This window comes from Blastochloris sulfoviridis, assembly GCF_008630065.1.
Lineage (GTDB): Bacteria > Pseudomonadota > Alphaproteobacteria > Rhizobiales > Xanthobacteraceae > Blastochloris > Blastochloris sulfoviridis.
Genome location: NZ_VWPL01000025.1, coordinates 1 through 47,793 on the forward strand (window position 1 = coordinate 1; position 47,793 = coordinate 47,793).

Sequence of the window (47,793 nt, forward strand, 5' to 3'; positions counted from 1 at the left end):
AAGCGAAAAGTCGCCGCCTGGGACGACGACTTCCTCGCAAGCCTCCTGGCAGCGTGATTTTTCACCCGATTGCCCTGGTGGCGCGGTCAATGACGCGATCGAGACTGCGTCCTGCCCGAACCTGTTTCCCGCCGGCCACCTGTGCGCTATGCGAAGGCATGCTGAGCCCGCTCGATCCGCTTCTCCGCCCTGCGCCCCGCGCCGACATCGCCCCCTTTATCGTCATGGACATCATGGCGGAGGCTGCCCGCATCGAGGCGGCCGGCGGCCGCGTGGTGCATCTGGAGGTCGGCCAGCCGGCCGCACCGGCGCCGGCCACGGCACGGGCTGCGGCGGCGCGCTGCCTGGAGGAGGGACGCATCGGCTACACCACGGCGCTCGGCATCCCGTCGCTCCGGGGCCGGATTGCCCGGTACTACGCCGAGACTTTCGGGCTCGACGTGTCGCCGGAGCGCATCGTCGTCACCACCGGCTCCTCGGGGGCGTTCGTGCTGGCGTTCCTGGCGCTGTTCCAGCCGGGCGACCGCGTCGCCATCGCCAATCCGGGCTATCCGCCCTACCGCCAGATCCTCAAGGCGCTGGGCTGCGAGCCGGTGCTGATCGAGACCGGGCCGGAGACGCGCTGGGCGATCACCCCCGAGACGCTGCTCGCCGAGCATCGCAAGGCGCCGCTGGCCGGCGTCCTGGTGGCGAGCCCCGCCAACCCCACCGGCACCATGATGACCGGTGCGGCGCTGGCCGCGCTGATCGCGGCGGCAGAGGATGCCGGCATCCGCTTCGTCTCCGACGAAATCTATCACGGCCTCGACTATGCCTTCCCGGCGGCGGCGGCGACGGCGGCGGCGGTGTCGGAGCGCGCCACCGTGATCAACTCGTTCTCGAAATACTTCTGCATGACCGGCTGGCGGGTCGGCTGGATGGTGGTGCCGGAGCCGCTGGTTCGCCCGATCGAGCGCCTGCAGCAGAACCTCGCCATCTCGGTGCCGACCTTGAGCCAGGTTGCGGCGGAGGCCGCATTCGACGGCCGCGCGGAGATGGAGGCGGTGAAGCGCGGCTATATCGAGAACCGCCGCATCCTGACCGGCAGCCTGCCGAAGATCGGCTTCGACCGCATCCTGCCGGTCGACGGCGCCTTCTACCTCTATGCCGACGTCTCCCGCTTCACCAATGACAGTCTCGCCTTCGCCCGCCGCATGCTGGCCGAGGCCGGGGTGGCGGCGACGCCGGGGGTGGATTTCGACCCCCACGACGGCCGCCACTTCATCCGCTTCTCCTATGCCGGTTCGGCCGCCGACATGGCCGAGGCGGTGGAGCGCATCGGCGGCTGGCTGAAGACGGGCTGACCGCCGCGTCTGTCCAGCGGCCATAAGCAGCCCTCGCCACAAGGGCTGCGGAGAGAGGAAGCCGCCGCCGGTTTGAGCCGGACGATGAGGCGCCGTGATCAGCGCAGCGGCGGGGCGTAGAGAATTCCGCCCATCGACCAGAGCTGGTTCAGCCCACGCGGAATGCCGAGGCGCGACTTGGTGCCGACGTTGCGCTCGTAGACCTCCGCATAATTGCCGACCGACTTCACCGCGCGCAGCGCCCACGCATCGTCGAGGCCGAGCTTCTTGCCGAGGCCGCCTTCGACGCCCACCAGCCGGCGCACGTCCGGCTTGGTGGAGCCGGACGCCTCGGTGGCGTTCTGCGAGGTGACGCCAACCTCCTCGGCATTGACCAAGGCGAAATTGACCCACTTCACGACATTGAACCATGCCGGGTCGTCCGCCCGCGTCACCGGACCGAGCGGCTCCTTGGAGATGACGTCGGGCAGGATCACCGCCTCGGACGGCTTCTTCAGTTCGAGCCGCATGGCGTAGAGCGCCGACTGGTCGGCGGTCAGAACGTCGCATTGCCCGTCGGCGAGGCCCTTGAGCGCATCGGCCGGGGTGGGGAAGGGGCGTTCCTCGTACTTCATCGAGTTGGCGCGGAAGAAGTCGGCCAGATTGGCCTGGCTGGTGGTGCCGGTCTGAACGCAGACCTTGCTGCCGTCCAGTTCGAGCGCGGAGGTCACGTCGGGCTTGCGCATCACCATGAAGCTCTGGCCGTCATGATAGGTGATGCCGGCGAACAGCACGCTGAGGTCGGCCTCGCGCTCCAGCGTCCAGGTCGAGTTGCGCGACAGCAGGTCGATCTTGCCCTCGCGCAGCGCGTCGAACCGCTCGGCCGCCGACAGCGGCACGAAGCTCACCTTGTCGGGATCGCCGAGCGATGCGGCCGCGACCGCGCGGCAGAAATCGACGTCGAAGCCCGACCAGACGCCCTTGTCGTTGCGCTCGGCGAAGCCGAAGAGCCCCTGATTGACGCCGCAGGCGAGAGTGCCGCGCTGGCGCACGGTATCGAGCGTTCCGGCTGAGACGGCAGACGCGAAGGAGATCGTCAGCGCGAATAGAACTCCGGCAAATGCGCGGGCTTCGGTCGACATCGTATCAGCTCCGTGGCGATGGATTTGGTGCCGTCAATTCGGTGAGCGGACGTTCGCAGTCGGATCGCGCGCAAATTAAGGCCGCGAGACCGATCTCGCCGGAAATCCTCGTCCGGGCGGGACTTCCGGCGAACGCAAGGGAAACGCCGGCATGGGCGGCCGGCGGTGCGCATCAGATGCTGGCGCCGTGGCGGACGACGACCTTGGTCCCCAGCGGAATGCGGGCATAGAGATCGATGACGTCGCCATTGGCGAGGCGGAAGCAGCCCGACGACACGGCGCTGCCGATGGTCTCCGGCTGGTTGGTGCCGTGAATCCGATAGACCGTCTCGCCGAGATAGAGGGCGCGCGCGCCCATCGGATTGCCCGGCCCGCCGGCCATGAAGCGCGGCAGATAGGGCTGGCGCTGGATCATCTCCGCCGGCGGCGTCCAATCCGGCCATTCCGCCTTGCGCGAGATGCGCACCAGGCCCGACCACTGGAAGCCGTCGCGGCCGACCCCGATGCCGTAGCGCAAGGCGCGATTTTTGGGCTGGACGATGTAGAGAAAGCGCTCCGACGTGTGGATGATGACGGTGCCCGGCGCTTCAGTTGTGCGGAAGAACACCATTTGACGCGCGAACGGCCCGTCGGAGATCACCGTCTCCTCGGTCGAGATGCGGCCCGGCTCGTCGCCAATATCGAGCACCGAGCCCATGCCGCCGATCGGCATTGGCTGGGCAATTGCGGGCCGGGCGACGAACACGCCGGCCAGAAACACGCTCGTCAGGACCGCTGCGCCGATCGCACAAAAACTGAGGTTCCGACCACTGAACATAGGGTGCTCCTTTCAGGCGCTGTGGGGGTGTATCGGCCTGGATCAGGCCGGGCAGCGCACATAGACAAAGGTTCCGTAGCGTGAATTTGCGTCGGGATCGACGAAACGCATGACGATGACGTTCTCGGTGAACGAAATGACTTCGCGATCCTGAGGATCGCCGGGCGGGCCCTCGAAGCCGATATAGGCCTTGCCGCCGGGCGCACCCTTCAGCTTCAGCTCGTGGATCTGCGGATCGTCGGCGACGTGCATCATGATCCCGTCGGTTGGCCCCCGGCTGATCGTGTAGGGCAGCTTGCACTGGCTGCGCGCCTGCGCCTCGGTGCGCTTGCGGTCCTTCTCGTCGCGATAGGAGGCGATGCCCCAGTTGCCGAGCAGCTTATCCTGCGGGAAGGGCGGTGGCGCGGAGGCCATGGTGCCCGGCATCAGCGTGCCGCCCTCCTGGCGCGTGTCGGCGCAGCCGGCGAGGGTGGCGGCAAGCACCACCGCTGCGGCCGCGCCCGGCCACACGATCTTGCTGCTTAAGGTCATGTTCGACGCCCCCGCTACCCTGCTTCGACTTCGACACCTTCGGAACCGCACAGATCTTCACGGTCCCAACGTCAAGTTCACCATTCTTTTCAACAACGCTACGCCAGCCGTCGAGCGGCGGAAAGGGGAGGATGTGCAAAAATCGACGAGGCGCAGACAATACTTCTGGCGGATGTTGTCGCGCGCCAGAACCCTCCCGCCAAGCGCGACGACAATTCGAGCCGGGCCGTTCATCGTCGGCGTAGCGGCCCGCCGGTCGACACGGACGACGTTCAATGTCCCGGTCCGCCCGGCACCCGGTTCCAAGTGTCGGGGGGCGCCAAGTATCGGGGGCGCCAAGTATCGGGGTTCCAAGTATCGGGGTTCCACGTGTCGGGGTGCCACGTGTCGCGACAGGCAAGTATTGAAAACGCCTCATCCGCGACGCGATCCGGCGCGATCCGATCAAAGTCTTCCCGGCAGAGCTGAGAAGTTGTCCGGCAAAGGAGAATGCCTCAATTCGATCGCGAGAAGCACCAGATCGGTGCCTTCGAACCTGCGCACGCCCGAATCCCAAAGGTTGCAATATGTGGGCTCTGCACGTGACGCCAAGACTGGCCGGCATGACCGGACCGCGCTGTCACCGATATGTCTTTCACCTATCACACGTGCGTTACGGTGGGTCCGCTAATGAGGGCGGGGATCGAGAGACAGGCAGTGCGAATAACGACCGGCGAGGGCCTGCGCCGATGTTTTGCGCCGAACTTCTGCGCTACGTCGGTCGTCCTTGTCATTATCCGCGGCACGATCCGGCCTGACGAAGCTGCCTGATGCTCTTGACCATTACGCGCTCGTCAAGGAATTCAAGATGATCTTCCAGTCAGATTTCCAGACATCCGCATCACCTGCCAAATCACCTTCCAAGTCTGGCCGTTCCAGCCGGGGACTTGTGATGTGCTGTGCCGCGGCTTTCTTGACCGTGACGGGTCCGTGCTTCGGTGAGACGCCGGCAGCCGATCCGCTGGTCGCCCGCGTCGATGGCGTGGAGATACGGCAAAGCGACCTGGCGCTGGCGGAGGAGACCCTCGGCAAGACGGTTCCTCCCCAGGATGACGCGAAGCGCGAGTATCTGATCTCCTTCCTGTCCGACATGGTCATCCTGGCCAAGGCCGCCCAGAGCCGGAACATTGCCGACGAGGCCGACATGCAGCGCCGCATGACGTTCATGCGCAACAAGGCGCTGATGGACAGAATTCTCGAAGTGACCGGCGACGAGGCCGTCACCGACGACACGGTGCGCAAGGCCTATGAAGACGTGATCCTCTCCGCCCCGGCCGAGCCGGAGCTTCACCTGCGCAGCATCCTGTTCCGCTTCCCGGACCCGAACAACGAAGCCGAGGTGAAGGCCGCCGAAGACAAGGCGAAGGCGGCCATCAAGCGGATCGCCAAAGGCGAGGATTTCGTCGCCGTCGCCAAGGCGATGACCGAAAACCCCGCCGGCAAGGAAACCGGCGGCGACATGGGCTACATGACCCGCGGCCAGATGGGGCAGGAATACGCCGACGTTGCCTTCAAGCTCGAAAAGGGGGCCGTGTCGGCGCCGATCAAGACGCAGTTCGGCTGGCACGTCATCAGGGTCGAGGATCAGCGCACGCGCAAGCCGCTTGAGTTCGAGACGGTGCGCGACCGGCTTGAGGTGGTCGTCGCCCGCAAGGCGCAGATCGAACTCATCAACAAGCTGCGCGCCGAAACCAAGATCGAGCGGATCGACCCCGCGGAAACGGCGGAGACGCCGGTGCAGGCGGCGCAACCCGCGCAGAAGTGAGGCGTGCGGCCCGGCCGGGCCCAGGATCCAGACCAAGCTCCAAGCTCTTGGATCCAAGCTCTTGGATCCAAGCTCTTGGTTCCAAGTCTAGCCGTCGCCGGGCCGTTCCACTCCCCCTGGCGGTTCCAGTCACAAGGCCATCACCGATTGCGGCATCGTCGCTCACCGGGATGTCATGCGCGAGACGGAATGATGGTTGCCGTATCGGACATACTGCACAGCGCGGCGCCGACACCCCGTGCCCAGCGTCAGCGGCTCGGCATCGCCTTCAGCGCCGTCGAGCCGGTCGTTGCCACGGTCGATGCCCTCATCATCGGCGCTGCGGGCGTGCTTGGCGGCTCGCTCTATCATCTGGCCGTAGCGGGGCAGGCCGGCGAACTTATGCCCTATGCTGGGCTGGGGCTGATCGGCAGCCTTGCCTATGCGCTGGCGGCCAACCGCTTCGAACTGTACCGGCTGCAGAGGCTGGTGCAGCGCGACCGCGACTATTCGCAGATCGCGGCCTGCTGGCTTTGGTCCATGCTGGTCATCAGCATCGCGCTCTTCCTCATGAAACGCGGCGAGGATGTCTCGCGCGGGTCGGTCCTCTGCTTCGCGGGGATCGGCATCGTGGCGCTGCTGTCCTGGCGCGCGGTGGTGAGACAGTGGCTGTTGCGCGCGGTCGCCCGCGGCGCCATCCACGGCCGGAGGGTGGTGGTTCTCGGCACGGACGAGGAGTTTGCCGCCGGCGGCAGCCGCAATCTGATGATCCTCGGCGGCCTCGACGTGGTGGGGCGGGTGGTGCTGCCCCAGACCGGCGATGCGGCGGGGCGGCAGCGACAGGCGGCGGCGGTGAAGCAGGCGATGCGCCATGCCCGCAAGGCGCACGCCGAGGCGATCGTTCTGGCCCTGCCATGGGGCGACTCCGCCCTGCTCGAATTCGTGCGCGAGCGGCTGCGGGCGACACCGCTGCCGGTGCGCCTTCTGCCCGACAGCTCCATGCAGTCGATCCTGAGACACCGCAACTGGGGCACGCACCAGTCGCTGCTGGTGGAGATTCAGCGGGCGCCGCTCAGCACCTCCGAGCAGGCCTCCAAGCGAATCCTTGACATCGCGGTCGCCTCGGTGGCGCTGACCGCGCTGATGCCGCTGATGCTGGCGGTGGCGGCGCTGATCCGGTTGCAGTCGCGTGGGCCGGCAATCTTCCGGCAGCGACGCAACGGCTTCAATGGCAAGGAATTCGTCATCTACAAGTTCCGCACCATGACGGTGATGGAGGATGGGCCCGCGCTCGTCCAGGCGCGCCGGTCCGACAATCGAGTCACCCGCATCGGGCGCATCCTGCGCCAGACCAGCATCGACGAGCTGCCGCAGCTCTTCAATGTGCTGCGCGGCGACATGTCGATCGTCGGCCCCCGGCCGCACGCGCTCGCCCATGACGACGAGTACAGCCGCCTGATCGCCAATTACGCCTTCCGTCACCACGTGAAGCCCGGCATCACCGGCTGGGCGCAGGTGCATGGCTATCGCGGCGGCACGCCGCGCCTCGAACAGATGGCCAAGCGCATCGAGCTCGATCTCTGGTACATCAACAATTGGAGCCTCGCACTCGACCTGCAGATCCTGGCCCGGACAGCCTTCGAGCTGTTCCGCAGCCACAACGCCTATTGAGGCGCGCTACGAAATCCGGCCGATCGGGCCAGCATTTCGCCGCGAAGCTCAGCAAGAGATGCCCCCATGAAGAGAGCCGTTCAGACCATCGTTCGTGGGGCGCATCTCGCTCTCCTGCGCAAGCCGCTGCCGGACAGGATCTGCCTCTATGGTCATTCGCTGGCGGGCCGGCTGGCCGCTCTCGACGCGTTCCTGTCGCGCTTTTCCGACATGGGCTACAGATTCGTCGGTCCCGATCCGTTCTTCGAACAATCGGGGCGCATGATCCTGCTCAGCTTCGATGACAACTACAGATCCTGGTACGACGCGCTGCCGGTGTTCGAACGGCGCGGGGCTGTCGCGACCTTCTACGTCAACACGCTGCCGTTTCGCGACACCGCCTCGGCCGACGAACTGACGTGGTTCTTCACGCGGATCTCGGCCGAGGTCGAGCCGACGCTGTCCACCGACGATCTGCGGAGCATGGCGGCGTGCGGGCAGGTGATCGGCGCCCACACCCACACCCATCCGCTGCTGTCTGCCGTGCCCCATGAGGAGGCAAAGCGAGAGATCGCGCAGAGCAAGGAAATTCTCGAAGACGTCCTGGGCACCGGGATCGCCCATTTCGCCTATCCGTTCGGCATGCGGCGCCATTTCACCAAGGCGCTGCAGGACGATTGCTTCGAGCTCGGCTTCAGGACTGTCGCCACCGGCATTCCCTGCCAGCATTTCGGCCCGCTCCAGCCGGGGCTCATTCATCGCACCTGCTGGGATCTGGACGCGCCGTTCGAGCGCAATCTGGAGAACATCGCGATCGACGGCCGCCTGTATGAACGTCTCACCGGATACAATCCCACAGCAGGCGGATACTGACCGACATGGCGCGATCCCAGCTCGTCCCGATTACCGAGGATCTCCTTCCGGATGTCTGCCGGTTCCTGCATGCTGAGATGAACAGCGAGATTCCGCCGGAGACGTGGCTGGACTGGCTGCGCTATCCGTGGCTGGCAAACCCTCCCGATTACGGCTTCGCCTTGATCCAGCCGGAGGAGGGGGTCGTCGGCGTGATGGTCGCCTTCTATTCCGACCAGACCATCAATGGCGTGACCGAGCGGTTCTGCAACCTCGCCCACTATTGCGCCACGCCGAAATACCGGCCCGAGAGCATTCGCATGCTGCGGGCGCTGCTGGCCCGCAAGGACGTCACGCTCACCGCCTTCAGCTCCACGCGGCGCTCGATCGCCATCGGCAAGGCCACGGGCTTCCGGACGTTGGACGATCACGTCTACATAATGCCGAATATAAACTACAATCTTCTCCGGAAGCGTCCCCAGGTCATTACCGACATGGACCAGATCGTCGCCCGCATCGACGATCACAGCCGCCAGATCATCCGCGACCATGGCCCGTCGCCGATCCTGAAATATACATTGTTGACGGATGGCACCGCGTGGTGCCTGTCGATTCACAAGGTCGAGGCCCGCAAGGGGGTGCGGTTTTCCATCATCCTCTATTTGAGCGACCGGACTCTGTTCCGGCAATGGCTCGGGTCGTTCCTGGCGGCCTACCGGGCGACGGACGGCACCTGGCTGACGCTGTGCCAGCCGCGCTTCCTGCCGAAGCGTCCACTCCTCGCGATCGGGGTTGCCGAGCCGCGACCGCACATTTGCCGGCCCAAGCGGGTCGACCCCGAGCGCGGCGAGGCGCCGGTCGATCCGGCCGAGATTACCGGCCTCTATTCGGAACTGGTTCGGTGATCGGCGAACCGGACGGCCGGGCCGGCCGGCGGATCATACGGTTTCCGGCTGACCAAGCCTTCGAGCCGTATTCCGATCGCCGAAAACCCCGTTATCGAACAAGGGGTTTCGGCGAGGTCGTTTCCGGTATCCCGAAGGGATCAACCGGAAACCGTATCAAACCAGCGCCGTGCGCATGAACACCTTGTTGCGGAACCGGTAGAGCGGCACCGGCGTCGCGGCCGAGAAGCCGGCGGCGGCCTGATCGGCGATCTCTTCGAGCACGATGCGCGTGATCACCGCCATGTTGAGGTCGGCGGTCTGGTCGATCGGGACCCAGTCCAGCTCCACCAGCTCGGCGTCGGGTCCGATGACGCCGTCGATCCGGTCGACCACCGCGGACGCCTCGGCGACGAAGAAGCGGGTGTCGAACCGCTTGTTGCGGCCCGGCGGCGTGATCGCCCGAGCCACGAAGCGCAGCGGCGCCAGCGTCGGCACCAGCGCGCGCTCGGCGAAGGCGGCCCAGGCCGGGGACGGCGCCGCGACCGGGCCATCGGCCGGGGCAGCGATGAACAGGCCGGTTTCCTCGAAGGTCTCGCGGATGGCGGCGAGCGCCAGGGCGCGGGCGCGCGTTGCGCTCGGTCGCACCACTTGTTCCGCCAGCCGCCGGCTGCAGTCGGGATCGAGCGTGCCGTGCGCCGCCATCAGCCGGTCGCCGGCATCGACCGATCCGCCGGGAAACACGAACACGCCGGGCATGAAGCTGTGGCCGGCGTGACGGCGGCCGAGCAGCACCTTGGCGGTCGCGCCCGAGCGGTCGAGCAGGATCAGCGTCGCGGCATCGCGCGGGCGGCGATAGGGCACGGGTTTCATCATGCGCAAGGCTTCCTGGGTCAGCCGGGCGCTGCGGTCGGACAGAAGGGTGTCGGTCATGATGTCGCTTATTTTCGGGTTCGCCCGGAGCGGCGGGCCACCTTGCCGGTGAGCCGGCGGACCGCCCGCTTGCCGCTGCGCGGGGCGGGGGCTTCGAGGCGGCCCTCGGAGAGAAGCTCGAAGCGGAGCGCCCCGGCGACCGGCGCCGCCTCGACAAGCTTGACGGTTACCGTATCGCCCAGCCGGAACGTCTCGCCGGTGCGCTCGCCCACCAGCGCCATGCGGTTCTCCTCGAAGCGGAAGAAGTCGGCGCCGATCGTCGCCGCCGGCACGAAGCCGTCGGCGCCGGTCTCGGCCAGCTTCACGAACAGGCCGGCCCGGGTCATGCCGGCGATGCGGCCCTCGAAGCTGGCGCCGATGCGGTCGGCGAGGTGGTGGGCGATCAGCCGGTCGACGGTGTCGCGCTCGGCCGCCATCGCCCGCCGCTCGGCGACAGAGATCTCGGCGGCGGTCTCGGCCAGTTCTTCGCGGGTGATGCTCTCGGGCAGGGCGCCGTCGCCAAGCTTGAGCGCCCGGATCATCGCACGATGGACGATGAGGTCGGCATAGCGGCGGATCGGCGAGGTGAAGTGGGCGTAGCGGCGCAGATTGAGGCCGAAATGGCCGTAATTCTCGGCGGCGTATTCGGCCTGGGCCTGGCTGCGCAGGATCACCTCGTTGACGAGCTGGGCGGTGTCGCTGCCGGCGACCCGCGCCAGGATGGAATTGAAGTGCGACGGCCGCTGCACCGGCGCCTTGGGCAGGGCGATGTCGAGCGTCGCCAGGAAGGTGCGCAAGCTCTCCAGCTTCTCCAGCGAGGGCTGGTCGTGAACGCGATAGACCAGCGGCGTCTTCTTGTGCTCCAGCGTCTCGGCGGCGGCGACATTGGCGAGGATCATGAACTCCTCGATCAGCCGGTGGGCGTCGAGCCGCTCCGGCACGATCACCCGGTCGACCGAGCCGTCCGGCTTCAGGATCACCTTGCGCTCGGGCAGATCGAGGTCGAGCGGGCCGCGCGCCGCGCGCGCCTCTTTGAGCGCGGCATAGGCCGCCCACAGCGGCCGCAGCACGCCCTCGATCAGCGGCGCGGTCGCCTCGTCGGGCCGGCCGTCGATGGCTCCTTGCGCCTGCGGATAGGCGAGCTTGGCGGCCGAGCGCATCATCACCCGGTGGAAGGTATGGCGCAGCTTCTTGCCGCCGTCCGAGATCACCATGCGCACCGCCAGCGCCGGCCGCTCCTCGTTCGGCCTGAGCGAGCACAGATTGTTGGAGATGCGCTCGGGCAGCATCGGCACCACCCGGTCGGGAAAATAGACCGAGTTGCCGCGCAGCTTGGCCTCGCGGTCGAGCGCCGAGCCCGGCCGCACGTAGCGGGCGACATCGGCAATGGCGACGGTGAGGATGAAGCCGCCGGGATTGCCGGGGTCCGGGTCGGGCGCGGCGTGAACGGCGTCGTCGTGGTCCTTGGCGTCAGCCGGGTCGATGGTGACGAGCGGCAGCGCCCGCCAGTCCTCGTAGTCGTCGAGCGGCGCCGGCCGCGCAGCCTCGGCTTCGGCCAGCACGGCCGGCGAAAAAACGTGGGGGATGCCGTGGGCGTTGAGCGCGATCAGCGAGATGGCGCGCTCGGAGGCGATCGAGCCCAGCCGTTCGCGCACCCGCGCGGTGTTAAGGCCGAATCGTCCCTGGCGCACGAGGTCGGCGGAGACGAGGTCGCCATCCTCGGCCTGGCCCTCGGCGCCGGCCGGCACCGAAAGCTCGCGGCCGAGGCTCTTCTTGTCGACCGGCACCAGCCGGCCGCCGCCGCCGGGCAGGCGCCGGTAGAGGCCGAGAATGCGGGCCTTGGACTTGTCGAGAACCTTGAGCACCCGGCCGGCATGGCGGACATGGCCGGCCTCGTCGGCGCTCTCCTCGGTCTTCAGCAGCACCCGGTCGCCGACGCCGGGCGGGGGCGAGGCGGCGCGCCGCTGGCGAGGGATGTGCACCCGGACTTTCGGCGGTGGGCCGTGCTCCGCCGCGTCCCACTCGACAGGCTCGGCGAGAAGCTCGCCCTCGCTGTCGCGGCCGGTGATCTCGGCCACCACGACCGCCGGCAGGGCGCCGGGCACGTGCAGGCGCTTCTTGCGGCGGTCGACCAGCCCCTCGTCGGCGAGCTCGCGCAACAGATCCTTCAGGGCCGCGCGCTCGCCGCTGCCGAGGTCGAAGGCGCGCACGATCTCGCGCTTGCCGGCGCCCGGATGGGTCCGCAGGAATGCCAGCACCTCCTGCCTGGAGGGCAGCGCGGGCAAGGTTTTGGAGCGTTTGGGCAAATGCGACTCGCGGGGAGGCGTGATCGGAGCAAGGCTACGCGACGACGATGGCGAAACGGCGAACCGCCTCACAATAGGACGCGCCGGCGGAAACGTCACCGCTCCGGCGGCAAGGACCGCCTCAGGCCGAAGATCAAGCCTGCTCCGCCGGCTTTGCCTTGGCGGATTTCGGCTTTGCGTTGGTTTTCGCGGCCTTTGTCGCGGTCTTTGTCGTCTTCGCCTTTTTCGGCGCGGTCTCGTCCGTGGCGGCCGTGGCGGCCTTCGTCTTGGTCGTCTTCGTCGTCTTGGCCTTGGTCGTCGTCCGCTTCGGCTTCGGCCCGTCCGCTTCCAGCTTCTCGGCCCGCGCCTTGAGCAGGCTCACGGCCTGCTCAAGCGTCACGCTTTCGGGGGGGACGTCCTTCGGCAGCGTCGCATTGACCTTGCCGTGGTTGACATAGGGGCCGTAGCGCCCGGCGCGCACGCTGATCGGCCCGCCGAGCGCGGGGTGATCGCCCAGCACCCGGCCGCTGTCGGCGCCGCGGCCGCGGCCCGGTCCGCGCGTCTCCTTGGTCACGATCAGGTCGATGGCGCGGTTGGCGCCGATCGACAGCACCTCGTCCTCGGCCCCGAGATTGGCGTAGGTCTTGTCGTGCTGGACGTAGGGGCCGAACCGGCCGATGCCGACCAGGATCGGCTTGCCGGTCTCCGGGTGCGTCGCCACCTCGCGCGGCAGCGACAGCAGCGCCAGCGCGGTTTCGAGATCGATCGAGACGGGGTCCAGGCCGCGCGGGAAGCTGGAGCGCTTGGGCTTCTCGCCCTCGCCGAGCTGGACATAGGGGCCGAAGCGGCCGTTGCGGACGGTGACTTCGAGCCCGGTATCGGGATCCTCGCCGAGACTGCGATTTCCTTCGGCTTCCCCGGACCCGTCGCCATTGCCCGGCACCGCCAGCGGGCGGGTGTATTTGCATTCGGGATAGTTCGAGCAGCCGATGAACGAGCCGTATTTGCCGAGCTTCAGCGACAGCCGGCCGTCGCCGCAGGTCGGGCAGCGGCGCCGGTCGATCCCGTCGCCGAGGTCGGGGAAGAAGTGCGGCCCCAGGAGTTCGTCGAGGGCATCCAGAACCTGCGCCACCCGCAGGTCCTTGGTCTCGCCGACCGCGGCGGCAAAGTCGCGCCAGAAATCGCGCAGCACCTCGCGCCAGTCGAGCTCGGCATTGGAGATGCGGTCGAGCTGCTCCTCCAGCGAGGCGGTAAAGTCGTATTCGATGTAGCGCGAAAAGAAGCTCTCCAGGAACGCGGTGACCAGCCGGCCCTTGTCTTCCGGATGCAGGCGCTTCTTGTCGATGCGGACATAGCCGCGCTCGCGCAGCACGGCGAGGACCGCAGCGTAGGTCGAGGGGCGGCCGATGCCGAGCTCCTCCATCCGCTTGACCAGACTGGCCTCGGAATAGCGCGGCGGCGGCTCGGTGAAGTGCTGGGTCGATTCCACGCCGCGGCAATCCAGCGCCTCGCCGGTGTTGACCTTCGGCAGGCGGCGGCTCTCCTCGTCCTCGCCGTCGTCGTCGCGGTCCTCCTGGTAGAGCTTGAGGAAGCCGTCGAACTTGACGACCGAGCCGACCGCCCGAAGGTCGAGCTTGCGGCCGTCGACCGCGGCGACGATGTCGACGGTGGTGCGCTCGATCTCCGCCGACTCCATCTGGCTGGCGATGGTGCGCTTCCACACCAGCTCGTAGAGCTTCGCCTGGTCGGGGTCGAGGCGGCGGGCGACGCGGTCAGGGTGACGGGCCATGTCGGTCGGTCGGATCGCCTCGTGCGCCTCCTGGGCGTTCTTGGCCTTGGTGCGGTAGACCCGCGGCGCGTGCGGGACGTAGCGATCGCCGAACTCGGTGCCGATCACCCGGCGCGCCGCGGCGATCGCCTCGTCGGCGATCTGCACGCCGTCGGTTCGCATATAGGTGATGAGGCCGACCGTCTCGCCGTCGATGTCGACGCCTTCATAGAGGCGCTGGGCGATCTGCATGGTACGCGCCGGCGCGAAGCCGAGCTTGCGGCTCGCCTCCTGCTGCAGCGTCGAGGTGGTGAAGGGCGGCCAGGGATGGCGCTTGACCGGCTTCGCCTCGACCCCGGCGACGCGGTACTGGCCGGCATCGAGCGCCCGGGTCAGCGCCTCGGCGCTGGCGGCGTCGCCGACGTCGAGCCGGCCGAGCTTCTTGCCGTCGGCGCCGACGAGCCGCGCCTCGAACACGTCGCCGCGCGGCGTCTGAAGCCGGACCACGATGGTCCAGTATTCCTGGGTGCGGAACCGCTCGATCTCCAGCTCGCGGTCGCACACCAGCCGCAGCGCCACCGACTGCACGCGGCCGGCCGAGCGGGCGCCCGGCAGCTTGCGCCACAGCACCGGCGACAGGGTGAAGCCGACGAGATAGTCGAGCGCGCGGCGGGCGAGGTAGGCATCCACCAGCGCCTGGTCGATCTCGCGCGGATGCGTCATCGCATCCTGCACCGCCTGCTTGGTGATGGCGTTGAACGTCACCCGCTCGACCGCGACGTCCTTGAGCGCGCGCTTCTCCTTCAGCACCTCCAGCACGTGCCAGGAGATCGCCTCGCCCTCGCGGTCCGGGTCGGTGGCGAGAATGAGCTTCTCGGCACCCTTGACCGCACGCGCGATGTCGGCGAGCCGCTTGGCCGCCTTCGGCTCGATGTCCCAAAGCATGCGGAAATCGGCTTCGGGATCGACCGAGCCATCCTTGGCGGGAAGGTCTCGGATATGCCCGAAGGAGGCGACGACCTCATAGCCGGGGCCGAGATATTTATTGATCGTCTTCGCCTTGGCAGGCGACTCGACAACGACGACGCGCATCTCAGGCTCAAAAGGACGGTGGGTCACGCCGGAACTTCAGCGCGCGGAACATGAGGGGCGGAAGCCGGCCTGTCAAACGCCGTATCTCAAGCTTAACAATTACAAAGTGCATGTCCGGCAAATTATCGCAGGGGTTGCTTCTGGGAACATTTGTCGCTAACTTGTAATAGAAATGAGGGATCGCAACTATGGCACTCATTCTGGATCGCCGGAAACCGGAAATGGAAGCGCAGGCGCCGAACCGAGGATTGCCCAACCCGCGATATGAGGCGGAAACCAACGTAGCGGACTATATCGCGGAAGTTTCGGCCGAGTTGTCGATCATGGCCTATCGGAACAGCCTGCCGATGCTCGCTTATATCTTGGATATGGCGCGCCTTGAGGCGGAGTCTCACGCCGATAAGCAAAAATCCTGAGCAGCGGCGTCACGCCGCGGTGACAAGGCCGTTGCCAAGCCGTGTCAGCCGTCCGGCGAGGTCGAGTTCCAGCACTACGACCTGAACCGCGGCGGCGGACGCGGCGGTTAGCCTGATCAAATCATCGATCGACACCGGTGCGGGGCCAAGCAGCGCGGCGATGCGGTCGCGCAGGCTGTCATCCGGCGCGGCAACCACCGGCACTTGGTCGGGTTCGCGCAGCGACTTGTCGGCTGGTGTCAATGGCAGCAGCGGGGCCATGGATGCGAGCCCACCCGACGCAAACCCGCCCGACGTAAGCCCCACCCTTGGCCGCTCCAGGATCGGCCGCAGCGCCTCGATCACGTCGGCGGCCTCGGTCACCAGGGTCGCCCCCTGTTTCAGCAGCCGATTGCTGCCGCTCGCGCGCGGATCGATCGGTGAGCCGGGCACCGCGAACACCTCGCGGCCTTGTTCCCCGGCCAGTCGGGCGGTGATCAGCGAGCCTGAGCGCTCCGCCGCCTCCACCACCACGACGCCCAGCGCCATGCCCGAGATCAGCCGGTTGCGGCGGGGAAAGTCGCGCCCGCGCGGCTCCCAGCCCATCGGCATTTCCGACACCGCCGCACCCGTGCCGGTCAGCCGGTCGAGCAGGGGAATGTTTTCGGGCGGGTAGGGGCGGTCATGTCCGCCGGCCAGCACCGCCACGGTGCCGGTGGCGAGCGAGGCGTCGTGGGCGGAGGCGTCGATGCCGCGGGCCAACCCCGAGGAAATCACGAACCCGGCCGCGCCAAGGTCGCGCGCCAGCATGGCCGCCATCTTCTGCCCGGCGGCGGAGGCGTTGCGGGCGCCGACGATCGCCACCATCGGCCGGGTCAGCACCTCGGTTTGGCCGCGAACCGCCAGAAGGGGCGGGGAGTCGTCCTCTTCGCGCAGGCGCGGCGGATAGTCCGGCTCGCCGAGCGCGATGAACGCCACGCCGAGCCGGCGGGCGGCGGCGACTTCGCGCTCGATCTCGTCGCGGGTCGCCACCTTGATGCTGCGGCCACCGCCACGCTTGGCGAGAGTCGGCAGGGCTTCGATCGCGGCGCGTGCGCTGCCGTAATGATTGACCAGCGCCCGGAAGGTGCGCGGGCCGACATTCTGGCAACGCCACAGCCGCAGCCAATCCAGGCGGGTCGCCTCGTCAAGGCAGCGGCCCGCCGGGCCGGTCATGGGGCAGCATCCGGACCCGGCGGCGGGGCGGATGGCGCGGCCGGGGCCGCCGCGCCGATCCTGCTTTCCTTGCCCGCCCGCAGCCGGCTGATATTGGCGCGGTGCATCCACCACAGCAGCGCCGTCATGCCGACGAACAGATGCACCTCGTCGTCATAGCCGAAGAAGATGAGAAGCGACGGCGTGGCGATGCTGGCCACCAGCGCCGCCAGCGAGGAATATTTGCTCAACGCGGCGACCGCGAGCCAGATCAGGCAGAACGCCAAGGCCGCCGGCCAGGCGAGGCCGGCCAGCACGCCGATATAGGTGGCCACGCCCTTGCCACCCTTGAACTTGAGCCAGATCGGCCACAAATGGCCGAGAAAGGCGCCGAGGCCGGCGATCAGCGGCTGCTCGTCGACCCACAGATGGGCGGCGATCAGCACGGCGGCGGTCCCCTTCAGCGCGTCGAAGATCAGCGTCGCCGCCGCCAGTCCCTTGCGGCCGGTGCGCAGCACATTGGTGGCGCCGATATTGCCAGAGCCGATGGCGCGCAGATCCCCGGCGCCGGCAAGGCGGGTGAAGATGACCCCGAACGGGATCGTCCCCAGAAGATAGCCGAGCGCCAGTGCGGCGACGAAAGACGGCCATCCATATGTCCAGTCGATCTCCGGCATGATGCCCTCGCGATGGAAAAATCCAGACGATGCGACCCGGTGGCGGGCGATCTGCCGGCCACTTGCGGCCGCTGATCAATCCTCGCCGGGAAACCATTGAAGAGTTGGAGTTATCGGCGTTCCGACGGAGAGTTCCCGGTGGGCCCCCTCGCAGGTGGCTCAGACATATTCATAGACGGTGCGGCCGGCAACAAGAGTCCGCAGCACCCGTCCTTCCATCTTCGCCTCGTCGAACGGCGTGTTCTTGCAGCGCGACTTGAGGTCGGCGGGATCGAGCCGCCACGCCTCGGCGGGGTCGAACACGATGATGTCGGCCGGCGCGCCGGGCTTCAGCGTGCCGACCGCCAGGCCGAGAATTTCCGCCGGGCGGCTGGAGAGGGCGCGCAGCAGCTTCGGCAATGTCAGCTTGCCGGCATGCACCAGGCGCAACCCGGCCGACAGCATGGTCTCCAGCCCGATGGCGCCGGCCGCCGCGTCGGCAAAGGTGAGCCGCTTGGTCTCGACATCCTGCGGGTTGTGGTCGCTCATCACCACGTCGATCAGCCCGGAGGCGACCGCCTCGATCAGCGCCAGCCGGTCCTCCTCGCCGCGCAGCGGCGGCGACACCTTGAAGAAGGTGCGGAAGGCGCCGACGTCGAACTCGTTGAAGCTCAAATGGTTGATCGACGCCGAGGCGGTGACCGGCAGGCCGGCGTCCTTGGCGCGGGCCAGCACCTCCAGCGACTCGGCGCAGGTCAGCGAGGCGGCGTGGTAGCGGCCCTTGGTCAGCGCGACGAGCCGCATGTCGCGCTCGACCATGATGGTCTCGGCGACGCGCGGGATACCGGAAAGCCCGAGGCGGCTCGCGAACTCGCCCTCGTTCATCGCCCCTTCGCCGACCAGAGCGGGGTCTTCGGTGTGATGCACGATGAGCGCGTCGAAATCGCGGGCATAGGTCAGCGCCCGGCGGAACACCCGGGCATTGGTGACGCTTTTCGCGCCATTGGTGAACGCCACCGCGCCCGCCGCCCGCAGCAGGCCGATCTCGGTCATCTCCTGGCCGGCGAGCCCCTTGGTCAGCGCCGCCATCGGCTGGATGCGCACGATCGCGGTGTCGCGGGCGCGCCGCAGCACGAAATCGACCACCGCCGGATCGTCGATCGGCGGGTCGGTTTCCGGCTGGCAGACGACGGTGGTGACGCCGCCGGCCGCCGCCGCCTGGCTGGCCGAGGCCAGCGTCTCGCGGTGCTCGGCGCCCGGCTCGCCGACGAAGGCGCGCATGTCGACCAGGCCCGGCGCCAGCACGTGGCCGCGGCAGTCGACCACCTGGGTGCCTTCCGGCACGCCGGCCGACGCGATGCCGCGCGCCGCCTCGCGGATCACCCCGTCGGCGATCAGGAGATCGCCGACGAAGTCGAGATCGCGCGACGGATCGACGAGCCGCGCATTGGCGAACAGCAGCGGGCGAACCTCGCTCAACGGCATGACCGGCCCCCGATGGTGCTCATGCGTTCGGCAGGTGGCGGGCGAGCGCTTCGAGCGCCGCCATGCGCACGGCCACCCCCATCTCCACCTGCTCATTGATGAGGGACTGGGCGCCGTCGGCGACGCTGGAATCGATCTCGACGCCGCGGTTCATCGGCCCCGGATGCATCACCAGCGCGTCGCGCTTGGCGAAGCGCAGCTTGGCCTGATCGAGGCCGTAATAGTGGAAATATTCGCGCACCGAGGGCACGAACGAGCCATGCATGCGCTCGCGCTGCAGGCGCAGCATCATCACGATGTCGGCGTCGCGCAAGCCTTCGCGCATGTCGCGATAGACCTCGACGCCGAAGCGCTCGATCCCGGCGGGCAGCAGCGTCGAGGGCGCCACCACCCGCACCCGCGCGCCCAGCGTGTTGAGGAGGATGATGTTCGAGCGCGCCACCCGCGAATGCAGGATGTCGCCGCAGATCGCCACGGTGAGCCCGTCGATCGCCCCCTTGTTGCGGCGGATGGTGAGAGCGTCGAGCAGCGCCTGGGTCGGGTGCTCGTGGGCGCCGTCGCCGGCATTGATCACCGAGCAGTCGACCTTGCGGGCGAGCAGCGCCACCGCGCCGGAATCGCCGTGGCGGACCACCAGGATGTCCGGATGCATGGCGTTCAGCGTCACCGCGGTGTCGATCAGCGTCTCGCCCTTCTTGATCGAGGAGGAGCCGACCGACATGTTCATCACGTCGGCGCCGAGCCGTTTGCCGGCGATCTCGAACGAGGATTGGGTGCGCGTCGAGGCTTCGAAGAACAGGTTGACCTGGGTGCGGCCGCGCAGGACCGTGCGCTTCTTCTCGACCTGACGGTTCAGCGCGACGTACTCGTCGGCGAGGTCGAGAAGCCCGGTTATCTCGGGATAGGACAGCCCCTCGATACCGAGAAGGTGCCGGCGGCTCAGGACGAAGGAGGATTTGGGCTCAGGGGTCATGCCAAGGGGTGTCCTTAGCCGGTCTTGCCCCCGATCGACAAGCCGGACACGGCCGGCTGGGCCCGCCGTCCCCAGCCGGATGGCGCGGGTCGCCTCAGGTGCGGTCGGCGAGGTTGAGCCGGCCGGCGACGATCCGGCGCGTGGCGGCGCGTGCCTCTTCGGTCTCGGGCAGGGTGGCGACCAGATCGATCTGGTTCAGCGCCACGAGCCGCAGCACCTCCTCGTGCACGCTGCCGTCCGGGTGGCGGGGCAGGTACTCGACCACCTGCAGCAGTTCCGGCGCCTGATCGCAGCCCATCTCCTGGACGATGAAGCCGCGAATCGCCTCCGCGTCGAGGCCGGGGGCCTCGACGAACGCATAGAGGCCGCAGCCGCGGCGCGGGAACGGGTAGGCGGCGACGAAGGCATCGCGCACCTGCGGGTGACGCTTCAGCCACGCCAGGATCAGCGGTCCGTCATTGGTCAGGCGCTTGCCGCCGCCCTCGCGATCCTCGTAGCGCAGAAGGCCGCGGGTGATGGCGTTGTAGACCTTCTTGCCGGTCATCAGCCACAGCCGCGCCGGCAGCGACTTGCGGCCCAGCATGCGCCGCTCGGCGGCGGTGAGCGCCTGCGGGCAATAGCGGCGCTTGTGCTTGAGCAGGTGGCGCAGATCCTCGTGCGCCAGCACCCGGAACAGCTTGGAGCGGCGCGAAAACACCATCGCGAGCTGGAAATCGGTGAGGATGGCCTCGCCATCGGGACCGACCAGCCAGTTCTGCTCCTTGGCGAGGTCGTTGTGGACGACGCCCGCCCGGTGCAGCGCGTGCAGCATGCGCTTGGCATTGCGGAACCAGCCGGGATCGGTGGGCCGGGCCAGATGCAGCGGCAGCCCCTCGATGAAGGAGCGCACCAGGAAGCCGTCGCCCGCGTCGATCAGGTCCGGCCCGGCATTGAGGCCCTTGGCGGCCTTGAGCGCCGTCGCCTCGCGCCAGGCGAAGTGGTTGGCGATCGGCTTCACCCACCAGGCGACCTCGCCGAACAGGCGGCGCACCGCTGGCAGGCGCGTGCCGTCGACGCCGACATAGATGCCGCGCTCGATGGTGGAGAAGGTGTCCGACTTCAGCACCATCTCCGGCTCGAAGCGGCCGCGCGGCGTGGATGACAGTCCGAGGGTCTTGTCCGCCAATGTCGTCACTCCGCCGCGGCTTTGAAGGCGCCGGCCCGCCAGCCGTCGAAGTCCGACAGCGCCCGGCCGCACAGCGCGCGCTTCTTGGCGATCGACTTCGCCGGTCCGCGCAGGCGCTCGCCCTGTTCGTTACGGGTGGGGCCCGCCAGCGGCGGGAACAGGCCGAAATTGACGTTCATCGGCTGGAACGAGCGCGGCCCGGCATCGATGGTCTCGATATGGCCGCCGGTGATGTGGTTGAGCAGCGCGCCATGCGCGGTGGTCGGCGGCGGCGGCGGCGCGGCGGCGTCTCCGAGCCGCTCGGCGGCGGCGAAGCGACCGGCCAGCCCGCCGATTGCCGCGCTCTCGACATAGCCCTCGCAGCCGGTGATCTGGCCGGCGAAGCGCAGGCGCGGGTCAACCTTCAGGCGAAGTACGCCGTCCAAGAGCTTAGGCGAATTGAGGAAGGTGTTGCGGTGCAGCCCGCCGAGCCGCGCGAACTCGGCCCCTTCAAGCCCCGGAATGGTGCGGAACAGCCGAATCTGCTCGGCATGCTTCAGCTTGGTCTGGAAGCCGACCATGTTGAACAGCGTGCCGAGCTTGTTGTCCTGGCGAAGCTGGACGATGGCGTAGGCCTTCACGGTGGGATTGTGCGGATTGGTCAGGCCGAACGGCTTCATCGGCCCGTGGCGCAGCGTCTGGCGGCCGCGCTCGGCCATCACCTCGATCGGCAGGCAGCCGTCGAAATAGGGCGTCGCCGCCTCCCAGTCCTTGAACGGCGTCTTGTCGCCGGCCAGCAGGCCATCGATGAACGCCTCGTACTGGTCGCGGTCGAGCGGGCAATTGATGTAGTCGGCGCCCGAGCCGCCGGGGCCGGCCTTGTCGTAGCGCGACTGGAACCAGGCGACGTCCATGTCGATCGAGTCGCGGTGGACGATCGGCGCGATGGCGTCGAAGAAGGCCAAGTCCGCCTCGCCGGTCAGCGCCTTGATGGCCTCGGCCAGCGGCGGGGAGGTGAGGGGGCCGGTGGCCAGGATGACGCTCTCCCAGTCCACGGGCGGCAGGCCGGTGATCTCCTCGCGGCGGACCTCGATCAGGGGGTGCGCCGCGAGCGCCGCGGTGACGGCGGCGGAGAAGCCCTCGCGGTCGACCGCCAGCGCGCCGCCCGCCGGCACCTGATGGGCATCGGCGCACGTCATGATCAGCGAGCCGAGACGGCGCATCTCGGCGTGCAGCAGGCCGATGGCGCTGGTCTCGGCATCGTCGGAGCGGAAAGAGTTCGAGCACACGAGCTCGGCCAGCCCGTCCGTGCGGTGGGCCTCGGTGCCGCGGTGGGGGCGCATTTCGTGCAGCACCACCGGCACGCCGGCCTGCGCCGCCTGCCAGGCGGCCTCCGAGCCGGCGAGGCCGCCGCCGACGATGTGAATCGGTGCCTTGGCGCGTGGGGTGTTGGCCGTCATTTCGGTCTTATGGGTGCGTGGGCCGCGCCGGTCAATGTCGGGGGACAAACCCGCAAAGGGCCTTCAGCCGGGGGCAGAATACACGCTAGGATACCACATGCGGTGGATCGGGGTGTTCCTTGCGGGCGCGGGCCTGTGGCTGGCCGGGCCGGCACTGGCCGGCCGTGACGAGGCGGTGAGCTATCTGGCGACCAAGTCCGTGGCCGAGCCGCAGGCGGGGCGGGTGGTGGTGTGCCACGGTTTCGGCTGCGCCGAGCGGACGGTGGTGCGGCTGGGCGCGGGGGATATCGCCGAGCTGAAGCGGCTGTTTGCCGGCGCCGGCTCCGCGCCGGCCGAGCGCGCCGCCGTCGCCCGGGCGATCGCTTTGCTCGAACGCAAGGTGGCGCCGGCCGCCGGCACCGGGCACGACCGCGGCGGCCTCGACCCGATGACGCCGGAGAAGGGCCAGCTCGACTGCATCGACGAGTCGACCAACACCACGAGCTATCTGGTCCTGCTCGCCGATCTCGGCCTGCTGAAATTCCACGTGCCGGACGGTCCGGCCTCGCGCGGCTTCCTGTTCGACCTGCGCTACCCGCACCAGACCGCGGTGATGGTGGAGCGCGCGAGCGGCCGGCCCTGGGTGGTCGATTCCTGGCCGCATCCCAACGGCCAGCCGCCGGACGTCATGCCCCTGGATCAGTGGCGGAACGCCGAGCGCCGCTGGCGCTGACCCGCTGCGCCTTGGCGAAGGCGGCGCCATCGCGCTGGCCGAGCGCGAACGCGGCCCGGATGCCCTCGGGGTCGGTGATATCGAACTGGTGCACCGGGATCGGCTCGGACGGCTCGACATAGAGGCGGCCGGGCACCTCGGGAAGCGCGTCATAGCGGCGGGTGAGCAGCACCAGCGTGCGCCCGCCGGCCCGCTCGACCGCCGCCAGGGGCTCGACCGGCACATTGTCGACGAGGCCGCCATCGAGCGCGATTCGCCCGCCGATGCGCAGAATCGGCATGATCGGCGGCACGGTGGCGGTGGCCATCAGCGCCTCGATCAGCTCGGCCGTGGAGGCCATCGCCCGCGCCGGAACGAACTCCGGCTCGAAGCCAAGCGCGCGGCCGAAGCGCGGATGCACGGGCGCAAACAGCCGCTTCTCGATCTGGTAGGCGGCGAGCCCCAGCCAGGGCGCGGCCAACGCCGGCAGCCAGCGCGGCGGCCGGGCGAGGGCGATCCGGAAGTCGGTCAGCGCATTGATGCGGGCGAGCGCGTCGCCCCTGAGCGTGCGCGTCATCAGCTCGCGATAGAGCCCGGCGACCGGGAACCAGGTTGGCGAGCCGGAGCGGCGGCGCCAGTCGAAATTGGCAAGGTGCGGCCCGCAGGCCGAGATCACCGTCGGCCGCACCTGATCGATGAGCCCGAGAAGCGAGTAGGCTGCCTGCCAGGCGCCGGCACTGGCGCCGACCACCAGCCGGGGTGCGAGGTCGAGGCTCTCGCGCGCGGCGTCCCAGAACCCGCCCTGCCAGTAGCAGCGATTGCCGCCGCCGGCGAAGGCGATGGCGTCGAACATGTGCGAGTCTCCCGAATCCCAATGCTCAAGCTCGCGCCAACTTGCCAGAGCGGCCGCGGCCGGTCACGCGGGAACAGGCTTGTGGCGCGATCTGCCGGTCCGGCCGCGTCAGCCGGCCGCCGTGATGCGAAATCGGGCGCGAAGAGCCGGGTTTCCACGTTTCGGCCGTTGAAAAAATGCCCGTAACGCCTCAGCCCCTTGCGAGCGTTGCCAAGCCGGGACAGGGATGGGCTCGCCCTTGAGGGTAATTATCACCGGAGCGTTCGGAGGCGCGGGGACGTTTCGACATCGCGCGCACCCTCATTCGCGCTGTTCGGGAACGCCACAGTCTTCACCGGCTGGGCGCCGGCCTCGACCGCGCGGTCGATGGCGATGTCGCCGCCATCCTCGGACAGGATGTCTCGCAGACGCGCGAAGTCGGCGCACCAGGAAACCTCCTGGTCGCGATCGCGTCCGGCAGTCCGCGGGGCCGAGGGCCGGTCGGCGCCGACAAGGCGGACCTGCATCCGTGAGGCATCCGCGGGCGCTCCGAGTTCGACGCCGTAATCCGCCGTGCCCGGCTTGCGGATGAGAAGCCGGCCGTCGCGTTCCCACACGGTCGCCATGCCCTCGCGCACCTCGTAGCCGAGCGCGGCCAAGGCGCCGAGCACGGCGTGCCGGCGCGCGGCGGCGGCGATCGCGGATGTCTCGCGTTCGGCAACCGTGGCCGCCTCGGCAAGAAGATGTTCCATGTCCTCGTTTGCCAGAGCGTCCGGCCGGGCCTGCCGAATCCGGGCGGCCAGCGCGAGCGCGGCCTGCGTGCCGAGCGCATCGAGGCCGGCGGCGGCCTCGCACAGCCGGGCCCGGAGCTCCCTTGCGTCGCGCAGGCGCTTCGCCTCGCGGGAGGCATCGAGCAGCAGGGAGTCCAGCAGCAACGCCCGGCGCTCGCCGCCGACGCCGTCCAATGTGGCGGCGCGGGCTGTGTAGGTGGCGGCGAGTTCGGCGTCACCCAAGGCCTCCACGGCGGCGAGCGCAGTATCGAGACGGGCGTCAGCCGGTGACGGCGCAGGCGTCTGCCGGGCAAGCCATGCGGCGAGAGTGTCCGGCGTCTCCTGGGCGCCCAGTCGGGCCGCCAAAGCTCGGGTCTCCGCTCGCGTCCCGGTGCCGATGTCGCCACCGCCCGGCCGGCTGGCCGCCACAAGCCCGCGAAAGCCGGCGTCGATCACCGCCTGCAGATCGTCAAGCTCGTGTTCGGGGGCGACCAGTGCCCTCGCCGTGACACCCCGCAGCGGCTCGGCGACCGGGCGTCCTGCGGCCTCCAGTGCGGCACACACGCTGCGGGCCGCATCCGCGACACGCCGACGCCGGCTCCTGGCGGCCTCGGCAGCCGCGACGGCCTCACGTTCGACGCGTTCGGTCTCCGACCGGAAGAAGGCAGCCATTTGGGGCGCCTGTTTTTGAACGTCGAGATGGCGCTCGGCCCCGAACAGGTCTGCAAGCCGCCGTGCGGATTCGGCGATGGCGCGCTCCGTCTCGGCGCCGAGCCCGCCATGCCGGCGATGCGCTTGCCTGAGTGCCTCCGCCGCTGCTTCGGCGATGGCGATCTCCCGCCGGCAGATCGCCTCAATCTCCTCGCGCGTCACGATGCGCACGACCTTAGGTCCGCTCATTGTTCGCTCCTCACCCGAGGGCCGCGCGCAGCGCCGCGCCGAGCCGCCGGCGCTCGTCGTCCGGGCGATGGTACCAGGCGTGGGAGGACACGCGATGGACGACGGGGATCGCGCGCCGCAGCACGTCTGGGCGCCAGATCTCGCGCGCCCTGGCTCGCTCCAGCAGCCCGTGGCGGGGGGCGTCGCATTCGATGCCGATGCCGAACAGCCCCGTGCGCGGATCCTCGACCGCGAAGTCGAGCCCGAACGCATCGCCCTCGGCGGCGGGCACGGGGTCGTATCCGAGCTCGCGAAGATACGTTTCGATCGAATCGACGAAGCCGTCCCCGTCCTGAGCGGCGACGCCGTGGCGCGGGCTCGACAGGCGCGGCGACAGGCGGGCCGCCGATCGCCGCGCCGCGTCGATGTCCCCGGCGCTCAGGCGCGCCGCGTAGTCGAGATAGGCCTGCAGATAGTCGCGAGGCTTGCCGGGCGCCCGCCCGCTTGCGAGCCAGTCCGAGACGTCGCCCACCGGCATCGAGGTGATCAGCACGACCTTCGCGCGCGCACGCGTGACCGCGACATTCAGCCGGCGCTCGCCGCCGGCCTGGCCGAGCACGCCGAAGTTCCGGCGGAAGGCGCCGTGGCGGTCGCGGCCGAACGTCGTCGAGAACACGATCACATCGCGTTCGTCCCCTTGGACGTTCTCGACGTTCTTGACAAAGAAGCCCATGTCCTCGCGGTTCTGGGTGCGGTCGCGCTCCCGCCGGTAGGCTTGCAGGAAGCCGGGGTCGGCCTCCGCCCGCTTTTCGAGAAGATCCTCGATCAGGTCGGCCTGCTTGCGATTGAACGTCACCACGCCGATGCTCGGCGGCTCATCCGGCGCAGCCCAGGTCTCGGCGAGCCACGCGACGACGCGCTCGGCCTCGGCCACGTTGGTCTGGCCCTCGTACACCCCGTCGGCCCTTATCACCTCGACGGGGCGCACGCGCCGAACCTCGGCCTCGGGGTGGCGCGCTGGGACGCTCAGGTCGCCCTTGTAGAACGCCGCGTTCGAATAGCCGATCAGCTCCCGGTACTTCGAGCGGTAATGGATTTGGAGGATTGCCGTCGGGAGCACGCCACGTGCGAGCTGCAGCAGGTCCGGGCAGTCCTTGACCTCGCGGCGGTTCCAGCTCTCCTCCTGCGCCTCGCGCTCGGCCGCGGTGAGGCCTTCATCAAGCCCGTCGATCTCCGCGCCGTCGTCCTCGTCGTCGTCGATGCGCCCGGAAAAGAAGCTCGTGGGCGGCATCTGCTTCTCGTCCCCGGCCACGAGGATGCGCTTTGCGCGGAACAGCGAGGGCATCGCGTGCTCCACCGGCATCTGCGAGGCCTCGTCGTACACGACCAGATCGAAGAGCCCCGCCTTCAGCGGCAGCACGCGGCTCACGACGTCCGGGTTCATCAGCCAGATCGGGCGCAGCCGCATCAGGCCGAGGTCCGCGCCCTCGTCGAGGATCTGACGCAGCCGGCGCGCCCGCGGTCCCCGAAGCCGCGTGATGCCGTCCCAGGCCAGGATGCTGCCGAGCCGGGCAGGATCAAGGTCATGCCTGAGAAGCTCCCTGTTGATGGTCCGGAACTCGCGGTCGAGCGCGGCGAGAACCTCGATCTTCCGTGCGATCTCCTCGCGCTCGAACAGAAGGTCGGGACGCGCGGCCTCCAGGCGGCCCTTCCAGGCCAGCAGCGCTTCGCGCTGCAGCGTGCGCCTGACAACCCCATCGAGGTCCGAAGGGGCGAGCGCACGCAGCGCCGCCTCCTTCGGCCGCAGCACCCGGAACACCTGGAGCACGTCGGCGTCGAGGCCTGCCGCGCGGGTCCGGAAGCGTTGATAGGCCTCAAGCGAGCCCAAGGCGCCAACCACGCTGGCCAAGCTGTCGGTCGAGTCCTCGTTGCGCTGGATGCGGCGCTGCATCTCCTCCAGCCATGACGGCGAAAACCAGGATTCCAACGCGACGAGCGCCGTGCCGCTTCGTGCGCGCGCCGCATGCCTTGCGAAGGCCGTCTCGAAGGCGTGGCGCAGCGCAACGAAACCGCCCGGCGTTCCCGCCCGTGCGACCGCCGTGGCCGCTTCCGGGCGTGGGCAGGCCAGAACCGCCTCGGCCACGGGCGCAACCTGGCGAAGCGTGCCCAGGATGGCCGCAGCGTCGCGCGCGAGCGCGGCGAGGGCCGGCGGCTGCTCGGGGCTGGCAAGCCGCAGCGTCGCGCGCACCTCTTCGACCTGCGCCCTGAGGGGGCGCAGGTTCCGCTCCAGGCCGAGCGCGTCGCGCAGCCGCGCCATGCGAGTGTCGTCGGTGGCGTCGCCAAGTCCGGCGAGGAAGGTTCTGCAGCGGCGCCGGGCGCTCCAACGGGCGGGGTTCAACCGGCCGAAAAAGGACGCCGGGGCGGCCGCGCGGTGGGCGGCGGCGTACAGGGCCTGCAGCGCGGCAGGCGCCAGGGCTGCCGCGGGCGCGAACAGGGCCGCGTCGTGGTGGGCGGGGTCGAGCGCCCGAAGCTCCGCCTCGACCGTCTCCAGCGTCCGGATCGCCTCGATCCCCGGGGCCTTGCCGTCGAGGTTGGGCCGGAAGAGGTCCAACCAGGCCGCAAGACCCTGCCGGGTCAGGTCCGGCATGCCTTCGAGCATCGCTCCGTTCGCGGCGAGCCAGGCCGCGTGCGCCTCGGGCTCATCGACGTCGAAAGCGCCGGTCGTTGCAGCAAGGCCGTCGCGGCGGGCGACCTCGGCCTTGATGAACGCCGAAAGATCGGCCTTGAAGGCCTGGGCGACCGAGGCGTCGGCCGAAAACGGGCGGAGCACCTCAAGCGGGCTGTCCTCGAACGCGGCGTCGAGCCAAAGGCGCGCGAGCGAGGAGCAGACCTCTTCGATGGCGGCCATCCGGCCGCGGCCAAGCGCCTGAAACAGGGGCCGCAACCCCGGTGCGTCGACGACGGTGCCCTGGGCTTCCAGACCGATGAGCGCAGCGAGAAGATCCCGGTAGCTGAGGCCGGTGATGTCGTCCACGAGGTGGAACGCCTGATGGTGCCGGTCGATCTCGCCTTCCAGGGTCTCGATGCGCGCCGCCGCGTCCTCCCGCTGGCGCTTCAGGCCGGCAACCCGGACGGCGGATGCGGCCCGGGCCGCCCCGAGCTGATCACGGAGCGCCCGGACGATCGCCTCCCGGTCCCGGTTGGCGTCGACGACGTGGAAGAGCCGGTCGCCAAGGCCCTCGGCATCGAGCCGCTTCTGCACCACCTTCAGGGCGGCCTGCTTCTGGCACACGACCAGAACGGTCTCGCCGCGCCCGATCGCGTCGGCGACCACATTGACGATGGTCTGGCTCTTGCCGGTGCCCGGCGGGCCCTCGACGAGAAGGCCCGGCGCCGCGCGCCCGCGCAGAATCGCGGCGTCCTGGGAGGGATCGCTCTCGACGATGACGAAGCGGTCGCGCTCACGGACAGGCGCGAGCGGCTGAGGCACCGGCGGTTCCGGCGCGATCCGCAGGGCGGCGTCGAGCCCGGTGCCGGTGGGCGGCATGCGGGCCATCTGGCGAAGGTCTGCAGCGACCGACTGCCCGGTGAACTCCGCGTTGAAGAGCGCAGCGGCGCAGACCAGTTCGAACGTTCCGGGCGGCACCTTGGCGTCCTTGGATGGCAGGCGATCGAGTTCGCGGGAGCGGGGCGCCGCCAGCACGCCGAACGCGTCGATCACCTCGCCGACCCGAAGCGACGCGCGTCCCAGAAGCTCGTTCCGCGCCGCTTGCCATGTCTGGAATGCGCCTGCGCCCAGGATGCCCTCGAGCGCCGGATTCAGGCGAACCTCCTCCCGCTCGCCATCGAAGGCGATCGTCGCGGCGCTCGCGCCGACCGGCAACTTGATGTCGACCGGCCACAGCAGCACGGGCGCCACGCGCGGGCGCGCCTCTCGTTCCCCGTCCACCCTGCCGCCGTCGCGCACGACCAGGAACGGAAAGCCCAGCGTGCGGCCGTCGAGGCCGGTGTCCCGCCGGAAGGTTTCGGCATGGTTGATGAGGCGGCGAAACCGGCTCTCGCGGTTCTCGTCCGCGAGATAGCCGGCGGGGTCGAGTGGCACGGGCACCTCCGCCCGCGACAGGATGTGGTTGAGGAGCGCCTCGGCCGGGCGGAGGGCCGTGCCGAGTTCGAACAGATCGACGCGCGGCGTCGTCTTGCCGATGGTGAAGCGGGCTAGCGGCCCGCGCGACACGGTGCCCGACACCCGCTTTTCCAAATGGGCGAGAAGTGTGGCGACGTACTGCTGCTTCGGCGGCTCCCTCCAGGCGTCGGCGGGCACCGTGAGGAGGAGGATGACGGCGCGCGGGAGCGGCAGGCGGCGCTCGACGCGGAAGATGTCAGCCCACTCGTCGATGCGCGGGATGCCGCAGCGGGCGAAGTTCGCGGTGCGCCCATCGACGAGGCCGAAGATCTCGCGGCGCGGGCGCACGAGAAGCGCGGAAGCTGCAGGCGCATCGAACGCGACGCCCATCCCGGCGGCCAGCTCCCCGGCGGTGGACACGAGGTTCGCGATCGGCAGGAACTGGCCGGTCGCTGCTCCGACGAGAATGATCAGGTCCTCGTCCGACAGCCGTCCGCGTTCCACGATGGATGCCAGCCCGGCGTGGTCGGTGTCCGGGAAGACCTGCCGGATCGCATCCCTCTCGGCTTCGAGATTGGCGCGGGAGGACGCCAGCATCGCCACCCGCACGCGCTCCTCGTCGAGCACGATGTCCAGGATTTTGGCGCGCTCGCGGACGGCTTCCGCGCGCGCCCGCAGGCGCACGAGCCACGGCTCCCGCTCCATGCGCTCCAGGTGGTGCGTGACCTCGCCGGTGATGATGTCGTAGCCTTCGGCCGGGTGGGCGAGCAGCCAGGCGGGCGTGACGATCTCGCCACGCACGGTAAGCGGCAGCGCCGGGTTCAGGGCGAGCAGCGCCAGCGCGTGACGGAAATCCTCGGCAAGTCGCTCGTCCGCGCCGATCCGCCTGACGAGCGAGACACGCTTGGGATCGAACCTGCACGCCTCCAGCCATGTCGCCACGGCGCCCCGCAGCAGAAGGTCGCGCGCGGCGTCCCAATTCCCGGCTTCCGCCGCAGCCAATGCGAAGGCATCCGGCCTTGTGTAGACGCGCCCCGCCAGGGCCAGGCCCGGTCCGGCGGGTTCGGCATCCGTGGCCGGCGAATCGGGTGCCTCGACGGCCTCCCCATCCAGCCACGCGCGAACCTGGGCGGCCGACCAGCGCTTGAGCGGATCGCGCGCCAGGAGGCCGCGCAGCAGAAGCCGGACGTCGGGATCGAGATCCTCCGGCAGCGGCACGCCGCGGGTGACGACGTGAAGCCGGAACGCCTGATCATCGACGCCGTCGAAGCAGCGGCCGGCCGTCGCCTGCTCCAGGACGATCATGCCGAGCGACCACCAGTCGGAGGCGGCGCTCACCGCGCCGACGATCGCCTCGGGGGCCGAGTAGCGCGTCAATTCGAGCGGCGCCACGGATTCGAGGTCGAAGTCCGACAGGCGCGCCGAGCCGAAGCTCGTGACCAGGAGGTCGAGCGGCTCGGCCGTTCGCACGCACACAGTTCGCGGATTGATGTCGCGGTGGCGTAGCCCGACCTCGGCGAAGCCCGCGAGGGCGCGGCCGAGCTCATCGACGATCCGCCGCAGCCTCGCCGGATCGGTGGAGCCCGCAAATCCGGCATCCGCCAGCGTGCCGCCGGCGATGAGCTCGGTCACCTCATAGGCCCGCCCGTCATGGCGGCCGGTCTCGATCAGCTCCGGAATATGGTCGAGCGGCATGCGCCGAAGGACGTCGTGCACCGTCGGGTCGGGCTCGGCACCAAGCTGGTAGAGGGTCGCCAGCACCATGCGGCCGTCCGGCCCGCGGGCCTCGAAGCACGCATAGGGCGGCTCGGCGAGCGCGGCCGGCCGGCGCCGCAGCAGGCTCCACCCGGCGATGGCGCCGAGCGGCGCCTCGTCCGCGGCGTCATCGGCCAGATCATCGGCCGGGGCGGCGGCAGGAGCTGGGTCGGCGCCACATGCGAGGCAGATCTCGTCCCCGGCGTCCATGACGTGGCCGTTGACGCATCGCCTGAGTGCGGCCGCAAGGCCAGCCGGTACGGCCGGAGGGACGGGTGTCTCCTCGACGGGCGTTCCTTTCTCGCGGATCGCCTCGCTCGCCAGCGGCCACTGGCACGGCGCGCCGTGGTGGAGGTTGTCGCAGAACAGCTCGGAGACCTGCCGATCTGAGCCGCAGTTTGGGCAGCGGCGAACCAGCAACCTGGGTTGGGTCGTCATGGCGTGTGGCGTGCGTCCTCGGTGGTGGCGGCGCGATGCCCGGCGTCCGCCAGGATTCTGGCGAGGCGGCGCATGTCGCCGCGGCGCGGAATCCCGGCAAGGAACACGTCACCGGTTTGGTCGTCGAACATCACCTCGAGCGTATCGGTTCGACCCTTGGCAAGAACATCCGGGCCGTAGCGGGACTGGCCGAGAGCCGTGCGAGGGATGAGGCGCTGGTTGTCGCTGCCGCGCAGGGCCAGCGTCTGGCCGGAGCCGGCGTCGAACGGGCCGGCGACGAGGACGTCGAGGAGTCCATCGAAGCGGTCGAGGGGAAGCGCCTCCAGCGGATAGCCCGAGTAGACGAGGATATCGCCGGCGTGGCGGGCCCGCAGGGCCATCAGCAGCAGCCGGAGCGCGTCCGGCTGGTCGAACGGTTCGCCGCCGGAGACCGTGATCCCATCGGCCGCGTGCAGCCAGGGGTCGAGGGCGGCCAGCACCGCCTCCACGGTGGTCTTCCCCGGGCGGGGATCCCAGGTGTCCATCGAGATGCAGCCGGTGCAGCGGATCGAGCATCCCTGGACCCAGATTCCGATGCGCGCGCCAAAACCAAGCGTGCGAACGGGAAAGTGGATCCGCGACAGGTGCAGCGCCCCCGCAGTCATGCCGCAACGGCTCCGCCGCCCGTCTCCTTGGAGAGCCGCAGCGTCGTCACGCCGGTCTCGTCCGGCTCCAGGCCCGTCACCAGCCAGCGCTCGCCGGCCTCGGCCTCGGCGTCGAACAGCGCCCGCGCGAGCGGGTTCACGAGATGCGCCTCGACCTTGTTGCGGATGCCTCGGCCGCCATTCGAAAGATCGGCCAGGCTGAGTTCGGCCAGACGCGCACGGGCCTCCTCGGTCAGCGTCACCTCGATTCCCTGGGTCGCCTCGACATCGCGGAGGATGCCGCCAGCCATGCTTTCGAGAATCTCCGCCGCGACCCCGGCGCGGATGAAGTCGAACACCAGCACATTGTCGCCGATCCGGTTCAGAATCTCGGGCCGGTTCAGCACCGTCTTGAAGTATCGCTCGATCTCGGCGCGCACGCGCGCCTGAACAACCGGAAAGGGATCGTCGGGCAGGATGTTAGGGACGCGGGTCCCGTCCGCCTCAAGGCGGTAAATTCCCAGGTTGGACGTGAACACGATGAGGGCTTCCGAGAAATAGACCCGGTCGCCGCGCCCCGAGGTCAGCACGCCGTCGTCGAGAATCTGCAGGAACTTGTCGAGAATGCGCGGATGCGCCTTCTCGATCTCGTCGAACAGCACGACACAGAATGGCTTCTCGCGGATCGCATTCGTGAGCTCGCCGCCGACGTCATAGCCCACATATCCTGGCGGCGCGCCGATCAGCCGCTGATCGGAATGCTCGGCCGAAAACTCCGACATGTCGAAGCGGATATAGGCCGTGTCGTCGCCGAACAGCAGGCTGGTCAGGGTCTTGGCGAGTTCCGTCTTACCGACGCCGGTGGGGCCGGCAAGGAAGGCGACCCCGCGCGGCCGGCTGCCGCGCCGCGGCGCGCCAACGCCGGTGACGGCGCGCTTCACGATGTCGAGCACGTGGGTTGCCGCATGGTCCTGACCCTTGACGCGCGCCTGAATGAACGCGGCGCCGCGCCGGATCTTCTCCCGGTCGATGCGGGCCCATGGATCTTCGGTCACGCCAACCTTGTACCGGCGGACGGCGTCGGCGACGCGCGACAGGCTCAGCCCTTCCGAGCGGCCGAGTTGAATGATCGCCGACAGATCGACCAGCAGCAGGCCCTCGGTCTGCTCGACGAGGGCGGACAGCGCCTCGCCGAATTCCGCGGGGCTGGCCTCCCGCGCGCCGTCCAGACCGCGCAACAACGTCGAGGCGAGCTGCCGCCGGATGCGGTGATCGGGCCTGGCGACCGGGATGTGGCGGATGCGTGGATTGTCGACGACAAGCCAGTCCGGCAGGTCGCCCTCCTTGTCCACGATCCACACCACCGTGTTGAAGAACGGTCGCGGCGGCGTGCCGTGCGGCCGCGGACGAACCTGGTGCGACAGCACGAGGGCGCGGGTGAACGCCTGATGCTCGGGGTTTGTGAGGACGTCGTTCCGCACGATAAGACGGGAGGCGAAGTCGGCGATCACCGCGACCGGACCATCGGAAATCGCCGTACCGCCGACGACGCGCTGCAGGGTCTCCGAGAACAGATCGAGGCCCGCCGCGGCTGCGCCGTCGCTTCCTGCTGTGAGGCCGAACTGCGCCAGCAGGCCGGCGCCGGCTGACGGCGAGTCGCCGGGCCGAGCAAGCACCCGGAACCCGGTCACGGGGTCATAGGCCAGAATCTGCGCGAACCCGGCGGCCCGCAGTTCCGACGCCAGGGCCGAGGTGAGCGGAACGGCAGCGACCGTATCCGCGCCCACTTCGGCGAACTGAAGATCGCGCACATTGCCGGAGAGCACGAACTGGGGCTTGAGCGGCAGGAAGCGACGCAGATCGCGCATCCATCGCGGCCGCTCGAACGCGCGCGTTTCGGACATTCTCGCTCTTCCCCCGACGGCGCAGTCGAATGCCGTCGACGAGATTTACCAGACGCAGGGTCGCAAAACCAATGCTTGTCCGCACGCAGCGCGTCAGCTTGAGGAGGAGAAGGTCGAAGGGAGCAGTGGTAGGCGCTCGGCCTATCCGGGTTCCAGGCCCGCCTTGCGCGGACGGTCGAATTGGAGGCGAACCCCAGGGCCGTTCAACGCTCTTTCAATCCGCCAGCGATTGCGGATGGCGCTGGCGAAGGTGGACGATGATGTCATTGCCGGTGTCGCGGGCAACCTCGAATGTTTTTTTGGCAGTGCATGGCATTGAGGGTGAAGACCCGGCCGGTCAATCCGAGCGTTTCGATCAGGGTCTGCACCGCCGGGATCTCGTTGGACTTTTCCTCGACCACCTCATGGGCGAGGATGATCTGGTGGTCGACGGCGAAGGCGCTCAGCACATGGGCGGCCTTGCGGTCGTGGAAGGCGTCGAAGCTTTGCCGCATCGCGATGATTGAGAACGGGATCACGCCGACTTGGCCGTACATCTTGCCTTCGGCGCGGCGGGGGTCCGGAATGGCCGCGAGGCAGGACGCGAGATCGACGCTCATCATGGGCAACCTCCGAATCGGTTGCTCCCCATAGATTCAGAGCGAACGCGCCCGAAAAAGCGAAAAACGCTCCCTCACGCCAAAGCCTTAGCCCTCATGGTCCAGAGCGTTGAACGACCCTGGCCCAATCGCCGCGATCAGCCTGTCGGCGTGCTGCTTCAGCACGGCCATGTCCTCCTTGTAGGAGGTGGGCGGCTTCATCGCCACGCCGGCATGACGCGGGACGACGTGGACGTGGAGGTGGAACACCTCCTGGCCGCCGGCCGCCTCGCTGAACTGCATCAGCGTGACGCCGTCGGCGGCGAAGGCCGCCGTGCCGGCTTGCGCGATCTTCTGCGCGGTGCGGATCACCGCGGCTAGGTCGTCCGGTTCGATGTCGAGAATATTGCGGGCGGGGGCCTTGGGAATCACCAGCGTGTGGCCGGGCGCGCGCGGCATGATGTCGAGGAAGGCGAACGTCTTGTCGTCCTCGAACACCTTGAAGCAGGGAATCTCGCCGCGTAGAATCTTGGCGAAGATGTTGTTCGGGTCGTAGGCGGTCATGTCGCGGCCCCGGTTTGTCTCGACGTGCCCTGACGCATCGGCGTGGCGCCTGTTTGGCGCCGCCGCCGCCTTGGGTCAAGGGGCCGGCGCGACGCCCGGAGCGCCGCGACGTCTCGAAGACGAGCTCAGCGCCAGCCGCAGACGCGCCGGCCGCGACGCCACCAGCACGTCCAACGCTGCCGGACGCACACCCGCCGGCCCCAGCGGTCCCAGTAGCACCGGCGGCGCCACCGCACGGACTCGGCCTGGACGGTATCGAGATCCGGACGGAACAGCGCATCGAAGGCCGTCGCTTCCTCGGGGGAGCCGGGCGGAACGGGCGACGCGGGCGCAGCCTCGGCGCTGACGGACCCCACCGTGATGGCGGCGGTGCCAAGGGCCAAGGCGCCGAACACGAAGGCGCGACGATGAAGCTGGGTGTCAGTCATGGCGTGCTCCTGCTTGGTGCTTGGGGGAAATAGTCCTTTCCTTCCGCAACGCCCTGCGGCCGGAATGGTTCAGTACGCAGTTCACTCCTCGAATTCCTCGTCGGCAAGACCTTTTTCCCGTGCGGCAGGGTCCTTCCGGAACGGCGTCTCGGCCAGCAGCGTCCGGCCAAGATCGGCGACATAGGCGCGCTCGCGGGCCAGGTAGCTGGCGATTCCCCGGCGTAAAGCGGGATCGGCAATGTAGTGGGCCGAATAGGTGGGCACCGGCAGATAGCCGCGCGCCAGCTTGTGCTCGCCCTGCGCGCCGGCCTCCACCCGCGCCAGGCCCAGCTCGATCGCCGCCTCGATGGCCTGGTAGTAGCAGAGCTCGAAATGCAGGAACGGGTGGTGCTCGATCGCGCCCCAGTGGCGGCCGTAGAGCGTGTCGGAGCCGCGGAAATTGAGGGCGCCGGCGATCCAGCGGCCGCCCCGCCGGGCCATCGCCAGCACGATGGTGTCGGCCATGCGCGCCGACACCAGCGAGAAGAAGTCGCGGGTCAGATAGGGCCGGCCCCATTTGCGCGAGCCGGTATCCATGTAGCAGGCGAAGAAGGCGTCCCACACCTCCTCGGTGAGGTCGGAGCCGGTCAGGCGGCAGATCTCGATGCCGGAGGCCAGCCCCTCGCGGCGTTCGCGGCGGATGGCCTTGCGCTTGCGCGCGGTGAGGTCTTCGAGAAACGCCTCGAACGATGTGTAGCCGCGGTTCGTCCACTGGAACTGCCGGTCGGTGCGCTGCAGCCAGCCGGCCTCGCCGAGTTCCGCCCATTCGCGCCCGGTCGGGAAGGTGACATGGACGGAGGAGGCGCCGGTCTGGCGGGCGAGCGCGGCGAGGGCGCCGGCGAGGCGGCGGCGGACCGTGGGGGCGTCGCGGCCCGGCCGCACCATCAGCCGCGGGCCGGTGCACGGCGTGAACGGCACCGAGACCTGGAGCTTGGGGTAATAGCGCCCGCCGGCCGCCTCGTAGGCTTCGGCCCAGCCCTGGTCGAACACATACTCGCCGCGCGAATGGGTCTTCAGATAGGCCGGCACGGCGCCGATCATGGTACCGTCGGCATCGCGCGCGATCAGGTGGGCGCCAGCCCAGCCGGTGCGGGGCACGGCCGAGCCGGACTCTTCCAGCGCCGACAGGAACTCGTGCAGAACAAACGGGTTATCTGCCGTTTCCTGATAGGCCGGGTGAATTTCGGCGCCGGCCGGCAGGGCGTCGGCCGCCGGTGAGACCGCGGCGCGGGCGCAGGCGTTCCAGGCCGCAGGCTCGACGTCGCGAAGGCTCGGGACCGCCTCGAAGGTCAGAGCCGGCGGCGCGGGAGCGGCTGAGGGGTCGGTCGGTATGTTTTCGCGCATGGACGGTTCCGGGGGGACACCGTCACTTTACGGCAAAGGCCGCACAAGGATCATGTCAGCTTCGGCCTGAATCCCTCGAAGATCATCTGGTCGGCCCAGCGTTCCGCCCGCGCGCGGTCCTTTTGCGTGCGCACCGTCCAGGTCAGCACCGGAACGGCGAGCGCGCGCCGGGCAAGCTCGGTCGCCACGGTCGGCAGGTCGCCGACGCAGAAGGCGACGAACTGCGGGCGCGACGCCGGCCAGTGCAGCAGATTGCCGAGCACCTGCTTTCGCATGGCGGAGAGCCCGGTCCATTCGGGGTCGGCATAGTGGCGCTCGGCGGTGATGCCGCGGACGATGCCGGGCGCCAGCGTGCGCAGGGCGGCAACCAAGGCGGGGTCGAACGACATCATCGCCAGCCGGCCGCCATAGGGGGCGGCGATCTCGGCGGCCCGCCGCACCAGCCTGAGGTCGCCGTCGAACCGGCTCTTCAGCTCGACGATCAGCGGGACGTGCCCCGATACCAGCGACAGCAGTTCGGAGAACCGCATCATGCCGTCGTCGGTGGCGCGGTAGCGCACGGCCTTGAGCTCGGCGGCGGTGCGTTCGGCCACCGGGCCGGTGGCCTCGGTCAGGCGGTCGAGCGTGTCGTCGTGGAACACCATCGCCTCGCCATCGGCGGAAAGCTGCAGGTCGACCTCGATGGCGTAGCCGGCGGCCGCGGCGGCGGCGCAGGCCGACAGGGTGTTCTCGACGACGCCGTCGGCGGCATCGTGCAGCCCGCGATGGGCGATCGGGCGCGCTGTCAGCCATTCGGGTGTCATCAGGCGACCTCGAACAGGCCTTCGATCTCGACCAGGGCGCCGAGCGGCAGTTCGGCGACGCCTATGGTGGAGCGCGCATGCCGGCCCGCCTCGCCGAACGCCGCGACCATCAGGTCGGAGGCGCCGTTCATCACCTTGGGCAGGTCGGTGAAGCCGGGGCTTGCATTGATGAAGCCGCCGAGGCGCACCACCCGCGTCACCCGGTCGAGATCGCCGATGGCCGCCTTGACCTGGGCCAGCACATTCAGCGCGGCGTAGCGCGCCGCCTCCTGGCCTGCGGCGAGGTCGAAATCGCTGCCCATCCGGCCGGTGTGGCGCAGCGCGCCGTCGGGCGCGAAGCAGAGCTGGCCGGACACCGTGACCAGATTGCCGGTACGGACGAACGGCACGTAGGTGGCGACCGGCGCCGCCGGAGCGGGCAAGGCATGGCCTGCCGCGATGATCCTGCCCTCGACCGTTCCTGCCATCACGTGTCCTCCTCAATGATACGGTTTCCGGTCGATCCCTACGGGATACCGGAAACGGTCTCGCCGAAAACCCCTCGCTTGGGAGCGGGGTTTTCGGCGATCGGCATACGGTTCTCCGGCCTGATCGGCCGGAAACCGTATGAACCGCCAACCCATCATGCCGCTAAGTCATCGCGCAGGCGCAGGCGGCAGGCAAGCCGATCGGCCAATCCGATTGGCCAACCCGCATGACGTTGTAGCCGCCGCAGCGCGCAATTATGGTACCGCCACGCTTGTGTCGGATTCTGGCTCATGAATGCAATTTGTCGTGTCGCGGCGCGTCGTGCCGCGGCTCTTGGACTCGGCCTCGCTGCCGGGATCGCGACCGCGGCTGTGGCGGGGGAGGCGGTGGCGGAGGAGGCGTCGGCGTTCATCGCCCACCGCGCCGTCTACGACCTCACGCTGGATCGCATGGCCGCGAAATCCACGGTGCAGGGGGCGCGCGGGCGGATCGTCTACGAGTTCTCGGGCAATTCCTGCGACGGCTGGGCCATGTCGCTGCGTCAAGTGGTGCAGATCGACGGGGAGGACGGGCAGTCGACGGTGTCCGACACGCTGGCCACGAGCTGGGAGGACGTTGGCGGCGGCACGTTCCGATTCGCCAACCAGAACCTGGTCGACCGCAACGTGCGGGAGGTGAGCGAGGGTCGCGCCGAGCGGTCGGCGGATGGCAATGTGGTGGTGCAGATTTCCAAGCCGGCCGAGGGCCGGGTGGAAATCGGCAGCGGCGTGGTGTTCCCGACCCAGCACATGCGCCGCCTGATCGAGACCGCCCGCAAGGGCGAGACCATCCTGTCGGTCAAGGTGTTCGACGGCACCGATGCCGGCCGCAAGGTCTACGACACCATGGGCGTGGTGGGGCGGCCGGTCGCGCCCGGCGGCAACGGGGCGCTGGAGGCGGCGGTGCGGCTGCCGGAACTGAAGGAAACGCGGCGGTGGCCGGTCACCGTCAGCTATTTCGAGGCGGGCTCCGACCAGCAGACGCCGATCTACACGCTCAGCTTCGAGCTGTTCGAGAACGGCATCAGCCGCGACCTCACGCTCGACTATGGCGATTTCCGGCTCAAGGGCACGATGGCGACGCTCGACATCCTGCCGCCGACGCCGTGCCGGTGAGGCACGACGGGTGAAGCGCTTCGGGTGAGGCACTGTGGGGTGAGGCCGGCCCGCTCGCCCGGCGGACGGTGAATTATACGGTTTCCGTTTGATCCCTTCAGAACAACCGCTGGCCGGGAGCCGCGCTCTTTCCCTCTCCCCTTGCGGGAGAGGGTGCCGAGCGATCATGAGATCGCGAGGCGGGTGAGGGGTATGTCGTCCAGCGGATGCCGTCTGCACCCCGCACCCGGCTCGACCTCGCATTCGCTCGGTCTCGCCACCCTCTCCCGCAAGGGGAGAGGGAAGGAAGAAGCCGAACCAATCAACCGGAAACCGCATTAGAGCGTCCGCCGATCCGATTGGATCAAGCGGACGTTCCGAGTTTTTGAGTTGTCGCATTCTCTTTCGCAAAGCCGGTGCCCACTTTTGCGGAGAATGCTCTCAGCGCTCGGTGAAGATTCAGCGCTCGGTGAAGATCACGTCGAGCGAGTTGAACACCGGCTTCAGCATGTAGCGGACGATCGACTTCGAGCCGGTCACGATCTGGGCCTGGACCACCATGCCGGGCGTGATCGGCCGGGTCAGCGCGCCGGTGCCGACGCTGTCGCGGGCGAGGCGGATGACGGCGCGGTAATAGGGCTCGCTCGGCGCCTGCCCCGGCAGCGGGATCTGGCCCGCCTGCGGCAGGAAGGCCGAGGCCGAGATGTACTCGACGCTGCCCTGGACCGTGCCGAAGAGCGCGCTGTCGAAGGTGGTGAACTTGACGATGGCCGGCGAGCCGACATTGATGTGGCCGCTGTCGCGCGCCTCGATGCGCACGTCGGCGATGAGTTCCTGGCTGGCCGGCACGATGCGGGCGACGGTGTCGCCGGCCTTGATGACCTCGCCGGCCGATTTCGGCCCGAGCTCCAGCACGTAGCCGTCTGACGGCGCGCGCACCAGCAGCCGCTCGACGCGATCGGTCAGCTTGGCAAGCTGCTGCTGCGTCTCGGCGAGATCGGAGGCGGCCTTCGCCCGCTCCTCGGCGATCTTGCGCTCGGCATCTGCCCGTGCCCCGGCGCGCGCGTTCTCGGCCTCGGTGGCGGCGTCCTGGGCGGATTTGAGCTTGGCCTCCAGGTTGCCGATCTCGCCCTCGGCCTTCTGCACCGCGAGCTTCCATTCGAGATAGGTTTTCCTGGAGGTGTGGCCGTTGACGATCAGCTTGCTCTGGATGGCGAGCTGCTCGCGCTGGGTCTCGGCCTGCAGCCTTGCGTTCTCCAGATCGCTGCGGACCACGGCAAGCTCGCTCTGGCGCTGCGAGATGCGCGATGCCAGCGTGGTGTCCTCGCTCTGGCGCTGCTGGACGGCGCTGGCATAGAGCTGCACCTGCTCCGCCACCAGCGCGGCGTGCTCGGGCGCCACGTTGCTGAAGTTCGGCACCTCGTCGCGGCTGAGCGCGTTGAGCCGGATCAGTTGCAGCGTGAGGGCGACCTTGCGGCTCTCAAGCTGGTTCAGGTCGCTTTCGCTGCCGATCGGATCGAGCCGGATGACCGGCTGGCCGGCCTTGACGGTCTCGCCCTCGCGCACCAGGATCGCGTCGACGATGCCGCCCTCGAAATGCTGCACATTGAGGATCTGGCCGCGCGGGACGATCTGGCCGGTGACCGTCGTCGTCTCGCGCACGCTGGTCAGCGTGCCCCAGGCGATGGCGAGAACGACGAAGCCGGACAGCACATAGAGCGTCCACGACAGCACCTTGGGCGGGCGCCCATCTTCGAGGACCAGCGGCTGGGTTAGCCGGTGCGTGAAGTCACTGAGGGTTCGCCGTCTACGCAACATGGGGCTCAACCGACTGTACGCGCGGAAGTTTGACTCAAATTACGCTGGAAACGTTAACGGGCCGCGACCGCTGCCTGTCCGTCAGGCCGCTTCCGGACGATCCCTCCGGGACTCCGGAAACGGTCTCGCCGAAAAATCCTTGGTCTGGGAGGGATTTTTCGGCGATCGGCATACGGTTCTCGGGCCCCGTGGGCCGGAAACCGTATGGGCGATCTCGCCGGCGGCCCCGCGCATCAGGCCGCGAGCTTGTCGATGATCTTGTCGGGCGGGCCATCGGCGATGATCAGCCCTTCGTTCAGCACGACGACGCGGTTTGCCAGCCGCATGAAGGCCGGGCGGAAAGTGACCATGATCACGGTCGCCGTGCCCTTCAGCGCCGAGATCCTGGCCATGAAGGCGGCGGCGGCAGCCGAGTCCATGCTGGCGGCCGGATTGTCGAGCAGATAGACCGGCGCCGTCTTGACGAAGCAGCGGGCCAGCCCGATGCCCTGCTTCATCGGCTCGGACAATTGTTCGAGGCGGTTGGAGGTGAGGCGGGTCTCGATGCCCTCCGGCAGCAGCGGATGGCTCACGTCGACGCCGGCTGCCGCCAGCGCCGCGACGATCTCGGCGTCGGTGGCGTCGGGCTGGGCGAGGCGCAGATTCTGGGCGATGGTGCCGTAGAAGAAGTGCGGCTTCGGCGGCAAATAGGCCACCGCCGAGCGCCAGTCGGCCGCCGGGATCTGGCGCAGGTCGAGCCCATCGACCAGCACCGCGCCGCCGAGCGGCGGATAGAGCCCGAGTATCAGCTTGAGCAAGGTCGACTTGCCGGCGCCGCTCGGGCCGGTGATCGCGATCACCTCGCCCGGCTTCACCTGGAGCTGGACCCCGCGCAAGGCGGGCTCGGTGCGCCGCGGATAGCGGAAGACGAGGCGGTTCAGGGTCAACTGGCCGCCGAACTCGCGCCGGAACGAGCGCGTGCCGAGCGGCGCGTGCTCGCCCTTGATGGTCATCAGCCGGTTGAGCTGCTGATAGGTCTGCAGCGCCTGCTCCAGGCGGCTGGAGAACAGGAACGTGGTCTGCAGCGGCGACATCACCCGCCACACCAGCGCCATGGCGCCGACCAGGGCGCCGGGCGACATCGTGCCGTTCATCACCGACAGCGTTCCGAACAATAGCGTCGCCACGCCCGCGAGGCTGGCGAGCGCCTGCGCCAGGTTCTGCAGCACGCTGTTCAAGAACTGCAGCCGCCGGTTCTTGCGCGCCCATTCGACGAGAAGGTCGCGGTGGCGGGCGATCCAGATGCTCTCGGCGTTGAGGTCGCGGATCGCCTGGCGCTTGCCGAGGATCTCGCGCAGAAGAAGCTGAAGCCGCTGGCGCACGTCGCCGGCCGCATTGGTGCGGTGCTTGAGCAGCGGCAGCGTGACCGCCGACATCAGCGCGAACACCACCAGCAGCGACGCCGGAACCCACACGAGATGCCCGCCCCAGATGGCGATGGCGATGAGGAACACCACCACGAACGGGATGTCGATGATCGCGGTGACCAGGGCGCCGGTGAAGGTGTCGCGCAGCGTCTCGAACTGGCGCAGGCGCGCAACCTGCGTGCCGATGGGGGCCGTCTCGACCATCGAGATCGGCATCTGCAGGAGCTGGCTGAACGCCGCCATGGCCGAGAGCGCGTCGATGCGCGCGCCGAAATAGGCGATCATCCGCGCGCGGATGTAGCGTAGCGCCAGATCGGTCGCCAGCACGATGCCGGTGCCGGCCGCGAGCAGGAAGACGATGTCGGCGGAGCGCGTGCCGATGCCGAAATCGTAGATCTGGATGACGAAGAACGGCACCGCCAGCGCGGCCACGTTGATGAGGAAGCTCAGCGCGATCGCGCCGGCAATGGCCGGCTTGAAATGGCTGATGACGGTGCCGAACCAGTTCTTCTGGGTCTGCGTCGCGTCCGACTCGTCGGCCGACAGCCGGCAGACCGGAAAGAGCGTGCCCTTGAGCGCCGCCGGCCCGACATTGCGGCTTTCGCGGCTGTCGCCCTCGAAGACGGCGAGCGTGCCGTCGGCATTGCGGTCGATGATCACCGACAGGGCGCCCGTGTCGCTCTCCAGCAGCGCGGGCAGCATGTCGTCGTGAAGGCGGCCCGCCTTGAGGCGGCGGGCATTGCTGGCGAAGCCGAGGCGGGCGAGGACGCTGCGCAGATCCTCGATATCCGCCACGCGCTCGAAATAGGGCAGGGCCTCGCGCACGGTTCGGGCATCGCCGGCCCAGCCCAGCGCGGCGAGCAGCGGCGCGAGGCAGGCTTCCGCCGCGGTGGCCGGGGCAACGATCGCCTCGATTTCGTCGACCGGATCGCCGCCGGTGCCGCCGTCCGCCGTCGGCGTCGCGGCCGGGGTGGGCGCGACGGGCGCCGCGTCCGGCGGGGCGAAGGCACGCTCAAGGCGCGCCATGCTGGCGTGCACCGCATGGTCGCCCTCGGCCGGCGCGCGCGGCCGCAGCGCCTGCAGCGCCGTCTCGTCGAGCGGCTTGCGGGGCCCGTCGGTCATGCGACGCCTCTTTGGGGTTCCGGCAGGGGACTGCTGCGCTCGCAGGCGAGCGTGCCGTCGCCGACGCGGATGATCAGGTCGGCGGTGGCCAGCAGCGAGGGCCGGTGGGTTGCGACGAGCACGGTCATGCCGCCGCGCAGCGCATGCAGGGCCTTGATCAGGCCGGCCTCGGCGGTGCGGTCGAGCGCGGAATTGGCGTCGTCGAGGACGAGGATCGACGGTTCGCAGGCGAGAGCGCGCACGATCGCCACCTGCTGGGCGACGGAGACCGGAATGTCGTCGACGATGCCCTCGCCAAGCTGGGTCTCGAAGCCGTCCGGCAGCAGATTGATGGTGCGGTCGACGCCGACGAGGCGGCAGGCGCTGCGGGCGGCGGCGGCGCGCTCGGGCTGGAACAGCGTCAGGTTCTCCAGCAGCGTGCCGCGGAAGATGATCGGGACGGGGCCGACATAGGCGATCTGTGCGCGCACGCGGGCGAATTCGGGGTCGGTGGTGGCGATGCCAGAGATCCGCACGCTGCCGGCGCTCGGGGCAATCTCGCCGCGCAGCAGATTGAGCAGCGTCGAGCGGCCCGAGCCGTCCTCGCCCTTGACGCCGACGATGGTGCCGGCGGGAATCTCCAGCGTGATGCCGCTGAACAGCGGCGAGCCATCGGCGGAATGGACGAAGGCGGCATCCGTGCACACGATGGGGCCCTCGGGCGCGTCGCGCCGTGCGCCGGACAGCGTGCCGGCGGGGCCGGACAGCAGCGTCCGGATCTCGCTGCGGCGGTGGCCCACCGTCTGGTTGTCCATCCACAGCGAGATCGTGCGCAGCAGCGGCTGCAGGATCTGGCCCGACAGCATGGTGCAGCAGGCCAGCGCGCCGATCGACATCTGGTCGTTGATGACGTGGACGGCGCCGATCATCACCACGATGACCTGGGAGAGATTGCCGAACAGCACCGCCGACGATTGCGCGGCCTGCCCGGCCAGCATGGACTTGGCGGTGATGTTGGCGACGGCCTGCTGCAGGCGCTCGAAGCGGCGCTGCATCTGCGGCTCGATCGCCATCGCCTTCACCGACAGGATGCCGCTCAGCACCTCGGTGACGAAGTCGTACTTCTTGTTGTCCTGGACGCTGCGCCGCTCGATCACGTCGCGGAAGGCGCGGCTGCGGTAGATCGACAGCGCGGCGAACAGCAGGAACAGCGAGATCGGCACCAGCACCATCGTGCCGCCGACCAGGGCCATGACGCCGAGCCCGAGCGCGACGAACGGCAGCTCGATGGCGACGGTGCGCGACGGTCCGGCGTGATAGTCGCCGAGCGCGCCGATCGCCCCGTAGCGGTTGATGTGGGTGGCCACGGGGTCGCGCTCGACCGTGCCGGCGGGCGCCGCCAGCAGGCGGGCGACGGCCTCGTCCGACACCTGCAGGACGAACTGCGTCGACAGCCAGGACAGCAGGGCCGAGCGCGCGCTCTTGAGGCTGAAGTCGAGGATCAGCGCCACGCACAGGCCGAAGAACAGCGCAAACAGCGTTTCCTTGGCGTGGTTGGGGATGATGCGGTCATAGACCTGCAGGATCGTCAGCGGCAGCACGAGCGCCAGCAGGCTGGTCACCAGCGTCGCGAAGTAGACGGACAGCGGCAGCCGCGGCTCGGCGACGGGCTTGCCGGTGAAAATCGACCGGAAACGCACGGCGCCGTCGCTCGCCGCGGACACGCGTGCGGACGGCTCCAGCACCGAATGGGAAACTCGACGCGTCATCGCTGGTCACTGCAGCCCTTTTCTTCAAGCTTCACACGATATTCGGCAAATTCTTATCGTCTGCTTAATAGTCCAATAACGTTGCGGCTATGGGTGCGGGCTTGGACGCTGATCTGGCGACAATAAAAGGCAATGTAGTGCCAGGGCCGTAATACCAACGGCCGCAAGGCATGACTCGTCATGCCCGTGCTTGTCACGGCCATCCACGACTTAAAACGTCTTTTAAAACAAAGGCGTGGATGGCCGGGACAAGGCCCGGCCATGACGACGGCGGGTCGAAGTCGAACGCCCCCAGTATAATAACCATAACAGATCATAAACGCATAAAAACTCTATCTACACGAGTGGGGCGAGATGGGATTAAGAAATGCACTTTATATTTGCGCCGATAAGGCAGCAAAACCGCCCGCGATCCAGGTGATCCGGCGGATCTGACAAACGGGGAGCAAGTCGATGGCAGGCCTCACCACCTCCGGTGCTCCGCTCAACGATGCGGACCTGCAACTTCTGTCCAGCCGCCAGGCGATCGGTCAGGACGCACAGGGCGCCCCGTTCGGCGCCGACAAGCGGATCGCCGCGGCCGAGCACGGCCCGGCGGCACAGCCGGGGGCGACCGGCGGCGACCAGCTCACCAACCCCAATCTCCATTACGGTACGCAGTGGGACGACGGCCGGGGCGGCGGGCAGGCCGATGCGCATGTGATGCCGCACCCGGCCGCAGCGCCCGAGGCGGCGACGCCGATGGTCGACAGCCCGTCCATCCAGCCGCTGGCCAGCGCGGCCGCCGCGGAGCTCGCCGGCGAGGGCACGGGCGGGTGGGGCGGGGATGCCGGCGGCGCGCCGGCGGCGCGGCCGGGCGAGCCCACGATGTCCACCGGTCCGCTGGGATCCTCCACCCTGGAGCCGGGCGTCGAGCCGGGCCTGGTCTCGCCGGGCGAAATCACCGCGGCCGGCCCGACGCCGCAGGGCGCCGCTGCCGCACCGGCGGGGTCGCCGGCCAGCCTGATCGCGCCGCAGGAGTCCGGCCTGGCGCCGGGATCGAATTCGTCGGCGCCCGTCATCACCTCCGGCGACGGCGCGCAGGCGTCGGTCAGCCTTGCCGAGAACACCGCCGACGTGGCGACCATCACCGCCAGCGACGGCGATGCGGGCGCGCGGCTGACCTACGCGATCGCGGGGGGCGCCGATGCGGCGTTGTTCTCCATCAATCCGGAGACCGGGCACCTCGTGTTCAAGAGCGCGCCGGACTTCGAGCGTCCTGCCGACGTCGACGGCGACAACATCTATCATGTGACGGTGCAGGTTTCGGACGGCATCCACACCGACACCCAGGCGCTCGCCGTCTCGGTCACCAATCTGCAGGACGAGGCGCCGACCGGTGCTGCGATGTCGGGCGGGGTCATCGGCGAGAATTCGGCGGCCGGCACGGTGGTCGGCACGGTGACCGGCACCGACCCCGACGCGGGCGCGGTGCTGAGCTATTCGATTGTCGGTGGGGATGGCGACACGTATCAGATCGATGCCGCGACCGGCGTGGTGTCGCTGAAGGCCGGCGCGCGGTTGGATTTCGAGGCCGATGCGGCCGACAGCATCACGGTGCGGGTCACCGACCAGACGGGCCTCACGGTCGACCAGACGTTCGACATCAAGGTCGCCGACGTCAACGAGGCGCCGACCGGCGCAACGATGTCGGGCGGGGTCATCGCCGAGAACTCGGCGGCCGGCACGGTGGTCGGCACGGTGACCGGCACCGATGCCGACGCGGGCGACACGCTCAGCTATCAGATCGTCGGCGGCGACGCCGACACGTATGAGATCGATGCGTCGACCGGTGTCGTCTCGGTGAAGGAGGGCGCCAAGCTCGACCATGAGACGGACGCCGCCGACAGCATCACGGTGCGGGTCACCGACCAGACGGGCCTCACGGTCGACCAGACGTTCGACATCAAGGTCGCCGACGTCAACGAGGCGCCGACCGGCGC

The 47,793-nt window shown here is 69.0% G+C and carries 36 protein-coding genes; 10 read left to right on the forward strand and 26 right to left on the reverse strand.

What is annotated here, in order from left to right; genetic code table 11:
* The first annotated feature begins 158 nt into the window (after window positions 1–158).
* Window positions 159–1,343 carry a pyridoxal phosphate-dependent aminotransferase gene (locus F1193_RS12795; RefSeq protein ID WP_246164377.1) on the forward strand — a complete coding sequence of 395 codons (1,185 nt, stop codon included), beginning with the start codon at window positions 159–161 and terminating at the stop codon, window positions 1,341–1,343.
* 98 nt (window positions 1,344–1,441) lie between these two features.
* On the opposite strand, the gene F1193_RS12800 is transcribed toward F1193_RS12795, so the two are convergent.
* The 3 genes from F1193_RS12800 to F1193_RS12810 all read right to left on the reverse strand — a co-directional run bounded on the left by F1193_RS12800 (window position 1,442) and on the right by F1193_RS12810 (window position 3,812).
* Window positions 1,442–2,464, reverse strand: a complete 1,023-nt coding sequence (locus F1193_RS12800; RefSeq protein ID WP_150098202.1) for an amino acid ABC transporter substrate-binding protein — start codon at window positions 2,462–2,464, stop codon at window positions 1,442–1,444.
* Window positions 2,465–2,636: 172 nt separating this feature from the next.
* Window positions 2,637–3,176: a L,D-transpeptidase gene (locus tag F1193_RS12805; protein WP_150098231.1), complete on the reverse strand. Its 540-nt coding sequence runs from the start codon at window positions 3,174–3,176 to the stop codon at window positions 2,637–2,639.
* A gap of 147 nt (window positions 3,177–3,323) precedes the next feature.
* Window positions 3,324–3,812 carry a hypothetical protein gene (locus tag F1193_RS12810; protein ID WP_150098203.1) on the reverse strand — a complete coding sequence of 163 codons (489 nt, stop codon included), beginning with the start codon at window positions 3,810–3,812 and terminating at the stop codon, window positions 3,324–3,326.
* Window positions 3,813–4,545: 733 nt separating this feature from the next.
* On the opposite strand from F1193_RS12810, the gene F1193_RS12815 reads away from it, so the two are divergent.
* The 4 genes from F1193_RS12815 to F1193_RS12830 all read left to right on the forward strand — a co-directional run bounded on the left by F1193_RS12815 (window position 4,546) and on the right by F1193_RS12830 (window position 9,002).
* Entirely contained in the window at window positions 4,546–5,616 is a 1,071-nt protein-coding gene (locus F1193_RS12815) for a peptidylprolyl isomerase (RefSeq protein WP_170263617.1), read from the forward strand.
* Between the two features lie 192 nt (window positions 5,617–5,808).
* On the forward strand, window positions 5,809–7,266 hold the full coding sequence (locus F1193_RS12820; protein ID WP_170263620.1) for an undecaprenyl-phosphate glucose phosphotransferase: 1,458 nt from the start codon (window positions 5,809–5,811) through the stop codon (window positions 7,264–7,266).
* Window positions 7,267–7,332: 66 nt separating this feature from the next.
* Window positions 7,333–8,118 (forward strand): polysaccharide deacetylase family protein, encoded by a 786-nt coding sequence (locus F1193_RS12825; RefSeq protein ID WP_150098206.1) that lies wholly within the window; start codon window positions 7,333–7,335, stop codon window positions 8,116–8,118.
* 5 nt (window positions 8,119–8,123) lie between these two features.
* Window positions 8,124–9,002, forward strand: a complete 879-nt coding sequence (locus F1193_RS12830) for a hypothetical protein (RefSeq protein WP_150098207.1) — start codon at window positions 8,124–8,126, stop codon at window positions 9,000–9,002.
* Between the two features lie 156 nt (window positions 9,003–9,158).
* On the opposite strand, the gene F1193_RS12835 is transcribed toward F1193_RS12830, so the two are convergent.
* The 3 genes from F1193_RS12835 to topA all read right to left on the reverse strand — a co-directional run bounded on the left by F1193_RS12835 (window position 9,159) and on the right by topA (window position 15,038).
* A complete protein-coding gene (locus F1193_RS12835; protein ID WP_246164379.1) occupies window positions 9,159–9,914 on the reverse strand; it encodes an NUDIX hydrolase in 756 nt (251 codons plus the stop codon).
* Between the two features lie 8 nt (window positions 9,915–9,922).
* Window positions 9,923–12,199: a ribonuclease R gene (rnr, locus tag F1193_RS12840; RefSeq protein WP_246164381.1), complete on the reverse strand. Its 2,277-nt coding sequence runs from the start codon at window positions 12,197–12,199 to the stop codon at window positions 9,923–9,925.
* Window positions 12,200–12,332: 133 nt separating this feature from the next.
* Window positions 12,333–15,038 carry a type I DNA topoisomerase gene (gene topA / locus F1193_RS12845; RefSeq protein ID WP_150098208.1) on the reverse strand — a complete coding sequence of 902 codons (2,706 nt, stop codon included), beginning with the start codon at window positions 15,036–15,038 and terminating at the stop codon, window positions 12,333–12,335.
* Window positions 15,039–15,226: 188 nt separating this feature from the next.
* Between topA and F1193_RS12850 the strand changes: the two genes are divergently transcribed.
* Entirely contained in the window at window positions 15,227–15,454 is a 228-nt protein-coding gene (locus F1193_RS12850; protein ID WP_150098209.1) for a hypothetical protein, read from the forward strand.
* A 9-nt stretch (window positions 15,455–15,463) separates the two neighbouring features.
* Here F1193_RS12850 and dprA read toward each other — a convergent pair whose 3' ends face one another.
* The 6 genes from dprA to trmFO all read right to left on the reverse strand — a co-directional run bounded on the left by dprA (window position 15,464) and on the right by trmFO (window position 22,345).
* Window positions 15,464–16,648, reverse strand: a complete 1,185-nt coding sequence (gene dprA / locus F1193_RS12855; protein ID WP_150098210.1) for a DNA-processing protein DprA — start codon at window positions 16,646–16,648, stop codon at window positions 15,464–15,466.
* Entirely contained in the window at window positions 16,645–17,304 is a 660-nt protein-coding gene (gene plsY / locus F1193_RS12860; RefSeq protein ID WP_150098211.1) for a glycerol-3-phosphate 1-O-acyltransferase PlsY, read from the reverse strand. Before plsY ends, dprA begins: the two co-directional genes overlap by 4 nt.
* 159 nt (window positions 17,305–17,463) lie before the next feature.
* Window positions 17,464–18,768 carry a dihydroorotase gene (locus F1193_RS12865; protein WP_150098212.1) on the reverse strand — a complete coding sequence of 435 codons (1,305 nt, stop codon included), beginning with the start codon at window positions 18,766–18,768 and terminating at the stop codon, window positions 17,464–17,466.
* Window positions 18,769–18,787: 19 nt separating this feature from the next.
* Window positions 18,788–19,741, reverse strand: a complete 954-nt coding sequence (locus tag F1193_RS12870; protein ID WP_150098213.1) for an aspartate carbamoyltransferase catalytic subunit — start codon at window positions 19,739–19,741, stop codon at window positions 18,788–18,790.
* A gap of 94 nt (window positions 19,742–19,835) precedes the next feature.
* Window positions 19,836–20,849 carry a serine/threonine protein kinase gene (locus F1193_RS12875; RefSeq protein WP_150098234.1) on the reverse strand — a complete coding sequence of 338 codons (1,014 nt, stop codon included), beginning with the start codon at window positions 20,847–20,849 and terminating at the stop codon, window positions 19,836–19,838.
* Window positions 20,850–20,911: 62 nt separating this feature from the next.
* A complete protein-coding gene (gene trmFO, locus F1193_RS12880; RefSeq protein WP_150098214.1) occupies window positions 20,912–22,345 on the reverse strand; it encodes a methylenetetrahydrofolate--tRNA-(uracil(54)-C(5))-methyltransferase (FADH(2)-oxidizing) TrmFO in 1,434 nt (477 codons plus the stop codon).
* A gap of 97 nt (window positions 22,346–22,442) precedes the next feature.
* Here trmFO and F1193_RS12885 point away from each other — a divergent pair, with 97 nt between their 5' ends.
* Window positions 22,443–23,057: a hypothetical protein gene (locus F1193_RS12885; protein ID WP_150098215.1), complete on the forward strand. Its 615-nt coding sequence runs from the start codon at window positions 22,443–22,445 to the stop codon at window positions 23,055–23,057.
* On the opposite strand, the gene F1193_RS12890 is transcribed toward F1193_RS12885, so the two are convergent.
* The 3 genes from F1193_RS12890 to F1193_RS12900 form a co-directional block, all read right to left on the reverse strand.
* Complete coding sequence (locus F1193_RS12890) at window positions 23,011–23,889, reverse strand: patatin-like phospholipase family protein (RefSeq protein WP_150098216.1); 879 nt, start codon at window positions 23,887–23,889, stop codon at window positions 23,011–23,013. The two genes, F1193_RS12885 and F1193_RS12890, sit on opposite strands and share 47 nt — an antisense overlap.
* 251 nt (window positions 23,890–24,140) lie before the next feature.
* A complete protein-coding gene (locus tag F1193_RS12895; RefSeq protein WP_150098217.1) occupies window positions 24,141–25,538 on the reverse strand; it encodes a hypothetical protein in 1,398 nt (465 codons plus the stop codon).
* Between the two features lie 10 nt (window positions 25,539–25,548).
* Window positions 25,549–31,404 carry an AAA domain-containing protein gene (locus tag F1193_RS12900; protein ID WP_342781822.1) on the reverse strand — a complete coding sequence of 1,952 codons (5,856 nt, stop codon included), beginning with the start codon at window positions 31,402–31,404 and terminating at the stop codon, window positions 25,549–25,551.
* On the opposite strand from F1193_RS12900, the gene F1193_RS17500 reads away from it, so the two are divergent.
* The gene (locus F1193_RS17500; protein ID WP_246164385.1) at window positions 31,291–31,785 is read left to right on the forward strand and encodes a hypothetical protein; all 495 of its coding nucleotides are present in this window, start codon (window positions 31,291–31,293) and stop codon (window positions 31,783–31,785) included. The genes F1193_RS12900 and F1193_RS17500 overlap by 114 nt on opposite strands.
* A gap of 44 nt (window positions 31,786–31,829) precedes the next feature.
* Here the strand turns inward: F1193_RS17500 and F1193_RS12905 are convergent, their stop codons facing one another.
* The 8 genes from F1193_RS12905 to F1193_RS12940 form a co-directional block, all read right to left on the reverse strand.
* Window positions 31,830–32,477, reverse strand: coding sequence for a 4Fe-4S cluster-binding domain-containing protein (locus tag F1193_RS12905; RefSeq protein WP_150098218.1), 648 nt, complete (start codon window positions 32,475–32,477; stop codon window positions 31,830–31,832).
* Window positions 32,474–34,360: an AAA family ATPase gene (locus F1193_RS12910; protein ID WP_150098219.1), complete on the reverse strand. Its 1,887-nt coding sequence runs from the start codon at window positions 34,358–34,360 to the stop codon at window positions 32,474–32,476. Before F1193_RS12910 ends, F1193_RS12905 begins: the two co-directional genes overlap by 4 nt.
* A 263-nt stretch (window positions 34,361–34,623) precedes the next feature.
* Window positions 34,624–34,962, reverse strand: a complete 339-nt coding sequence (locus F1193_RS17370; RefSeq protein ID WP_211198856.1) for a hypothetical protein — start codon at window positions 34,960–34,962, stop codon at window positions 34,624–34,626.
* Between the two features lie 84 nt (window positions 34,963–35,046).
* Entirely contained in the window at window positions 35,047–35,502 is a 456-nt protein-coding gene (locus tag F1193_RS12920; protein WP_150098220.1) for an HIT family protein, read from the reverse strand.
* 125 nt (window positions 35,503–35,627) lie between these two features.
* Window positions 35,628–35,930, reverse strand: coding sequence for a hypothetical protein (locus tag F1193_RS12925; protein WP_150098221.1), 303 nt, complete (start codon window positions 35,928–35,930; stop codon window positions 35,628–35,630).
* Window positions 35,931–36,011: 81 nt separating this feature from the next.
* Entirely contained in the window at window positions 36,012–37,313 is a 1,302-nt protein-coding gene (locus tag F1193_RS12930) for a GNAT family N-acetyltransferase (RefSeq protein WP_150098222.1), read from the reverse strand.
* Between the two features lie 50 nt (window positions 37,314–37,363).
* A complete protein-coding gene (locus F1193_RS12935; RefSeq protein WP_210247373.1) occupies window positions 37,364–38,119 on the reverse strand; it encodes a glycerophosphodiester phosphodiesterase family protein in 756 nt (251 codons plus the stop codon).
* Window positions 38,116–38,583: a RidA family protein gene (locus F1193_RS12940; RefSeq protein WP_150098224.1), complete on the reverse strand. Its 468-nt coding sequence runs from the start codon at window positions 38,581–38,583 to the stop codon at window positions 38,116–38,118. The genes F1193_RS12935 and F1193_RS12940 overlap by 4 nt, the downstream gene beginning before the upstream one ends.
* Window positions 38,584–38,874: 291 nt before the next feature.
* Here F1193_RS12940 and F1193_RS12945 point away from each other — a divergent pair, with 291 nt between their 5' ends.
* On the forward strand, window positions 38,875–39,738 hold the full coding sequence (locus F1193_RS12945; protein ID WP_150098225.1) for a cell envelope integrity EipB family protein: 864 nt from the start codon (window positions 38,875–38,877) through the stop codon (window positions 39,736–39,738).
* A 438-nt stretch (window positions 39,739–40,176) separates the two neighbouring features.
* Here F1193_RS12945 and F1193_RS12950 read toward each other — a convergent pair whose 3' ends face one another.
* From F1193_RS12950 to F1193_RS12960, 3 genes are all read right to left on the reverse strand, one after another.
* Window positions 40,177–41,535 (reverse strand): HlyD family type I secretion periplasmic adaptor subunit, encoded by a 1,359-nt coding sequence (locus tag F1193_RS12950; RefSeq protein WP_150098226.1) that lies wholly within the window; start codon window positions 41,533–41,535, stop codon window positions 40,177–40,179.
* Between the two features lie 233 nt (window positions 41,536–41,768).
* Window positions 41,769–44,063, reverse strand: coding sequence for a peptidase domain-containing ABC transporter (locus F1193_RS12955; RefSeq protein WP_150098227.1), 2,295 nt, complete (start codon window positions 44,061–44,063; stop codon window positions 41,769–41,771).
* Complete coding sequence (locus tag F1193_RS12960) at window positions 44,060–45,811, reverse strand: peptidase domain-containing ABC transporter (protein WP_150098228.1); 1,752 nt, start codon at window positions 45,809–45,811, stop codon at window positions 44,060–44,062. Before F1193_RS12960 ends, F1193_RS12955 begins: the two co-directional genes overlap by 4 nt.
* A 453-nt stretch (window positions 45,812–46,264) precedes the next feature.
* On the opposite strand from F1193_RS12960, the gene F1193_RS12965 reads away from it, so the two are divergent.
* Window positions 46,265–47,793, forward strand: a 1,529-nt coding sequence (locus F1193_RS12965; protein WP_150098229.1) for a cadherin repeat domain-containing protein, incomplete at its 3' end; no start/stop codon positions are given.

Bases quoted from the DNA above. Each gene is read 5' to 3' on its own strand.
- F1193_RS12795 (WP_246164377.1), top strand. From the start codon at position 159: ATGCTGAGCCCGCTCGATCCGCTTCTCCGCCCTGCGCCCCGCGCCGAC.
- F1193_RS12800 (WP_150098202.1), bottom strand. From the start codon at position 2,464: ATGTCGACCGAAGCCCGCGCATTTGCCGGAGTTCTATTCGCGCTGACG.
- F1193_RS12805 (WP_150098231.1), bottom strand. From the start codon at position 3,176: ATGCCGATCGGCGGCATGGGCTCGGTGCTCGATATTGGCGACGAGCCG.
- F1193_RS12810 (WP_150098203.1), bottom strand. From the start codon at position 3,812: ATGACCTTAAGCAGCAAGATCGTGTGGCCGGGCGCGGCCGCAGCGGTG.
- F1193_RS12820 (WP_170263620.1), top strand. From the start codon at position 5,809: ATGGTTGCCGTATCGGACATACTGCACAGCGCGGCGCCGACACCCCGT.
- F1193_RS12825 (WP_150098206.1), top strand. From the start codon at position 7,333: ATGAAGAGAGCCGTTCAGACCATCGTTCGTGGGGCGCATCTCGCTCTC.
- F1193_RS12830 (WP_150098207.1), top strand. From the start codon at position 8,124: ATGGCGCGATCCCAGCTCGTCCCGATTACCGAGGATCTCCTTCCGGAT.
- F1193_RS12835 (WP_246164379.1), bottom strand. From the start codon at position 9,914: ATGACCGACACCCTTCTGTCCGACCGCAGCGCCCGGCTGACCCAGGAA.
- topA (WP_150098208.1), bottom strand. From the start codon at position 15,038: ATGCGCGTCGTCGTTGTCGAGTCGCCTGCCAAGGCGAAGACGATCAAT.
- F1193_RS12850 (WP_150098209.1), top strand. From the start codon at position 15,227: ATGGCACTCATTCTGGATCGCCGGAAACCGGAAATGGAAGCGCAGGCG.
- dprA (WP_150098210.1), bottom strand. From the start codon at position 16,648: ATGACCGGCCCGGCGGGCCGCTGCCTTGACGAGGCGACCCGCCTGGAT.
- plsY (WP_150098211.1), bottom strand. From the start codon at position 17,304: ATGCCGGAGATCGACTGGACATATGGATGGCCGTCTTTCGTCGCCGCA.
- F1193_RS12865 (WP_150098212.1), bottom strand. From the start codon at position 18,768: ATGCCGTTGAGCGAGGTTCGCCCGCTGCTGTTCGCCAATGCGCGGCTC.
- F1193_RS12870 (WP_150098213.1), bottom strand. From the start codon at position 19,741: ATGACCCCTGAGCCCAAATCCTCCTTCGTCCTGAGCCGCCGGCACCTT.
- F1193_RS12875 (WP_150098234.1), bottom strand. From the start codon at position 20,849: ATGGTGCTGAAGTCGGACACCTTCTCCACCATCGAGCGCGGCATCTAT.
- trmFO (WP_150098214.1), bottom strand. From the start codon at position 22,345: ATGACGGCCAACACCCCACGCGCCAAGGCACCGATTCACATCGTCGGC.
- F1193_RS12885 (WP_150098215.1), top strand. From the start codon at position 22,443: ATGCGGTGGATCGGGGTGTTCCTTGCGGGCGCGGGCCTGTGGCTGGCC.
- F1193_RS12890 (WP_150098216.1), bottom strand. From the start codon at position 23,889: ATGTTCGACGCCATCGCCTTCGCCGGCGGCGGCAATCGCTGCTACTGG.
- F1193_RS12895 (WP_150098217.1), bottom strand. From the start codon at position 25,538: ATGAGCGGACCTAAGGTCGTGCGCATCGTGACGCGCGAGGAGATTGAG.
- F1193_RS17500 (WP_246164385.1), top strand. From the start codon at position 31,291: ATGGCGGCCGGTCTCGATCAGCTCCGGAATATGGTCGAGCGGCATGCG.
- F1193_RS12900 (WP_342781822.1), bottom strand. From the start codon at position 31,404: ATGGTGCTGGCGACCCTCTACCAGCTTGGTGCCGAGCCCGACCCGACG.
- F1193_RS12905 (WP_150098218.1), bottom strand. From the start codon at position 32,477: ATGACTGCGGGGGCGCTGCACCTGTCGCGGATCCACTTTCCCGTTCGC.
- F1193_RS12910 (WP_150098219.1), bottom strand. From the start codon at position 34,360: ATGTCCGAAACGCGCGCGTTCGAGCGGCCGCGATGGATGCGCGATCTG.
- F1193_RS17370 (WP_211198856.1), bottom strand. From the start codon at position 34,962: ATGATGAGCGTCGATCTCGCGTCCTGCCTCGCGGCCATTCCGGACCCC.
- F1193_RS12920 (WP_150098220.1), bottom strand. From the start codon at position 35,502: ATGACCGCCTACGACCCGAACAACATCTTCGCCAAGATTCTACGCGGC.
- F1193_RS12925 (WP_150098221.1), bottom strand. From the start codon at position 35,930: ATGACTGACACCCAGCTTCATCGTCGCGCCTTCGTGTTCGGCGCCTTG.
- F1193_RS12930 (WP_150098222.1), bottom strand. From the start codon at position 37,313: ATGCGCGAAAACATACCGACCGACCCCTCAGCCGCTCCCGCGCCGCCG.
- F1193_RS12940 (WP_150098224.1), bottom strand. From the start codon at position 38,583: ATGGCAGGAACGGTCGAGGGCAGGATCATCGCGGCAGGCCATGCCTTG.
- F1193_RS12945 (WP_150098225.1), top strand. From the start codon at position 38,875: ATGAATGCAATTTGTCGTGTCGCGGCGCGTCGTGCCGCGGCTCTTGGA.
- F1193_RS12950 (WP_150098226.1), bottom strand. From the start codon at position 41,535: ATGTTGCGTAGACGGCGAACCCTCAGTGACTTCACGCACCGGCTAACC.
- F1193_RS12955 (WP_150098227.1), bottom strand. From the start codon at position 44,063: ATGACCGACGGGCCCCGCAAGCCGCTCGACGAGACGGCGCTGCAGGCG.
- F1193_RS12960 (WP_150098228.1), bottom strand. From the start codon at position 45,811: ATGACGCGTCGAGTTTCCCATTCGGTGCTGGAGCCGTCCGCACGCGTG.